Here is a 55,827-nt window from a genome sequence, read left to right as displayed (position 1 = left end):
CTGCGCGATCTCGTTCTCATGGTGCGGGAAGATCAGATCGACACCGCCGCCGTGGATGTCGAAGGCGCGGCCCAGATACTTGTGCGCCATCGCCGAGCACTCCAGATGCCAGCCGGGACGGCCCCGTCCCCAGGGCGTCTCCCAGCTGGGCTCCCCCGGCTTCGCCGCCTTCCACATCGCGAAGTCGCGGGGGTCGCGCTTGCCGGTCTCGCCCTCGCCGGACGGCTGGCGCAGCCCGTCCAGGTCCTGGTTGGAGAGCCGGAGGTATTCCGGGTACGAGCGCACGTCGAAGTAGACATTGCCCTCGGCGGCGTAGGCGTGGCCCCGGTCGATCAGGGTCCGCATCATCTCGATCATCTCGGGGATGTGACCGGTCGCACGCGGCTCGTACGTCACGGGCAGGCAGCCGAGGACGTCGTACGCGCGATTGAAGGCGCGCTCGTTCTCGTAGCCGATCGCCCACCACGGCCGCTTCTGCTCCGCCGACTTGGCGATGATCTTGTCGTCGATGTCCGTGACATTGCGGATGAACGTCACGTCGTAGCCGCGGTAGGCGAACCAGCGGCGCATGATGTCGAAGTTGAGGCCCGACCTGATGTGCCCGATATGCGGGGCGGCCTGCACGGTCGCGCCACACAGGTAGATCGAGACGCAGCCCGGCGTGAGCGGGGTGAAGTCACGGATCTGCCGGGCGCTGGTGTCGTACAGGCGAATAGTCACGCATCAAGGGTAGTGGGAGGGCGACGGTGCCCCGCCCCGGACCGCCGCGGGGACACAGAAGCGTGACACTTGGGACGCCGTGGTCGCGGTCAGAGGCTGCCGACGATCTTGCGGGGAGTGATCCGCACCACGATCCGCTCGCTGTCCTGGGCGGACGCCGGGTTGAACTCGGCGTACTTCTTGCCCGTGTACTTCAGCGACAGCTCGTCGATCAGCTGCTGGGCGCCCTCGGTGGTGTAGGTGGCGGTGCCGCGGATCTCGGCGTACTGGTACGGGTCGTCCGGGGACTGCACCAGGACCGACACCCTCGGGTCCCGCGCGATGTTCTTCTGCTTCCGCCGTCCCATGGTGGTCGAGATCAGTAGCTCGTCGCCGTCACGCTTCACCCAGACCGGTGACATCTGAGGGCTGCCGTCGGGCTGGATGGTGCCGAGGACGACTAAGACGGGGGTGTCCAAGAGGCGCTTGATGTTCTCGGAGAGTGCGGTGGCCACGGCGGTTCCTTCCCTGGCGGTGGGCTGACGATCGCGGTGACGGGTACCCGATCCGTACCCAACACACCGTCAAAGGTCAGCCTCCGCACGAGGAACGCGGCCATACGGAGGAGCCCCGGAGCCTTGCCTGCTGAGCGTCACCCCTGAGACTTACTGCCGGAAGCCCAGCCCAGGACCGGCTACCGCCGGAACACCAGCGCCGTGGCGATCGCCGCCAGACCCTCCGCCCGGCCGGTCAGACCGAGACCGTCCGTCGTCGTGCCGGAGACCGAGACGGGGGCGCCGACCGCGGCCGTCAGGGCCTTGATCGCCTCCTCACGCCGCTTGCCGATCTTCGGGCGTACGCCGATCACCTGGATGGCCACATTGCCGATCTCGAAGCCCTCGGCCCGGACGATACTGGCCGCCTCGGCGAGCAGGGTGGTGCCGGCGGCGCCGGACCACTCGGGGCGGTCGGTGCCGAAATGCGCGCCGAGGTCGCCGACCCCGGCGGCGGAGAACAGGGCGTCGCAGGCGGCGTGCGCGGCCACATCGCCGTCGGAGTGGCCGGCCAGCCCGTACTCCTCGCCCTCCCACAGCAGACCCGCGCACCACAGCTCGCGGCCCCGCTCGAAGGCGTGCACATCCGTGCCGATGCCCACCAGCGGCATCGGGAGCGGATCAGAAGCCATCATTCGCCCTCCTGCGGGCCAGAACCGCCTCCGCCAGCACCAGGTCCAGCGGCCGGGTCACCTTGAACGCCTCCTCGTGGCCGGGCACGACCACGACCTCGACGCCGAGCCGCTCGACCATCCCCGCGTCGTCCGTCGCGCCCTCCCCCTCCGGGGCGATCTTCTCGTGCGCGGCGGCGAGTGTGGCGCGGTCGAAGCCCTGCGGGGTCTGGACGGCGCGGAGCAGCGCTCGCTCCGGGGTGGCGACAACCGGTTCGGGCTCGCCGGCCCGGTCCCCCGTGCGCGGCTCGACCTGCTTGACGGTGTCGGCCAGCGGCAGCGCCGGGACGACGGCGGGCGCCCCGTCCCGTACGGCGGCGATGACCGCGTCCACCGTGTCCACGGGGACGAGCGGACGGGCCGCGTCGTGGACCAGCACGGTGGTGACGGCCTCGGGGACGGCGGCCAGCCCCAGCCGCACCGAATCCTGACGGGTCTCGCCGCCGGGGACGACCACCACGTCCGTGGTGTCGCTCAGGGTGCCGCTCAGCGGGTACGCGTCGAGCAGCCGGCGGGCCTCATCGACGCCGTCCGGCGGGGCGACCACGACGACCAGCGAGACGGATCGGGATCCGGCCATCGCACGGACGGCGTGGACGAGCATCGGGGTGCCGCTCAGCGGGCGCAGCGCCTTGGGTGTCCCCGGGCCCAGCCGCACACCACGGCCCGCGGCGGGGATGACGGCGGCGGTACGGGTGGGACGCTCGGGGATGCCGGAACCGCTGGGACTCGGGGTTACGGACATTGAGTTGGCGTTCAGGTTTGCTTCCTCGACCGAAATGGGTATGGCCACAGCGTGCCGGGCGCGATGCCCCGACCGGACCCTTCCGTGACGACTGGTCGAGCCAGCTGCCCGGGCCCGGCACACCACGTGCACCACAACAACGGCATATGGAGCGGCGGCCGGGGCTCCAGGGCACCGGCGTGCGCACATGCCGCAGCGCCCGGCGACAGACGACTCAGCTGGATCAGGTCTGTGTCACTCGGGCACCACGGCATTTGTGTGTCAGGACGCGAGAACCTCATCAAGCAGGGCCTCGGCCTTGTCCTCATTGGTGCTCTCGGCGAGAGCGAGCTCGCTCACCAGGATCTGGCGGGCCTTGGCGAGCATGCGCTTCTCACCGGCGGACAGTCCGCGCTCACGCTCCCGGCGCCAGAGGTCACGCACAACCTCGGCGACCTTGATCACATCGCCGGAGGCGAGCTTCTCGAGATTTGCCTTGTAGCGACGGGACCAGTTCGTGGGCTCCTCCGCATACGGTGCACGCAGCACCTCGAAGACCCGGTCCAGCCCGTCCTGGCCGACCACATCACGCACACCGACGAACTCCGCATTGTCCGCCGGCACACGAACCGTCAGGTCACCCTGAGCGACCTTCAGCACCAAGTAGGTCTTGTCCACGCCTTTGATCTGGCGAGTTTCGATGGCCTCGATCAGCGCGGCCCCGTGATGGGGATAGACCACGGTGTCGCCAACCTTGAACGTCATGTGACAGGTACCCCTTCCGTGGCTATCCAGGGTAACACGGGAACGCCTTCTTCTGAATGGCGTTTTCGCAGGTCAGGGCATATCTCGGGGCTTGACAACAGCGACCGGAACGTGCTGTGAGAGGGGTGCGGAACGAGGTATTCGCAGGTCGGAGCCGCTGTCCGGACGCAGGGAAACCCGTCCGTTACCTGCCCCATGAAGGTCATACGGGTGGACGTACGTCCCGTTTTGCCGGAGTCCGGTCGATGGACTTCCGCTACTCCGTTCGGAGCAGGAGCGTCAGATCCGGCCCCGATTCCCGAATTGATCACACCGTTGATCCGCTCCGGAGTCATCGCGCTGTGATCAATTCCGGGGCGTCCGCGGATTCCTTACCGATAATCTCTCGCTCCGGCCGCCGAGCCGATATTCGCAACGGACTCGCACCGGACTCGGAACGGGAGCGTCCGGTGAGCTGGCCGCACGGAGGCGGGTCGGGTGCAAGCCGATGAGGACGGATCGGTAACCTAAGCGCGCTGATCCCACCTTTACCTCGTCCTAGGAGATGCCGCCGCCGTGAGCAGCAGCCTTCGACGCGGCGCCCTCGCCGCAGCCGCCATCGTGGTCTCGGTCGCCCCGCTCTCCGCCTGCGGAGCCGGGAACGACGCGCAGACGCTGGAGGTCAAGCCCGACAACGCCGCGACGTCCGTCGGCGATATCAAGATCCAGAACGCGATCGTGGTGACCCAGCCGGATCCCAAGGTGAAGGGCCCGGCCGTCATCACGGCCAGGATCTTCAACAACGGCAAGTGGGACCAGACCGTCAAGGCGATCACCCTCCCGGGCACCAGCGAGCGGGTGAAGGTCTCCCCGCCCACGGGCAAGAAGGGCCCGGTCGTCGTCCCGGCCGGCGGCTCCATCGCCTTCGGCGGCAAGGGCAACGCCGCCGCCATCGTCAACGACGGGCGCGAGTCCGCCCGGGCCGGCGACGCCCAGCGGGTCGTCTTCGACCTCAGCCGGACGGGCGAGGTCCCGATCACCGCCTTCGTCTTCCCGGCGAAGAGCTACTTCAAGGGCTGGGGCCCGTCCCAGCTCCCGACGGCGAAGCCGTCCGCCACCGCGCCCGGCGGCACGCCGTCGGGGACGGCGAGCACGAAGCCGGGCAGCACGCCGTCCGGCACGGCGAGCCCCACCAACAAGCCGGGCGGTGCCACCACCAAGCCGGGTGGCGGCCAGGAGAACGGCATCGCCTCCGGCGAGCCGGCGCCGAACGGTCACTGAGCGCACGCGAGGGCGGCCCTGGAGATCCAGGGCCGCCCTCGCGTTACCGCCGCCTCGGTGCCGGTCCGGACTCCGTCCGGCCACTCGGGGCCCGGGTCCGGTTTACGGCTCGAACTTGTAGCCCAGCCCCCGCACCGTCACCAAGTAGCGCGGCGCACCCGGGTCCGGCTCGATCTTGGCCCGCAGGCGCTTGACGTGGACGTCCAGCGTCTTGGTGTCGCCCACGTAGTCCGCGCCCCAGACGCGGTCGATCAGCTGCATCCGGGTCAGTACCCGGCCCGCGTTCCGCAGCAACATCTCCAGCAGGTCGAACTCCTTCAGCGGGAGGTCCACCTTGCCGCCGCCGACCGTGACCACGTGCCGGTCGACGTCCATCCGTACCGGGCCGGCCTCAAGGGCGGCGGGGGTGATCTCCTCCGGCTCGCCGCGGCGGCGCAGCACGGCTCTGATGCGGGCCACCAGCTCACGCGAGGAGAAGGGCTTGGTCACATAGTCGTCGGCGCCTATCTCCAGCCCGACGACCTTGTCGATCTCGCTGTCCTTGGCGGTGACCATGATCACCGGGACATTGGAGCGGCCGCGCAGCTGGCGGCAGACCTCCGTGCCGGGCAGCCCCGGGAGCATCAGGTCGAGGAGCACCAGGTCGGCGCCGTTGCGCTCGAACTCGTCGAGGCCCTCGGGTCCCGTTGCCGCGATGGCGACCTCGAATCCCTCCTTACGAAGCATGTACGACAGCGCGTCGCTGAACGATTCCTCGTCCTCGACGACCAGAACTCGGGTCACGGAAGGACCTCCGGGGCTGAGAGTGGTTCGTTGGTGAAGGTCTCGTACGGCCGGTCCTGGTCCTCGCCATCGAGGTCCGTTCCGGATGCGTACGACTCGCTCGGCGAGCGGTCCCGGTCCCGCGCCGCACCGGCTTCCGGGAGTCTCAGGGTGAAGGTGGAGCCCTGTCCCTCGGCGCTCCACACGGTGACCTCCCCGCCGTGCGAGGCGGCCACATGCTTGACGATGGCGAGGCCGAGGCCGGTCCCGCCGGTCTGCCGCGAGCGGGCCGGGTCGACCCGGTAGAACCGCTCGAAGATCCGCTCACGGTCCTTCTCGGAGATGCCGATGCCCTGGTCGGTGACGGCGATCTCGATCAGATCCCCGACGGTCGCGGGGATGCGGCGGGCGGCGATGCCGACGCGGGTGCGGGCCGGGCTGTAGTTGACCGCGTTCTCGACGAGATTGCCGAGCGCGGCGGCCAGCTGACCGCGGTTGCCCCATACATGCAGCTCGGCGGTGCCGCCCGTGGCCATCGTGATCTGCTTGGTGCCCGCCTGGTGGCGGCACCGGTCGATGGCCTCGGCGACGAGCTCCTCCACCCGTACCGGTTCGGCGTCCTCCAGCGGGTCGTCGTTCTGCACCCGGGAGAGGTCGATGAGCTCCTGGACCAGGCTGGTCAGCCGGGTCGCCTCGGTCTGCATCCGGCCCGCGAAGCGGGTGACCGCCTCCGGGTCGTCGGACGCGTCCATCACGGCCTCGGACAGCAGGGACAGCGCGCCGACCGGGGTCTTGAGCTCATGACTGACGTTCGCGACGAAGTCGCGCCGGACGGCCTCGATCCGGCGGGCCTCGGTGAGGTCCTCCACCAGCAGCAGGACGAGCCGGGAGCCGAGCGGAGCCACTCTGGCGGATACGGCGAGGGCATCGCCGCCCCGGCCGCTGCCGCGCCGTGGCAGATCCAGCTCGATCTGCCGGATCTCCCCGTCCCGCCGGGTGTCGCGGGCCATCGCCAGCATCTGCTCGATGGCGATCTTGCCGCCGCGCACCAGGCCCAGCGCATACGCGGCCGAGCTGGCCTTGACGACGGCGTCCGCTTCGTCGAGGACGACGGCAGAGGAACGCAGGACCGACAGGACCGTGTCCACGCCGGGTGGCAGCACGGCATCTGTGTGCAGCGAGGAGCGCGTAGGCTTCGCCTGTTCGCGCTCACTCCAGCGGAACGCCAGCATGGCGATGACGCCGGTGCACAGACCGGCGAGCGCCGCCACTGCGGCGATCGCCGCGTTCACGTTCATGCATCCAGGTTATGCGGGTGATGAGACAGCTCCACAGCCCCGAACCTGTCCCCTCGGTCATACGTTGCCGAGAGTTCACCAGGGGGTCGGTGCCGGTTCACTCCGGACGTCGCGGCGGAACGCCGCGGCACGGCGGGGCTCAGGGCGCGTTGCCGAGAGTTCACCTGGGAGTCCCGTGTGATTTACCTGCGATGCCGGAACCGGATGCGTTCTGGCCGGAACGTGGCACTGTGGGGCCACGAGTCCACAGAGATCCGTCAGCATGAGTCAGTGAGAGAAGGTCAGTGATGCGGGACGCGTACCACGAGGAGCTGGATTCGATCGGGGAGGGCCTGGTCGACATGGCCCGGCTCGTCGGGTCGGCCATCGGCCGTGCCACGACTGCCATTCTGGACGCGGACCTCAAGCTCGCCGAGAGCGTCATCGCCGCGGATGAGAAGGTGGACGATCTGCAGCGGGACCTGGAGGCGCGCGCGATCACCCTGCTCGCCCGGCAGCAGCCGGTCGCCACCGATCTGCGGATAGTCGTCACCAGCCTGCGGATGAGCGCCGACCTGGAGCGCTCCGGCGACCTGGCGCAGCATGTCGCCAAGCTCGCCCGGCTCCGCTTCCCGGACTCGGCGGTGCCGCGCGATCTGCACGCCACGATCCTGGAGATGGGCCAGCTCGCCCAGCGGCTGATGGCCAAGGCCGCCGAGGTCATCATCACCAAGGACGTCGACCTCGCCCTGCAGCTGGAGCAGGACGACGACGCCATGGACAGCCTGCACCGCGCCCTCTTCCAGCACCTGATGGACGACCGCTGGAAGCACGGCATCGAGACCGCCGTGGACGTCACCCTGCTCGGCCGCTACTACGAGCGGTTCGCCGACCACGCCGTATCGGTCGCCAAGCGCGTCGTCTACCTGGTCACCGGCGAGCACGCGGACGAGATCGTGCAGCAGGACGCCGTCGAAGGGGCGTGACGCCGCGGGCCCGGCATGCCTCCACGCGCCGTCGATGCGCCCCTGTGCGCGACCGCCGGATCGGCACCATGAGCAGCAGGTGACCCCTCCCAAGGAGGAGATTCATGGCGGACATCCCCAACCCCACCCCCGTCGGCCGGCCGGCGTCCGAACAGCGTCCTGCGCTGCCCATCCTCGGCGCCTGCGGCTGCGGCTCGGGCTGCGGCTGCGGCTGCCAGTCCGGCGGCGCCTGCCAGTGCGGCGGCTGCTGCGGCTGAGCCATCCCTATCCCCGAACCGATACGACCCGGGCAGGGCCTGGGACCGGCCTCCGGTCCCAGGCCCTGCCCCTTCGTCCTGCCGTCGCCCTGCCCCGTGCGCCGGTCCCTTCGCCCTGCCCCTTCGTCCTGTCCCTTCGCCCTGCCCCTGGTTGCGTCCTTGGAAGTGGTGTACCGGGTTCCGCCTGATCCGGGGGTTTCCCTCGGCGTCGGGGTGAGGGCCCGGATAGACAGACGGCCACCGGCTGATCCTTCGTCCTGTCCCGTCGCTCTGCCCCGTCGCCCTGCCCCTTCGCTCTGCCCCGTGCGCCTGCCCCGTGCGCCTGCCCCTTCGCCCTGCCGCGTGCGTCGGGTCCCGTGCGCCGGTCCCCCGGAGGCACCGCCCGAGGTGCGGACGCCACCGACCGCGGCGAGCATGGATCGCATGACGGATGAGTCCCGGTCCCGCCCCCACGTGGTGGTGGACGAACCGCTCGACGGGCGCCGCCGCGTGCTGATCGACGGCGAGGACGTCGGCGTCGTCGTCACCGCGGACGAGCTGCGCCGGATCCTGAACCGCGCGGGTCTGATGGCAGAGGACGCCCCCATCGACGACCCCCAGCTGATCGAGTGGCACGGTGGAGGCCCCGACGACTGGCCGGCCGCGAGGTAGTCGCGCCGGATCAAGCCACCGGGGGCGCCGCGCCCGCCCGCGCCGCGCCCGCCCCAGCGCCGCGCCCACCCCAGCGCCGCGAAGCCGCCCCGCCTCAGCCGAGAGGGAAGCCGCACCCGACCGAGCCCTCCGCACCCTTCGCACCCGACCGCACCCTCCGCGCCCACCCCAGCGCCGCGCCCGCCCGCGCCGCGCCCGCCCGCGCCCGCTCGCGCCGCGCCCACCCCAGCGCCGCGCCCGCCCCAGCGCCGCGAAGCCGCCCCGCCTCAGCCGAGAGGGAAGCCGCACCCGACCGCGCCCTGCGCACCCGACCGCACCCTCCGCACCCTGACCGAGCCATGCACCGCACCGCACCGCACCGCACACCGCACCGCCGCACCCGACCGCGCCCTCCGCACGCGACCGCGCCCTCCGCACGCGACCGCACCCTCCGCACCCTGACCGAGCCATGCACCGCACCGCACACCGCACCGCACACCGCACCGCCGCACCCGACCGCGCCCTCCGCACCCGACCGCACCCTCCGCGCCCTGACCGAGCCACGCACCGCACCGCGCCCCGCCGCACCCAAACAGTCACGCTTTGGCAAAGCGGAAATGGGAACCAGACGTTCCGGTGTTGAGGGTCAGAGGAGAAGCCCGCCCCGGCAAGGAGGTTCGCCCGGTGAGCCAGTACCCGTCCCGGCTCGGCGGCCTGCGAGGCCGGTCCCATACGCCGTTCGGCGGCCCGTCCCACCAGCGGCTTCGGCGCGTTTCGCGCAAACCGCGCCGTATCGCGATGCTCAGCGTGCACACCTCTCCGCTGCATCAGCCGGGCACCGGCGACGCCGGGGGGATGAACGTGTACATCGTCGAGCTCGCCAAGCGTCTCGCCGCGATCGACATCGAGGTGGAGATCTTCACCCGGGCGACCACCGGCGCCCTCCCCCCGTCGGTCGAGCTCGCGCCCGGCGTCCTCGTACGGCATGTGGACGCGGGTCCGTACGAGGGGCTGGCGAAGGAGGACCTTCCGGCGCAGCTGTGCGCGTTCACACATGGGGTCATGCAGGCGTGGGCGGGCCATCGGCCCGGCTATTACGACCTCGTCCACTCCCATTACTGGCTCTCCGGCCACGTCGGCTGGCTGGCCGCCGAGCGGTGGGGGGTGCCGCTGGTGCACGCCATGCACACCATGGCCAAGGTCAAGAACGCCGCGCTCGCGGCCGGTGACACGCCCGAACCGGCGGCCCGGGTGATCGGGGAGCAGCAGATCGTCCGCGCCGCCGACCGGCTGATCGCCAATACGGCCGAGGAGGCGGAGGAACTGGTGCGCCACTACGAGGCGGCGCGCGAGCTGGTGGCCGTGGTGCATCCGGGGGTGAATCTGGAGCGGTTCCGGCCCGCCGACGGCCGGGCCGCCGCCCGCGCCCGCCTGGGGCTGCCGGCCGACGCGCTCATACCGCTCTTCGCCGGGCGCATACAGCCGCTGAAGGCCCCGGACATCCTGCTGCACGCGGTCGCCCACCTCCTGGAGGAGGACCCGACGCTGCGCGAGCGCATGGTCGTACCCGTGGTGGGCGGCCCGAGCGGTACCGGCCTGGCCAAGCCGGAGCGGCTGCACAAGCTGGCGGCGCGGCTGGGGATAAGCGATGTCGTCCGCTTCCGGCCACCGGTCGCGCAGGACGAGCTCGCCGACTGGTACCGGGCGGCGTCGGTGCTGGTGATGCCGTCGTACAGCGAGTCGTTCGGACTGGTGGCGATCGAGGCCCAGGCGTGCGGCACCCCGGTTGTCGCGGCGTCGGTGGGCGGGCTTCCGGTGGCGGTGCGGGGCGGGGTCAGCGGCACGCTGGTCGACGGCCACGACCCCGTCGACTACGCCCGCGCCCTGCGCCCCTTCGCGGACGACCCGGGGCGGTCGGGGCGGATGGGCGCGGCGGCGGCCCGGCACGCGGAGTCCTTCGGCTGGGACGCGGCCGCCGCGGCGACGGCCGAGGTCTACCTGGAGGCGATGCGCGAGCGGCGTCGCCTACGATCAGGCCATGGGTGACACCGACGCCAAGCCCGAAACCGAGGCCGTGGCCGACGCCAAGGCCGTGATCGAGCAGACGCTGCGCGACGCCGAGCTGGAGTGGGAGAGCCCGTCCGACGGCACCTATGTCGTCACGCTCCCCGGCACCCGCAAGCTGTCGACGACCTGCTCGCTGCGGGTCGGCCGGCACTCCCTCTCTGTCAATGCCTTCGTCGTCCGGCACCCCGACGAGAACCATGAGGCCGTCCACCGCTGGCTGCTGGAGCGCAACACCCGTCTCTACGGGGTGAGTTACGCGATCGACCAGCTCGGTGACATCTATCTGGTGGGCCGGCTGCCGCTCGCCACCGTCACCCCGGACGAACTGGACCGGCTGCTGGGCACCGTGCTGGAGAACGCGGACGGCAGCTTCAACACGCTGCTGGAGATGGGGTTCGCCACCGCCATCCGCAAGGAGTACGCATGGCGCACGGCGCGCGGCGAGTCCACGCGGAATCTGGAGGCGTTCTCCAACCTGACCCGCGACTCGGTCACCGAGTGACCGAGTGACCGACTCGCCGAACACCGGCGACATGCCCTGGCCTGAATCAACTGGCCGGGGCGCCATGGCGTCCAGTATGAATGACCTGTTGATCGCCGGGAATTCAGAAGAGGTGCCATGGAATCGCGCGCCACGTATGACGCATTAGCCGATGTCTACGACCTGATGTATCCGGCCGCTTCGCCGGATATAGCCGACACGGTCGACTTCATAGCGAAGCTGACCCCCGAGTCGGGCAGGGTGCTGGAGCTCGGCGTCGGAAATGGCCGGATAGCGATCCCTCTCGCGGAGCGGGGTCTGAGGGTTCATGGCATCGACGGCTCCGAGCAGATGCTCTCGAAACTCACGGAGCGGGATCCCGAGGGGAAGGTCGGCATCACCACCGGCGACTTCACCGCGACGACCACGGGCGGGGTCTACGACACGGTATTCATCGCGCTCAACACTTTCTTCGCGCCGACTTCGGCCGACCGGCAGGTGGAGTGCATGCGCCGCATGGCCGAGCAGCTGGCCGAGGGCGGCCGCGTGGTCATTGAGGCTTTCGACCCGCTGCCTTTCCACCAGCAGGACGGGGAGAAGACCAGCACGCGTTATCTCTCCGAGAGATCGGTCATGATCGACAGCACTCATGTGATGCGTGACCGGCAGTTGATCCTGGTCATCCACACGGTGGTGGACGGGGGCGTGCCGCGCCCGGCCCAAGAGATCATCCGGTACGCATGGCCCTCCGAGATCGACCTGATGGCCCGGCTGGCCGGGCTGCGCCTGGTGGAGCGTTTCGGCGGCTGGAAGGGCGAGGCGTACGGACCGCACAGTCCGCGCCATGTGTCGGTGTACGAGGCGGCCCGACCCGGCACGAACGGTCCCGAGTGAGGACGCACATGGAGAAGGCACCCGGCTCCGCCCTGCTCCGGCTGACCGACGTCAGCCGGACCTACGGGGACCGTCAGGTGCTGCGTTCGGCCACGCTGGACGTCGCGCCGGGCGAGTGCGTGGTGCTCATGGGGGACAACGGCTCGGGCAAGTCGACCCTGCTGAGGCTGGCGTCCGGCAGGGAGCGGCCGACGTCGGGCGAGGTGCTGTTCGACGGCGAGCCGATCGACGAGGACGACGCCGTCACCCGGGCGCGTGTCGCCACGGTGATGGACCCCGGGGCGCACTACCCCGATCTGACGGTACGCGAGCATCTGATGCTGGTGGCGCTGGCCCATGGATTGGGCGAGGGGGCCGAGGACGCGGTCGAGGCGGTGCTCGAGGAGCACCGCCTGAGCGGCCACGGTGATGTGCTGCCCTCGGCGCTGTCGTCGGGGCAGACCCAGGCGCTGCTGCTGGCCGCCGCCTTCGTACGCCCCCACGACCTGCTCGTGCTGGACGAACCCGAGCAGCGCCTGGACGGCCACGCACGGCAGGAGCTGGCGCGGCGCCTGGCCGCCCACCGGGACCGTGGCACCGCGATCCTGGTGGCGACGCACCACGACACGTTGCGGGCGGTCGCCGACCGGGTGCTCATGCTCGACGGCGGGGCACCGGTCGAGGCGGCGCTGGACGACGGCCTGCGGGGAAGTGCCGCTGGTGGCCGCTGACATGACCCGGCACGACATGACACCGCACGACATGCCCGGGGACGAGATGACCCGGCACGACATGACACGGCACGACATGCCCGGGCACGACATGCCCGGGCACGAGATGACACGGCACGACGTCATCCGGCACGCGATCCAGGACGGCCCCTCCGAGACGGCGTCCGCCGAGACCCTGGCGTATCTGCGCGCGTTACGGAGCGACTTCCGCCGGGAGCGGCGCAAGAGCGGCACGTTCGTGCTCTACGCCCTCGGCATGATCGCGGCGGGCTGGGGCGTACCCGTGCTCATCTCGGCCGCCCGCACCGGGCGCGCCGAGGGGCACCGCGGGGCGCTCGCCGAGCACGTACTGACGAGCCTGCCGCTGACCGCGCCGACGCTCCTGGCGCTGGTCGTGCTGCTGATGGCGCGTGGCGCGGTGTGGCGCGGGCCGGTCCTTCTCGACATGCCGACGGTCTCGTGGCTGCTGCCCGCCCCGCTGTCGCGCGCCCCCCTGGTGCTGCCCCGGCTGCTGACGTCCACGCTGGTGGCGGGGGCGGCCGGACTGGTCGCGGGCGGCGCGCTCGGCTTTCTGGTGTACGCGTCGGGCGCCTCGTCCTGGCCCGCGGTGACCGCGGCCGGGGCGTGGGCGGGGGCGGTGGCAGCGCTCACCGGCACCGCGGCGGGTGCCGTGGTGGAGCGCCGCGACCTGCTGATGGACCGGTACGGCGCCCGGATCTTCGGCGCGGCCGGGGCTGTCGTCGCCCTGCTGGCCGCCGCCGCGGTGGTCTCGGCCGCCCGCGGTCACCATCCCTCCTGGCTCGGAGCCGCGTTCCTGTGGTCCGGCCCGTGGGGCTGGGCCGCGCAGCCGCTCGTCGCGGCGGCGGACGCGGGGGCGCCCGGCTGGGCCGTGGGCACCGCGCTGTCGGCCGTCTTCGTCCTGGCGGCGCTGGTGTACGCGCGAGGGGAGGCGGCGGACATCTCCCAGGCGGCCCTGCGGCTGCGCGCGACGGTGGCCACGCGGCTCGGCGCGTCGGTGTTGACGCTGGACCTGCGGCAGGCGAAGGCGGGGCTCCCGGCGCTGCGCAAGCGCGGCTCGCGGCCCGCCGTGCGGCTGCCGATGCCGCGCCGCCGGTGGCTCGTCATGCCGTGGCGCGACGCGACGGGACTGCTGCGCACGCCGGGGCGCTTGGGCTGGGCCGCCCTGTGGACCGCCACCGCCGTGGCGCTCACCGCCCTCGCGCCCACGCTGCGGGAGCGGGCCGAGGCGGTGGCCGCCGTCGGGGCGCTCGTGGCCGGCTATCTCGCGGCGGCCCAGTTGACCGAGCCCGCGCGGCGGGAGAGCGATGACGTACGCCGGTCGGCGAACCTGCCCTGTCCGGGGCGGTCCCTCGCCCTGTGGCACGCGCTCGTCCCCGGCCTTCTGCTGGTCGCCGGGACGGCGGCGGGTGGTGTGGCCGCCGCACTCGGCGGCTGGGGGCGGCCCGGCCTCGCGGTGCTCGTGACCTGTGCCCCGGCCCTTGTGGCGGCGGCGCTGGTCAGCTCCTACCGGGGCCCCCTCCCCCTCCACATCCTCGTCGGGGCCGAGACCCCGGCGGGCAATACGGCGGCGCTCCAGGCCGCCGCCTGGTACCTGCGCGGGCCCCTGGCCGTCCTGGTGCTGACGGCCCCGGTGCTCGTGTACGTCACCCGGGCGGGCGCCCTCGGCGTGGCGGGGCTGCTGTGGCCGCTGCTGGTCGGCGCCGCGGGGCTGTGGTGGGCCCGCAGGACGGCCCACCGGCTGCACACGGGGTGACACCGGCCGCCCGCCGCAGGGCGGATGTTTCGGGTTCAGCGATCAACTGACACAGGGGGCTGGTGCCGCCCGCGCTGTCGCGTCTGGACCGGTGGCTGGGCCACGGCGGCGACGGGGAGGACTCGGCCCGGCTGCACGCGCTGTGCGGGGCTCGGTTGGGAGCATCGCGGCTGCGGGTTCTCCGGGAGTGGTGCCGGGATACGGCCGAGCCCTCCCGGCGGCATGTACTGCTGCACGGTGAGCCCTCGCTCGGCCTGATCGTGCCCGTACCGGAGGAGCAAGGCGCGGGCGGCGCCGTGCTGTTGACGGGAGAGACGTTGTCCCGGGGGCCGCGGGAGTTCGACGCGGGCTGGCTCATCGGTGAGCTGGCCGAGATGGCGGATGTCGCCCGCCGCCATGGAGACCGCGGAGGCGCTGGCCGCGCTGCGGGCGCTCGGCACCCTGCCGCCGCGCCAGCGCCAAGTGGTCGTCATGCACTCCTTGGAGGGCATGAGCTACCGGGAGATCGCCCACGAACTGGGGATCTCGATCGGAAGCGTCGGCAGCAATCTCCACAAGGCCCGCGAGCGGCTGATCATGCTGCTCGACGTCTCTCCCGAGCTCGGCCCCGAGGGCGAGCGCCTGCTGAGCACCGGCCGGCTCGACCCGCTGTCTGCCGTGCTGTGCGGCACCGCCGAGTGGCTGCGGGACGGCCTGGGCACCGAGCACCGGGGGCGGCACTGATCGCCGCCGCCCGCGCCGTGTTGGCCCTGGCGCTGCTCGCCGGCCTCTACGCGCTGGTCGCGGTGATGGTGGGGCTGTGGGTGGCCTTCCTGGTGCTGGCGTGAGGGAGCTCCGGATCGCCGACGACCGCTACGCCCCCGACCCCGGTCATCATGGGGTGCGCCGCGTCCGCCCCGATCCTCGTCGGCCTGGTGTGGGCGTTGATCCGCACCGCGCGGCCCGCCGCCCCGCGCGACGACACGGTGTGGGTCAGCCGACGTGGGGCGCCCGCTCTGTGGGCCACGGTCGAGGAGCTGGCCCTGGCCGTGGGCACCCGGCCGCCCGACCACATCCGGCTGACCGCCGAGGTCAACGCGTCCGTCACCGAGGACGCCTCGTTCCTCGGCCTGGCGCCCGGCGAGCGCACCCTCTGCCTGGGCCTGCCCCTGCTGGCGGCCCTGTCGCCCGCCGAGCTGCGCGCCGTCCTCGCCCATGAGCTGGGCCACTTCTCCCGCCGCCACAACCGCTTCGGCGCCCTCGCCCACCGCGGTACGGCCGGGCTCCTCGCCGCCCGGCAGGCCATCCAGGACGCGTCGGCCGCCAACGACCTGGTGCGGACGTACGCGGCGGGCCCGCGGCTGCTCCTCGGCCTCTATGCGCGTCTTCCGCCGGCTCACCCGCCCGGTCCGCCGACGGCAGGAGATCGAGGCCGACCGGGAGGCCGCCCGGGTGGCCGGGCCGCGGACCGTCGCCGACGCGCTGCGCTCCACGGTCGCGCTGGAACAGGCGTGGCGGGCGTTCACGGCGGACTTCCTCACCCCGATGCGCCGGGCGTACGGGTGCGTACCCGACGACCCCTTCCGCGTCTTCGCCCTGATGGTCGAGGCCCCCGAACTACGGGAACCGCTGGCCGCCCTGCGCGAACGGGTGGTGGACCGGCCCGCCGACCCCGACGACCCGCATCCGGACCTGGCCACCCGCCTCCGCCGGCTGGAGCGCGTCCCGCCCCGGCCGCCGCAGCCCGCCCCGGACGGCCGCGCCACCGAACCCCTCCCCGTACCGTCGCGGTACGCCGCCGAGCTGGGCCGCGCCCTGCTCCCCGGGGCCGAGGCGCGCCGCCTGCCCTGGCGCGAATGGCTCGGCCTGCTCGCCGAACACCGGGCGAGGCGGGCGCTGACTCCGCTGGCCGAGGCGGTGCGGACGGTCGAGGGGGCCGAGAAGGCCGACGGGGCCGAGAAGGCCAAGAAGGCCAAGAAGGCCAAGAAGGCCAAGAAGGCCAAGAAGGCCAAGAAGGCCAAGAAGGCCAAGAAGGCCAAGAAGGCCAAGGGGGCCGAGAAGGCCGAGGGGGCCGAGGGGGCCGAGGGGGCCGAGCTGACCATCCACCGAGTACTGCGGCTGCTGGACAGCGGCCGCCGTATGCCGCTCGCACGCGCCCTGAACTCCCTGCTGCCGCCCGACGAGCGCGCCGATCGGGACCCGCTCGGCCTCCTCGCCGACGCCCTCGCCGTCCTCATCGGAGCCCATCTGGTCGCCCGCTCCCCCGCGTACTGGACGATGGACTGGACCGGCCCCGGCACCCTCGTACCGCCCGACGGCATAGCTCCCGAGACCATCCGCGCCTGGGCCGACACCGCCGTACAGCTGCCCGACCAGACCCAGCGGCTCGGCCTGCACCTCGCCACCCTGGGCGTGGACGAACGCGCCCCGCTGCCACCCGCCCGGGCCGCGACGGACAGCGCCGCGCCCCGGGACGAACCGCGGCGGATCACCATCGCCCCCGGGGTGACCGGGCCCGCCCGCCGCCGCATCACCACCACCGGGGCGCTGGCCCTCACCGTGCTGCTGGTGATGACGGGCCTGTCGTACGCGCTGTGGGCAGGCCGCGACGAGCCGGCCTACCCCGGCGCCCCGGGGGCCCGATGGACACAGCAGCCCGGCGGCTACCACTACAGCCCGGTCCCCGCCCCGGTCCCGACCGACCGCCTGCCGACACCGTCGTACCGGCTGCCGTCGCCCGCACTGCCGAGCCTCGACATCGGGTCCCTTGTGCCCCGGCGTACGCCATGAGACCGGCGTCAGCCGACGGCGTCGGCGTCGCGCGTCACCGGGGCCCCGGCACCGGCACCGACATCGGCACCGGCAGCCGGAGCGGCAGCCGGGGCCGGGGCGGCAGCCGCAGCCGGGACGGCAGCCGGAGCCGGAGCGGCAACCGGAGCCGGAGCGGCAGCCGGAGCCGGGACAGCAGCCGCGGCGGCAGCCGGGGCCGCGGCGGCAGCCGGAGCCGGGACGGCAACCGGGGCCGGAGCGGCAGCAGGGGCCGGGGAAGCAGCCGCGGCCGAGGAAGCAGCCGGAGCCGGAGCGGCAGCCGAAGCCGGGACAGCAGCCGCGGCGACAGCCGGAGCCGGGACGGCAGCCGGAGCCGGGGCGACAGCCGCGGCCGGGACGACAGCCGCAGCCGGGACGACAGCCGCAGCCGGGACGACAGCCGCAGCCGGAGCGACAGCCGGAGCGGCAGCCGGGGCCGGGACGGCAGCCGGGGCGACAGCCGCGGGCCGGGGTCGCAGCCCGCGGCCCAGCGCCGCGTAACCTGCGGCGGCCACGACGCCCACCACCGCGCTGCCCGCCCACAGCGCGTCCGCGCCCAAGTGATCGATGACCGCTCCGCCCGCCAGCGGCGCGGTCAGCGCCGCAAGGGACCACGACAGCACGTAGACCCCCTGGTAGCGGCCCCGCCCATGGGTGGGCGAGAGCCGCGCGACCAGCCCCATCTGGGTGGGGGAGTTGATGATCTCGCCAAGCGTCCAGACGGCCACGGCCACCGCGTACATGCCCACCGAGCCAGCGAAGGCGGTGAGCCCGAAGCCGCATCCGGTGAGCAGCGCGGAAGCGGCCAGCAGCGGCGCCGGATCGCGATGCTCGATGAACCGCGTCACCGGGATCTGCACGGCCACGATCAGCACACCGTTCGTCGCGATCGCCAGACCGAAGTCCGCACTGGACAGCCCGTCCGCCCCCATCGCCACTGGCAGCGCCACAAACCCCTGCTGGAACAGGGTCGCGACCAGATACGACAGCGCGACCACGGCCATGAACCGCCGATCGCGCAGCACCGTGCCCAGCCCGACCGCCGGCTCGTCCACCGACTGCCCCGCGGCGTCCCGGTCCGGACGCGACTCCGGCAGCTTGACGAAGACGATGAGCGCGCACAGCAACGTCATCCCGGCATCGGACAGGAAGAGCGCCAGATACCCATGCCGGGCGATCAGCCCCGCCGCCATCGCCGAGAACGCGAAGCCCAGGTTGATGGCCCAGTAGTTGAGCGAGAAGGCCCGCAGCCGGTCCTCGGGGGCGACGATGTCGGCCATCATCGCCTGCACCGCCGGCCGTGACGCGTTGCTCGTCACCCCCACCAGACAGGCCACGGCAGCGATGGCGGCCGGGCTCTGCACGAATCCCAGCACGGCGACCGTGACCGCCGTCGAGAGCTGCGACACCAGCAGCGTGGGCCGCCGCCCCAGCCGGTCGGTCAGCACCCCGGCGACCACCGCCGACACCGCCCCGCCCAGGCCGTGCAGCGCCCCGACCAGACCGGCGAACGTCGCCGAGTAGCCGCGCTCGACCGTGAGGTACATCGCGAGAAAGGTCGCGACGAAGCCACCCAGCCGGTTCACCAAGGTGGAGGCCCACAGCCACCAGAAGGCCCGGGGGAGCCCCGAGACGCTCTCCTTCGCGGCCTGTCCCAGTCGGGCGACGGACATCGGACGACTCCCCCATGTAAGTGGCACCAGCGGCATCGGCGACTTACCGCCGCTCCTCCCCGGACCGCCATCGAATTGACGGGGTCCGTCAAGCGAGCGCCTCCAACCGACAAACGAGCCCCGCCACCCGGTCCAGTAGGCTCGACCACATGGCCGACGCACCGTACAAGCTGATCCTCCTCCGCCACGGCGAGAGCGAGTGGAACGCGAAGAACCTGTTCACCGGCTGGGTGGACGTCAACCTGAACGAGAAGGGCGAGAAGGAGGCAGTCCGTGGCGGTGAGCTGCTGAAGGACGCCGGCCTGCTCCCCGACGTGGTCCACACGTCCCTCCTGAAGCGCGCCATCCGCACCGCGCAGCTCGGCCTCGAGGCCGCCGACCGCCACTGGATCCCGGTCCGTCGCAGCTGGCGGCTGAACGAGCGCCACTACGGCGCACTGCAGGGCAAGGACAAGGCGCAGACCCTCGCCGAATTCGGCGAGGAGCAGTTCATGCTGTGGCGCCGCTCCTACGACACCCCGCCGCCCCCCATCGAGGACGGCTCCGAGTGGTCCCAGAGCGACGACCCGCGCTACGCCTCCATCCCCCCGGAGCTGCGGCCGCGCACCGAGTGCCTCAAGGACGTCGTCGACCGCATGCTGCCGTACTGGTACGACGGCATCATCCCGGACCTGATCGACGGCCACACGGTCCTGGTCGCCGCCCACGGCAACTCCCTGCGCGCCCTCGTCAAGCACCTCGACGGCATCTCTGACGCCGACATCGCGGGCCTGAACATCCCCACCGGCATCCCGCTCTCCTACGAGCTCGACGCCGACTTCCACCCCCTCAACCCGGGCGGCACCTACCTTGACCCGGACGCGGCGAAGGCCGCCATCGAGGCGGTCAAGAACCAGGGCAAGAAGAAGTAAGCGCCCACCTTTAGCCCCCGACCTGCGGTTTTTTCGCGGGGCGGGGGCTTTTTGGTGGGGCTGGGCCGTCTCCGGGACCTCAGGGCCCAGACGCTGCGACCGTCATCCGGGTACGCCGTGCCTCCGTCGCCGAGCGACTGGACGGCGGCCTGGAGCCGGTTGCGCAGGCGCTCCTGCAGCATCTCGAAGACCTCCTGAAGAGGTTCGACGCGCTTCCAGGCATTCCGGGGCCGTGCTGTCCAGGACTGTTACTGCAGGGCTCGCAGGGCTGGTGGTCGTATCAGCGCGACAGCGGCCACTGCGGTCCGTCCGGGTTCCCGAGCCACACCACCTGGGCCTTGCGGCCGGCCGTCACCCCGAAGGCGGCCCTGTTCGGTGAGCCGTACTCCTCCCAGATGGCCACCGCTGACTCGATGGCGTCCCAGAGGCGGCGTGGGCCGCCCTGGCGGTTCACATACAGGCAGCCGGGCAGGGAGGTGAGGATCCCGCCCAGCCCGTAGCGCGCCTGCGCCACGGCGAATCGCTCGTCCTGCTTGTCGAGGTGAGGGAAGGCGAACCCGGAGGGACGCCGGTATGCCGGGCACGACGGACGGCCCTGTGTGTGGCGAGTCCCCGCAGCTGTCCTCCAACTCGCCTGCGCGGCTTCCGGGGCTCCGCCCCTGGCCGAGCGACGGTTGGGCCGTGGGCGCCGGACCCGAGCGGCGGCCTGTCTTCAACTGGCCATGGGCAGGGCGGCGCCTACCGGGGCGCGGGTCATGCGCCTGTCTCCTGGTGCTGCTTCGTTCTCGGTTTCCGGCCGGTGGTCCGGCAGGGCTTCGCATGGGCGTCGGGACGAGAACTGCGGGGCGCCCGGCCGGATTGGGGTCAACGGGTGGCGTAATCGGCAAGGACGGGTTCGAGCTGGTCGAAGACATGGGCGGCTTCGGCGGTGAGGGTGGCGGCGATCGCGTCGTTGTCGTGACCGGCGAGGGTGAGTTCCTGGATGCGGGTGAACAGGAGGCAGTGGGCGGCGGCGAGTTGGGCGGCGGCGGCGCGGGGGGCGATGTCGTCGGGGGCGGCGTCCGTGGCGGAGGCGAGAGCTTGGGCGAGGTTGTGTTCGCGCTGGTCGTGAAGTTCGCGCAGGCGGGCGGTCAGGGTAGGACTCTCGGCGATCATGCGGGAGAAGGCCGGTCCGGCGAAGCCGGCGACGGGGTCGCGGGCTTCGAGCGCGGCATCGAAGGCACGACGCAGGGCGGTAAGGGCGGATTCACCGTCGCCGCGCTCCGTGACGGTGGTGGCGAGGCTGTTGGTGAATGCCTCGTGGTGGTCGAGGGCGAGATCTTCCTTGCGGGCGAAGTAGTTGGTGACCGTCTTCTTGGCGACGCGGGCGGCGGTGGCGATCTCGGCGATGGTCGTCGCCTCGAAGCCTTGCTGCATGAACAGGCGTGTGGCGTGATCGGAGATCAGCTGCCGGGTCTCCTGCTTCTTGGCCTCTCGGAGGCCCGTGGGTTCGACGCTCATGAGGGCAACTTTACTACCGAAGTAAATTTCTACTTGACGAACAATCGACCCCGAGTATAACTTTACCCCCGTCATAAGTTTTCACCTGGGGGGGACCTCGTATGCGCCGCACCACCAATGTCACCACCGGCATGACCGCCACCGTTGCTGCCGCGTTCCTGGCTGCACAGCGCGGCGGGACGGGCCCGGAACGCACCTCCGCTCGTTCCAGCAGGAATATGGCGGCAGCCACCCGTGCGATCAAGCCGAGCCGCGGCAGCGCCCGGGCACGCCGCACCCCCTGAGCGGCCCGCACCGCCTGCACCACATGCACGACCAGCCCACACCAGCCGTCACAGAGGGAGCTCCTCATCAACATCACCGCCTCCACCGTGTCCCTGACCGTCGACGACGTCGCCGCCTCAAGCGACTTCTTCGTCAGCCACTTCGGTTACAGCCAGGTCATGGCCGCGGACGGCTTCGCCTCCCTCGCCCGTGAGGACGCTGCGGTCGATCTCGTGCTGCTCCAGCGCGGCACCAAGGTCCTGCCCGCGGACCAGCGCGACCAGCGCGCCGCCGGCCTGATCGTGGCGTTCACCGTCACCGGTATCGCCGAACACGAGGCCCGTCTGCGGCAGGCAGGGGCACCCATCACGATGCCGCTGCGCGAGGAGCCGTGGGGCGAGCGCCTCTTCCAAGTCACGGACCCCAACGGCGTCGTTGTCCAGCTCGTCGAGTGGACCGCGCCCGCCGACGCCTGACCCAGCCACAGCGCAGAAGGCCCCTGGACCAGGACCCCTCTGCGCAGACCGAAGCAAGCGGGGCAGCGAGTTGCCCTATCGATTGGAGAACTGCATGGTTCCCAGCACCACCACTTCAGGCCGCGTCTGGTTCATCACCGGGGCATCGAGCGGCCTGGGCCTGGCCTTCAGCCAGGCAGCCCTGGAGGCCGGCGACCGCGTCGTCGGCGCCGCCCGGCGGACCGAGACACTCACCGCTCTCGCCGCCGAACACCCCGGCCGGCTGATCCCTCTGCCCCTGGACGTCACCGATCGCGAGTCGGTGTTCGCGGTGGTACAGCAGGCCGCCGCCGCGTTCGGTCGGCTGGACGTCGTCGTCAACAACGCGGGCATCATGAGCATGGGCGCCGTCGAGGAGTTCACCGAGGCTGACGCGCGCACGTTGCTGGAGACCAACTTCTTCGGCGCGCTCTGGGTCACCCAGGCAGTTCTGCCGCACCTGCGACGGCAACAAGGAGGCCACCTCGTGCAGATCTCCAGCGTCGGCGGGATCATCGGCTTCGCCACCAGCGGGATGTACAGCGCGAGCAAGTGGGCGCTGGAAGGGATGACCGAGGCGCTTGCGCAGGAGGTCGCGCCGTTCGGCATCAAAGTGAGCATCGTCGAGCCCGGTGGGTACGCCACTGGTCTCTATGCCGCGATGCGCACCCAGCCTGCTCACGAGGCCTACGCCCCGCTGCACGCAGCCCTGGCCGAAATGTGGCAGGACGCCGAGGACGCCGATCCGGCCGACGCAGCCAAAGCCCTGCTCGCACTGGTCGACAGCAAGGAGCCGCCCCTGCGGCTGATCCTAGGCAGTGCGATGTACGACGTCGCACAGCACAGCATCGAACAGCGCAAAGAGGTATGGGCGAGCTGGGAAGCCGTCAGCCGCGCCGCCGGGTGAACTGGGCTGCACGCAGGGCTCCGTCGCAGGCGGTGCGAAAACGTTCGACGGATGCTACGGCGGGTGACCGGGAGTCGCAGGTGGAGCCGTCAGGCTGTGTGGACGAGGCGGCCCGGGACGGTGAACGGGGTGCCCGGCGAAAACCCGTAGTCATGCACCTCAGCCTCCACGACCACATGATCATCCATGGGTGGTGCGTTGATCACTTGAGGGCTACACGTCGCGAACGTCCCCGCCTTTGCCAGGAGCCGGTGCTAGCCGCTGGTGTGGACCGGATCGATGCACGTAACCGGTGCACTGCCGCTGGCCGATCCGGCTAGAGCCACGGATCAGAAGCGCCACCGAGATTGTGGCCTGGTGCTCGGACGGAGGAAAGTGGCCCGGTGCCATTGGCAACAACTACGTCCGCAACCGCAGCAATGCCTCGATCTCCATCAACTACGACTTCAACGGCGACGGTCAGATCCAGTGGTGGAATGAGCAGGTCGCCCGCCTCAACGAGGGGCAGGCAGCGACGCTCAACCCCAATTCCCGATACTTCTACTGCCAAGGCGACCACCCCAACCCCTGACCAGCGGAGACACGGCCTGAAAAGCGGAGGGTCAGGACACCGGGCCTGCTACGGGGCTCCGTGCGAGACATCAGTTCCTGACACCGACGTCCGCGCACGTCGGTGCACGCCCGGCGGAACGACGGCGTTGCCGGTGACTGGCCGCGCCTGAGGGACCTTCTGTCAGCGTCGACCAGTAGCCTGCGACGACCATCCCCGGCACGCCTGGAGGGTTCGTGGAAGCTACCGCTCTCGTCAGTCCCGATCGGTTGTGGTCGGCGCAGGAGGTCCTGGTGCGTCCGAGCCCTGTCCCCGCGGCGGCAGGGGTCTACGGGTGGCACTTCAAGCAGCCGCCCCACCCGGACCTGGACGCTGGGTGCCTGCTCTACGTCGGGATAGCACCGCGGTACATGGCGAACCGGACCAGCACGCAGAACCTGCGCAAGCGGGTGCGCTACCACTACCGGGGCAACGCGGCTGGCTCGACGCTGCGGCTCACCCTCGGATGTCTGCTCGGACTTGAGCTGCGCCGCGTGGGCAGCGGCAAGCGCATGACCTTCGGCAAGGCCGACGAGGCCACCCTGAGCCAGTGGATGGCGGACAACGGACGGGTGTGCTGGATCGAGCAGAGCGAACCGTGGGACCTGGAGTCACAGCTCATCTCCCAACTCGACCTCCCGCTGAACCTCGACCAGAACCGCCACAACGCGTTTCACAGTCGCTTGAAAGAGCTACGGGCCCAAGCCCGCCATCAAGCACGGGACTTGCCTATCAGCTCGTAGGCCAACGGATGGGCCGACGGCCACTGCCTGGGCCGCCTCTGGGCCGTCCGAGGCCGCTCAACAGTGGCCAACAACGACCAACGGCGACCATCCGGTCGCCTATGAGCACTGCCCTGACCAGCAAAACCCAGCTCATCAAGATCCCCGGCAAGACCCAGGGCAAGAAGAAGTAACACAGACTGACCAAGCCCGCTACCCGCGGTTCCCGCGAGTAGGGGGCTTGTCGCCGCGCTGGCGCACCGGTACGGCGCCGGGCCGCTGCGAGAGCGGCTCGGCGCCGTGTGTCATCCGGACATCCGGCCGTGACTACTGCACGTCAACGAAGTCGCCGGTCGCGCTGACCGCCGGGGTGGTGGAGGTGCCTGCGAAGTTCCAGCGCCAGTAGCCGTCCGCGGACGCGGTGGCCGTGGTCTTCAGGTCTCCCGTGCTCGAGGTGTTCACGGTCTTGACGGTGGTGTAGGTGCTGGTGCCCGCCTTGCGGAACTGGAGCTTGACCGGCTGATTGGCGTAGCCCCGGTAATCAAGCGTGTCCCAGTTGGCCCGGGTGAGCTTGCCGGTGATCGTGAGGGTCTTGCCCTTGGCGATCGGCTCGGGGCTCGCGTTGACGGTCAGCTTGGAGTGCCGCTGAAGGCGGGTGGTGGTGTAGGCATACCGCTCGGCCCAGCTGTCGTCGTTGGCGGACACCTGGACACCGACCTTCCACGTGCCGGCGTCGGCGTTCGTGACCCACCAGTCCGGTTCAAAGGTGAAGGTCTTCGAGCACGTGGACGTCGTACTGCTGGAGGCGACGCAATCCGCGGGAGTGGTGTTCTCGTTGGGCAGGATGTTGTCGGGGCTGTCATGGGGGTCCGAGCCGTCCGGGCCCCGCCACAGGTAGAAATCCGCGTCCCAGATTCCTGACGGGTCGGTGGCGGTCACCGAGACCATGATCGTCTTGTCGGCCGTGTCGACCACGATGTTGTCGCCACCGTTGACGACGACGCTGCTGATCTGGATGTCGCCCACGGTTTCGTCCGCGTTCGCGGCCGGAGCGGCGACGCTGCCCAACGCGGCGGCAGCGGCGAGCGCGGCGATGATTCCCGGCCTGTGTCTTCGTACCCATTCCCTCACATACTCAAGAGGCGCCTGCCGAACGGACATTCGACGGGCGAATGAAGGCCACACCTTAACCGACAGTGGGTTTGGGCGGCCTTGGTCAGGGCGGGGGCCGGAAGTTCGTCGGCCTCCGGGTAGAGGATGGCCTTCGCCTCGGCCAGGTTGGCGGCGAACCCGTGGGGCTCCCACTCGTAGTCGTTCCACCGCTCGATGGCACGTGGCGCGTCCGGGTTCAGGTGGGAGGCCTTGGGGCCCCGTCGGGGACGACAGGCGCGGCGCGAAGTCGGCCGACGTTCGCGTCACGGCGCTCCGCACAGTCCTTTAGCGGTTCGTCGTCCACCGCTGCCGTTCCTTACCTCGGTGAGGGCTGTCTGAGGTGCGGCACCTCGACTTCTGGGACGGTGACGCACACCACAGTTGACGTCAGGGCCGGATGGTTGCGGGCAGGATGCCCGTGAGCAGCCGAGCCCAGGAGAAAGGGCCGTCGTGATCCTCCTTGTACCGGTGGTATTCCTCGCTGCCATCGCGATGGTGATGTTCTTCCTGCTCCGGTCCCTCGGAGTGGTCTTGCCAGGGAACCGGCACTGGTCCGGATGGCGCCGCGTGGTCGTCGCTGCCGCCTATGCCTGCGCAGCCACGGCTGCGGCCTCTTACTCGTTGGGGGCCATCAGTCTGATGTCGACCGTGGCCGTGGCGCAGGACGGCGGGGCGGACTCGGCTCCGTTCCCCTACAACCACCCGTGCAGGACCCAGTTGAAGGGGTCAGTGGACTATGACGTCCACTTCCTCACCCTGCGCACCGTGTGCGTCATGGAAGACGGAGGGCGTAAAGCAGTGGAGGACGTACCGCAGGGGGTTCGGGTGACGGCAGCGGCATCGGCAGCCTGCGCCGTCGTGTTGACGGGGATCGTATCGGCCGCCGGAGTCCGTCATGTGCGCCCGGCCGCCAGCGGGCGCCGCTAGTGCTGCGACCGTAAGCGATCACCTGGGTGGTGGCGAGGCCGCGGGGCCCGGACGGGATTCGGATCACCGGGACGCTGTCCCCGCCCGCCGAGGCGGCAGCATCATCGCCCGACGGAAGCGCGCCGTGCTGGTGCTGCCCCGCCGCACGATCCGCTGGGTACGGAAAGCGGGACCCGGGGGCATACCCTTCCCCGGTACCCCATAAGCTCATGTCATGCCCGCTACCTCGTCGAACCGTCCGATCGGTTCGGCGACCCGGGGGACGACCAATCCGAATCGGCTGCGGCGGATGGACCGGTGGATCGCCGACGCGCACGGGGCGGTGTTGCGGCGGGTTGAGGCGCCTGTCGCGGTGGATCTTGGATATGGGGCCGCGCCGTGGACGGCCGTGGAGTTGCTGGACCGGTTGCGGACGGTGCGGGCCGGGGCCCGGGTGGTGGGGGTGGAGATCGACGCGGCGCGGGTCGACGCCGCGCGGCCGTATGAGCGTGACGGGCTCGCGTTCGCGCACGGGGGGTTCGAGGTGCCGCTGCCGGGCGGGGCGCGGCCGGTGCTCATCCGGGCGGCGAATGTGCTGCGCCAGTACGAGGAGGGCGAGGTCGCCGCGGTGTGGCGGCGGTTGTGCGGGCGGCTGGCGCCCGGTGGGCTGCTGGTGGAGGGCACCTGCGATGAGATCGGGCGGCGGCACGTATGGGTCGCGCTCGACGCCACGGGGCCGCGCACGGTGACCTTCGCGGCGCGGCTGGGTTCCTTGGAACGCCCCTCCGACCTGGCCGAACGGCTTCCGAAGGCGCTGATCCACCGCAATGTGCCGGGCGAGCCGGTGCACGCCTTTCTGCGCGACTTCGACCGGGCGTGGGCGGCCGCCGCCCCGTATGCGTCGCTGAGCGCCCGGCAGCGTTGGATACGCAGCGCCCAGACGCTGCACACCGCGGGCTGGCCGCTGGTGGACGGCCCTCGGCGCTGGCGTCAGGGGGAGATCACGGTGAGGTGGGAGGCTCTGGCACCCCGCGGCTGATCCCTTGCCTGGCGCCTGGCGCCTGCGTGGGCTTACTTTCTCGTCTCCTCGGCCGCCATCGGCGACTCCGCGTCCGGGTCCGCCCCCGCCGCGTATTCCTCGCTGATCTCCTTCGGTCCGAAGGGCCACACCTTCTCCGCCCGCGCCCAGAGCAGGAACGCCACACACCCGGCGGCGACCCAGGCGAGGGACCATTCGATGGGGTGCCGGCCGGGGGAGTTCTTGTCCGCGTAGCCGTAGATGACCAGCCAGCCCACCAGCGCCACCAGGCTCGGCAGTGGGTAGAGCCACATCCGGTACGGCCGTCGCAGTGTCGGCCGGCGGCGGCGGAGGACGGTGACGGCGAGGACCTGGGCGAGGGCCTGGACGATCACCATGACCGTGGTGAGCAGTTGGATGAGGGTGGCCAGGTCGGTGTGGCGGCCGATGAGGAAGCCGGCCGCGGTGACGACGCCCATGGTGGCCAGGCCCAGGACGGGGAAGCGATGGCGCGGGTGAAGTGTGCCGTACGGGCGGAAGAAGACGCGCTCGCGGGCGGCGTCGTACGGGACCCGGGAGCCGCCGAGCAGCCCGGCGAAGACGGAGGCGAAGGCGGTGATGAGGATGAGGACGGTGACGACGTCGGCCGCGCCCTTCCCCCAGGTCTGCTCCAGCACGGCGGAGGCGACGGACTGGGAGGCCGTCGAGCCCGGGGCGAGCATGTGGTGCCAGTCGACGACGCCGAGGGTGCCGATCTGCAGCAGCAGGTAGATGCCCATGATGCCGAGGATGGAGGCGACGATCGCGCGCGGCAGGGTGCGGCCGGGGTGCTTGATCTCGGCGCCCATGTAGGCGGCGGTGTTGTAGCCGAGGTAGTCGTAGATGCCGATGGTCAGGCCCGCGGCGAAGCCGGTCCAGAACTGGCTGGTGTTCAGGTCGAAGGCGTGCGCCGGGTAGGTGAAGGCCTGGTCCGCGTCGAAGTGGGTGAAGGCGGCGACGATGACGAGGACGACGGAGGCGATCATCACGCACCACATGACGGCGGTGATCCTGGCGATGTGCTCGACCCCGCGCCACAGCAGCCCGACGACCAGGGCGATGACGCCGAGCCCGACGAGATCGCCCTGCGTCTGTGTCATGCCGTGCCACAGGTAGCCCAGATACTGCACCAGGCCGACCACGCCGGTGGACATGATCAGCGGGATGAACAGCATCGCCGTCCAGACGAACAGGAACGGCATGAGCCTGCCGCTGCGGTACTGGAAGGCCTGGCGCAGATAGACATAGCTGCCCCCGGCCCCGGGCAGCGAGGCGCCGAGCTCGGCCCAGACCAGCCCGTCGGCGAGCGCGAGCACGGCGCCCGCGAGGAAGCCGATGACGGCCTGCGGTCCGCCGAAGGCGGCGACCATGAGGGGGATGGTGACGAACGGGCCGATGCCGCACATCTGGCTCATGTTGATGGCGGTCGCCTGGAACAGGCCGATGCGGCGGACGAATCCGCCCTCTGGGGTGCCGGGCATCTGGACCTCCCTTGCTCGCCGCTGCTTCTCGCCGCGCGAGTGTGATTAAGTTAAGTATCTTTACTTGACCCGTCAAGGGCATCAAGGGCTGGGGGAAGCCGAGGGAGGGCCGCCATGACGGATGCGCACGGGGACGACGCCGCCCCCTGGAACCGGCAGCGACTGCGCAGCAACAACGAACGCATGCTGCTGGCCCGGCTGCGCGCCGAAGGCCCCGCCTCCCGCGCCCAGCTCGCCCGCGAGACAGGGCTGTCCAAGCCGACGGTCTCCAGCGCGCTGGCGGCGCTGGAGGAGGCGGGTCTGGTCCGGGAGGCGGGGCGGCAGGCGCCGCCGGCGCGGGGCCGGGTGGCGGTGCTGTACGAGCCGGACCCGACCGCCGGATATGTGCTCGGGCTGGACATCGGCCGGTCGTGGGTGCGGGTGGCCGCCGCCGACCTGGACGGGACCGTCGTCGCCCGCGCGGACGTCCGTAACCGGGGCCGCAGCGCCGCCGCGATGGCGGACCTCGCCGTGGCCACCGCCCGGCAGGTCATAGCCGACGCCGGGGTGGACCCGGCGCTGGTCGCGCACGCGGTCGTCGGCGCTCCCGGGGTGTACGACCCCGAGCGGCGCCGGGTGCGCTACGCGGTCAATCTGCCCGGCTGGGGGCGTACGGGGCTGCTGGACCGGATACGCGAGGAACTGGGCACTCCGCTGGCCGTCTTCAACGACGCGAATCTGGCGGCGCTCGGCGAGTACACCTTCGGCGCGGGCCGGGGCAGCAGGCTCTTCGTCTACGTCATGGTCGGCACCGGGCTCGGCATGGGCGTGGTCGCCGACGGCCGGCTCTTCACCGGGGCGCACGGCGCGGCCGGGGAGATCGGCTTTCTGCCGCTGCTGCCGAACGGCGGCGGACCAGGTCTGGAGGACGCCGTCGCGGCGGACGCGGTGGTCCGGGCCGCCCGTGAGCTGGGCATGTCGGGGAGCGGGCCCGGGGAATCCGGGCCGCTGACCGCCAAGGCGGTCTTCGAGGCGGCACGGAAGGGCGCCCCGCCCGCGCTGGCGGCGGTACGGCTGGAGGGCGAACGGCTGGCCCATGTGATCGCCGCCGTCGCCGCCGTTCTCGATCCGGATCTGGTGGTCCTCGGCGGCGGCGTCGGCCACAGCGCGGATCTGCTGCTGCGCACGGTCGAGACCACCCTCCAGCGGATCGGCCCGCTGCGGCCGAAGGTGACCGGCAGCACGCTGGGCGAGGACGCGGTGCTGCTGGGCGCGGTGGCCACGGCCCTTGAGGACGCCCGGGAGCGCGTCTTCGCCCGCAGGCGCCCCTGACTCTGAGCCCTTGGCCCCCGCCCCTGAGCCCCTTGGCCCCCGCTGCGAGCCCTTGGATCCCGCCCCTGAGCCCTTGGATCCCGCTGCGAGGAGCCCTTGGATCACGCTGCGAGCCCTTGGATCACGCTGCGGGCCCTTAAACCACTGCCGAGGTCGCGGCGTCGGCGTCCGCCAGGATCCTCAGCGCCTCCTGCGACGCCGAGCCCTGCTCGGCCGTGTACGTGCACAGCACCTGCCCCGGATCCGCCGGCAGGACGAGCGCCTCGTACGCCATCACCAGCTCCCCCACCTCGGGGTGCCGGTAGCGCTTCGTACCGCGCGTCCGCTCCTGTACCGCCTGGGCCTCCCAGCGGCGCCTGAACTCCTGGCTCCGCTCCAGCAGCTCATGGATGACCCGGCACAGCCGCGCGTTGCCGGGCGTGCGCCCGATCTCCGCGCGCAGGCCGGCCACCGTGTCGTCGGCGACCTCGTCCCAGTCCGCGTGCACCTCCCGCGCCCGGGGGTCGAGGAAGACCAGCAGGGCCCCGTTGCGCTCGTCCTCCGGAACCGTCCCGAAGTCGATGCCGATGCGGGCGCTCAGCCTGTTCCAGGCCAGGACGTCCATGCCCGGGCCGAAGACGACGGCCGGGACCCTGCCGTCCATCGCCTCCAGCAGCCGGCGGATCTCCGGCCGCACCCGCGGGGGCGGGCCCGCGTCCACCCTGCCGCGCCGCCGCGGCAGGGTGATGTTGCGCAGGTAGGTGTGCTCGGACGGGGTCAGTCGCAGCGCCCGCGCCAGACCGTCGACCACCGAGTCCGAGACGGCCGGGGCTCGGCCCTGCTCGATACGGGTGTAGTAGTCGACGCTGATTCCGGCCCGCTGCGCGACCTCCTCGCGGCGCAGGCCCCGCACCCGGCGCCGGACGACCCCCTCCGGCAGCCCCAGCTCGGCCGGGTCGAGCGCGGCACGCCGCGCCTTGAGAAACGCCTTGATCTCCGGTTCGGAATGGCCCATCGGTCCATTATCCGCACCGCCCGGGGCCCGGGCCGGGTGGTTCCGGCAGACCCAGGTTGAGCCGGGCCTGGTGCGGCTACCCGGACGGAACGGAGGCTGTTGCCGAACGCACTGACAACGCACTGACACCGCACTGACAACGCACTGCCACGCATCGATACGCACGACAGCGGAGGCGCGATCCCATGAAGCGCAGGATCCTCGGCGGCACCGGCATCTCGGTCAGCGAATACGCCCTGGGCGCGATGATGTTCGGCGCCTGGGCCAATCCGGACCACGAAGACGGGGTGCGGATCATCCACCGCGCCCTGGACGCGGGCATCAACTTCGTCGACACCGCCGACATCTATTCGGCGGGCGAGTCGGAGGAGATCGTCGGCAAGGCCCTCAAGGGGCGCCGCGACGATGTCGTCCTGGCGACCAAGGCCCATGGCTCGATGGGCGACGACCCCAACCACGGCGGCAACTCACGGCGCTGGATCACCCGCGAGATAGAGAACAGCCTGCGCCGCCTCGACACCGACTACATCGACCTCTACCAGATCCACCGGCCGGACCCGGCGACGGACATCGACGAGACGCTGTCCGTGCTGTCCGATCTGGTGCGGGCGGGCAAGGTGCGGGCCGTCGGCTCCTCCACCTTCCCGGCCGAGCAGATCGTGGAGGCCCAGTGGGTCTCCGACCGGCGCGGCCACGTACGGTTCCGCAGCGAGCAGCCGCCGTACTCGATCCTGGCGCGCAGCGTGGAGGCGGCGGTCCTGCCGACCGCGCGGAAGTACGGGATGGGCGTGCTGAGCTGGGGCCCGCTCTCCGCGGGCTGGCTCTCGGGCCGCTACACCAAGGCGTCGGACGTCGACCTGACGGGCGGTCGGGCGGCGCTGGAGAAGAACAAGTTCGACCCCACGCTGCCGGAGAACGCCCGCAAGTTCGAAGCCGTCAGCGAGCTGTCCAAGCTGGCCTCCGACGCCGGGCTCTCGCTGCCGCACCTGGCGATCGCCTTCGTACGGGCCCATCCGGCCATCACCTCGGTGATCATCGGTCCGCGCACCATGGAACAGCTGGAGGATCTGCTCGCGGGCGCCGAGGTGGAGCTGAGCGAGGACGTCCTGGACCGGATCGACGAGATCGTGCCGCCGGGCACCGACCTCAACCGGGCGGACAGCTACTACACACCGCCCTCGCTGGCCGACAAGACGCTGCGCCGCCGCGGCCCGCAGCGCGGCTAGCAGCGGCCCAGGTGTGTTGTCCGGGGGCGCCCAAGCGGATGCGGTGAAGTTCGCCGCTGATCCTCGCCGTTCGGCGTGGCCGAGGGCTTGGACGCCGAGAAGGATCAGCACTTGACTTCGCCGTAACCGCTCAGGACAGGGGGCGCAGCGCTTCCAGCAGGGCGTCGATGAGCGTGCGGTCGTGCTCGTAGGTCAGCCGTAGCCGGGCCTCGGCCGGCGGCAGCCAGATGAGGCGGTCGACCTCGGGGTTGGGGACGAAGGGTTCGTCGTCGATCGCCTCCGCCGCCCAGTAGTGGACCACCTTGGGGCGGCCCTTGGCGACGTAGTGGAGGGTGGGCAGCGCCGCGCCGGGCGCGCAGCCCATGCCGGTCTCCTCCACCACCTCGCGGATCGCGCAGTGCAGCGCGTCCTCGCCGCGCTTCAGCTTGCCCTTGGGGTGCGACCAGTCGTCGTAGCGGGGGCGGTGGACCAGGGCGATCTCCAGCCGGCCGTCGCGCGGGGCGCGCCGCCAGAGCACGCAGCCCGCCGCGAGGACCGTTCCGCCGGGCACGCCGCCGCCCTCGCCGCCCGAGGTGTGGGAATTCCGCCGGTCCATTCGCCCTCTCGCCTCCCCGCTCGCAACTGTTGCCCGTGGTCGCGCCTGTGGTTGCCGTGTTCGCCCCTGTTGCCGTGTGCCCCGGCACCCCGTCAGGAGGCTCTTGCCGCCAGCCGACGCCAGATCCGGCCGAAGGCGAAGCGGGCCGCCTCGACCTCATGGCGCTGATCGGCGTGCAGCACCCCGAGCGCGTACGCCGTCGCCGGGGCGATCCGCGGCGTACGGGCGGCGGAGGCCGCCGCGGCGGCCGCCTCGGCGGCGTCGCGGTGGCGATCCAGCGCCTGCGCGGCGGCCAGCAGCCGTACGGACAGCGGTGGCTCGGCCTCGCCCGGCCCGGGGCCGTTCGGCCCGGGCCCGCCCGGGGCGGCTCCGCCCGGCTGCCGCCCCTGCTCCAGCACCTCCAGGGCGTAACGCCGCGCCCGCACCAGATGGCGCGCCTGATGCCAGGGCGCGTCCTGCCGCTCGCTGGCGGGCGGGGCGTCGGCCGCCGGGGTCGCGGCGAGGCCGTGGACCAGCGCCTCCGCGTTGTACGGAAGCCCGGCGCGGCCCAGCGGCAGCGCCTCGACCGCCTCGATCAGCCGCCGGTTGGCCAGCTCGGCGAGCGGGAGCAGCACCTGCTCGGCGCGACGCTCGGCGGTGGTGTGGTCGAGCGGTACCTCGGAGGCGAGCAGCGCCACGGTGTCCGCGACCGCGTGGAAGCGGGAGGAGCCGAGCGCCTGCAGGGCGGCGGTGTGGGCGCGGGTCCGGGCCAGGGTGAGCCGGCGCTCCAGCAGCGCGCCGGCGCGGGCCGCCCCCACGGTCAGCGCCCCGCCCCGGGGCTCTTCCTCGGCGTCGGCCCGCTGATGGGCCGCGCCGGACGGCCCGGATGTGCCGTGCTTGTCGCCGCGGCCGGAACGGTCGCCCCGCCGCCGTCCGGCCGGTGCCGCGTCCTGGTCGAGCGCGCCCTCGGCGCGGCTGTTCGCGTCCGCCGGACCGGGCCGCGGACCCTGCCCCCCGACAGGGTCCGCGGCTCCGGCGCCCGGCGCACCGGGCGCGAGCGAGACGCTGCGGCGCGCGGCGCGGGCGGAACGGGGAGCGGCGGGACCGCCGGCGGGACCGGACGAGCCGGAAGAGCTGGTGGAAGCCGGTGAGCCAGTCGAGCCGGACGAGCCGGTGGAAGCCGGTGAGCCAGTCGAGCCGGCGGGACCGGACGAGCCGGAAGAGCTGGTGGAAGCCGGTGAGCCAGTCGAGCCGGACGAGCCGGACGAGCCGGACGGACCGGCCGGCGCCTCGCCGTCGATCCCGACCGTGACCCCGCCGCGCGAGGCACGCGCGGGGCTCGTAGGGCTCGCAGGGCCCGGGGGGTCCGCGCCACCGTCGGCCGGGTCGGTGGACGCCGCGCCCTCACCGGCCGCCACCTCCCCCAGCGGCGGCCGGTCCGGCGGGCCGCCCGCGCCCGAGAGCCGGTGCAGGGCGCCGCGCAGCCGGGCCAGCCGCTCGGCGTACGCGTGCTCCTGCGCCAGGGTGCCCGACAGCCACGCCAGCTCGGCGCGGAGCTGGTCGGACCAGGCCGTATCGGTGAGCGGGCGGTAGACGTACAGCGCGCCGCTGATCCGCCGGGCGGCCCGGCGCAGCAGCCGGGCGGCCTCGGCCGCCTCCTCGACGTCGGACCCGCTCTCGCGGTGCAGCCGCAGGCTGCGCAGGAAGTCCGCGGCGTGGGCGTGCAGATAGGCCGACAGCACCTCCCCGGCCGTCGCCGGGACCGCCGCCGGGACGTCCGGCAGCAGCTCGGTCGTGCGCTCCGTCATGTCGTCGTACCCCCCGGGCCCCGGCGCGACGGAGCGGGGCGGGGTCCCGGGCGTTTGCCCGGGCCCCGTAATCCCGACCAGCGGCAGGTCATGTCGTTGAACCACGCCGTCGCCTCCGGGCGTCGATGAGCATCTCCTGAACATTCCGCAGCGGCTGACCGTCCGCGTCCGTGGCGTGCCGGGTCCATTCGCCGTCCGGTCCCAGATGCCAGGAGGCGGTGGAGTCGGACATGCCGGTTTCCAGCAGACGGTTGAGCGCGGCGCGGTGGGCGGGGTCGGTGACCCGTACCAGCGCCTCTATCCGGCGGTCCAGGTTCCGGTGCATCATGTCGGCGCTGCCGATCCAGACCTCCGGCTCGCCGCCGTTTCCGAAGGCGAAGACCCGCGAGTGCTCAAGGAACCGCCCCAGGATGGAGCGGACCCGGATGTTCTCCGAGAGCCCGGGGACGCCCGGCCGCAGCGCGCAGATGCCGCGCACCCACACATCGACCGGCACCCCGGCCCGCGCCGCTCGGTAGAGGGCGTCGATGACGGCCTCGTCGACCATCGAGTTGACCTTGATCCGGATGGAGGCGGGGCGCCCCGCCCGATGGTGCGTGATCTCCTTGTTGATCCGCGTGATCAGGCCGTCGCGCAGCGACTTGGGGGCGACCAGCAGCCGCCGGTAGTTCTCCCGCCGGGAGTAGCCGCTGAGCCGGTTGAACAGATCGGAGAGGTCCGCGCCGACCTTCGGGTCGGCCGTCAGCAGGCCCAGGTCCTCGTACAGCCGGGCGGTCTTCGGGTGGTAGTTGCCGGTGCCGACATGCGCGTAGCGGCGCAGGGTGTCGCCCTCCTGGCGGACCACCAGCGACAGCTTGCAGTGGGTCTTCAGGCCCACCAGGCCGTAGACCACATGGCAGCCGGCCTCCTCCAGCTTGCGCGCCCACTTGATGTTGGCCTGCTCGTCGAAGCGGGCCTTGATCTCCACGAGCACCAGCACCTGCTTGCCGGACTCGGCGGCGTCGATGAGCGCGTCGACGATCGGCGACTTGCCGGAGGTCCGGTAGAGCGTCTGCTTGATCGCGAGGACGTCCGGGTCGGCGGCGGCCTGCTCCAGGAACGCCTGGACGGAGGTGGAGAAGGAGTCGTACGGATGGTGCAGCAGGACGTCCCGCTCGCGCAGCGCGGCGAAGATGTCGGGCGCGGAGGCGGACTCCACCTCGGCGAGATCGCGGTGGGTGCCCGCGACGAAATTCGGGTACTTCAGCTCGGGCCGGTCGGACGCCGCTATGCCGAACAGCGAGGTCAGGTCGAGCGGCCCGGGGAGCGGATAGACCTCGGCGTCGGAGACCTTCAGCTCGCGCACCAGCAGGTCGAGGACGTACGGGTCGATGGACTCCTCGACCTCCAGCCGCACCGGGGGCCCGAAGCGGCGCCGCAGCAGCTCCTTCTCGAGGGCCTGGAGGAGGTTCTCCGCGTCGTCCTCCTCGACCTCCAGGTCCTCGTTGCGGGTCACCCGGAACATGTGGTGCGCGAGCACCTCCATGCCGGGAAACAGCTCCTCCAGATGCGCCGCGATCACGTCCTCCAGCGGCACGTACCGCCCGGGCGACGCCTCCAGGAACCGCGAGAGCAGCGGCGGCACCTTCACCCGGGCGAAGTGATCGTGGCCGCTCACCGGGTTGCGCACGACGACCGCGAGGTTGAGCGAGAGCCCCGAGATATAGGGGAAGGGGTGCGCCGGGTCCACCGCCAGCGGGGTCAGCACGGGGAAGATCTGCTGACGGAAGAGGGTGAAGAGGCGCGACTGTTCCTTCTCGGTGAGATCCGCCCAGCGGATCAGATGGATGCCCTCCTCGGCGAGCGCCGGGGCGACGTCCTGCTGATAGCAGGCGGCGTGCCGGGCCATGAGCTCCCGGGACCGGGTCCATATCAGCTCCAGCACCTCACGGGGCTGCAGCCCGGAGGCCGAGCGGGTGGCGACGCCGGTCGCGATGCGCCGCTTGAGACCCGCGACCCGCACCATGAAGAACTCGTCCAGATTGCTGGCGAAGATCGCGAGGAAGTTCGCCCGCTCCAGCAGCGGGGTCGCCGGGTCCTCGGCGAGCTCCAGCACCCGCTCGTTGAACGCCAGCCAGCTGCGCTCGCGGTCCAGGAACCGCCCCGTGGGCAGCTCGCCCTCCAGGTCCGGAAGGGAACCGTCCTCGTACGCGTCCAGATCGGCGTCGAGGTCAGGGTCCAGCGACCGCACCGGCGGGACGGCGACCGCGTGCGGCCGGTGGGCCGCGATCGAGCCGACCGAGGGCTGAGGCTGGGGCTGCGGGGGCACCGATGCCTGACCGCTGGAATCGCTCATGACCTCATTGTTCCGCGCCGGGACGCGATGTGGCGTGACCGCAGCGGGTGCGGGAGCGGCACGGAGCCTCCGGTTCGGCGAATTCGGCACAGCGGACTGCATTCAGTGATGCTTGCAACCGAGTCTGAATCGCCGGTAACGGAGACATGGCGCGTAGGAAATCGGGACCCATCCCGCAGGGGTCCCGGCGGTCCCGCCGGGTCCCGGTCCCGGCGGTCCCTGCCGCCGCCGACCCCCGGGATTCACCTCACCCCGGGGAGCCTCAGGTCTCGGTGCGGTACATCAGGTCCGCCTCATGCGTCGCGAAGCCGAGCCGATCGTAGACGGCGACGGCGGCGAAGTTGTCGGCGTCCACATAGAGCATGGCGGTCGGCAGCCCCTGGGCTGCCAGGTGCCGCAGCCCGATCGCGGTCAGCGCCCGGCCGAGCCCGCCGCCCTGGGCGCCCGGCCGCACCCCCACCACATACACCTCGCCCAGCCCCTCCTCGGCGTGCACCTTCGTCCAGTGGAAGCCGACGATCTCGCCCTCACGTTCGGCGAGGAAGAACCCCTCGGGGTCGAACCAGTCCTCCCCCATGCGGTCGTCCAGATCGCGCTGGGTGAGCGAGCCCTGTTCGGGGTGGTGGGCGAAGGCCGCGGCGTTGGCGGCCAGCCAGGCGGCGTCGTCCTCCCCCGGCCGGAAGGTCCGTACGGTCACCCCTTCCGGCAGGGTGGGCTCGTCGATCCCCAGTTCCGCGAGCGACCCGAGCGGCCGCCGCATCTGGCGCAGCTCGCGGAACAGGGTCAGCCCCAGGACCTGCGCGAGATGGCGCGCGGAGGCGTGGGCGCCGTGCGCCCACACCCGCAGCCGCTTACCGGACTCCTTCAGCAGCATCACCCCGAGCGCCCGGCCGTGCCCCTGCCCGCGGTGCGCCGGATGCACGACCAGCTCGGCAGCGGGGGCCTCGACCGGGTCGGTGTCCTCCAGCTGCGCGTATCCGACCAGCTCGCCGCTCGGTTCGCGCAGCACCAGATGGCGTACGCCCTGCCGCCGCCCCCGCAGCTGTAGCCGCCCCTGCTCGGACACGGCCTGCTGCCCGTCGGTGCGCGCGGATTCCGCGATCAGCCGCAGAACCTCCTGGCCCACGTCGGGCGTCAGCTCCTCGAGGACCTCGAGGCGGCGGGCCCCGGCCGGATCGTTCACCACGTCGTTCATGGGGCCGAGCCTACGACTCGGCCCCGACTCGTCCCGGTTCCCGGCGGCCGGACATACCCCCCGAATGGGCGTCCTACGGGTCATTGGCCCTCCATCCGTAACCAGCTCGTCACCTCATCTCCCCGCATCGCTACGCGCGTTGACCGTAAGCTGCCGCCCACCAACCACCACGGGCACAAAGGGGACGACATGCCAGCGAGACCTCAACGGCGCGGGACGGCCCGCCGGTTGGCCACGGGCGCCGCGGCGCTGGCGGCCACCGCCGGCATCCTGTCCGGGGCGCACCCGGCGGGCGCGGACACCGCCGCCTCGGCCCGGCACACGCCGGCCCGCACCGTCGATGTGCAGCTGCTGTCCTTCAACGATCTGCACGGAAACCTGGAACCCCCGCAGGGCTCCTCGGGCAACGTCACCGAGACCCAGGCGGACGGCACCACCAAGTCCGTCCCGGCGGGCGGCGTCGAATACCTCGCCACCTCCCTCCGCAAGGCCCGCGCGGGCCATGAGTACTCCGTCACCGCCGCCGGCGGCGACATGATCGGTGCGAGCCCGCTGCTGTCCGGCCTCTTCCACGACGAGCCGACCATCGAGGCGCTCAACAAGCTCGACCTCGATGTGACGTCCGTCGGCAACCACGAGTTCGACGAGGGAGCCACCGAGCTCGCCCGGATGCAGAACGGCGGCTGCCACCCCAAGGACGGCTGCTACGAGAAGGGCAAGACCTTCCAGGGCGCCGACTTCCCCTACCTGGCCGCGAACGTCACCACGGAGAAGACCGGCAAGCCGCTGCTCAAGCCCTACACCGTGTGGCAGCACAAGGGCGTGAAGATCGGCTTCATCGGCGTCACGCTGGAGGGCACCCCGGACATCGTCACCGCCGAGGGCGTCAAGGGCCTGAAGTTCCACGACGAGGTCGAGACGATCAACAAGTACGCCAAGGAGCTGCGGCGCAAGGGCGTCAAGTCGATCGTCGCGCTCATCCACGAGGGCGGGCTGCCCGCCTCCTCCTCGTACAACTACGACTGCGACAGCCCCGGCGCGGGCGACGGTATCTCCGGCCCCATCGTCGACATCGCCAAGCACGTCACCCCGGCGGTCGACGCCCTGGTGACCGGCCACACCCACCAGGCATACGCGTGCTCGATCCCGGACCCGTCCGGCACCCCACGCACCGTCACCTCCGCCGCCTCCTTCGGCCGTCTCTACACCGACACCACGCTCACCTACGACCGCCGCACCGGCGACATCGTGCGGACGAGCGTGAAGGGCGCGCACGCGGCGAACCATGTCGTCAACCGCGACCAGCCCAAGGCCGCCGACATGACCTCGCTGATCGGCCGCTGGAACAAGCTGGCCGCTCCCATCGCCAGCAAGCCCGTCGGCTACGTCTCCGCCGAGATCCCCGGCCGCGGCTCCGGCGCGTACGAGTCGCCGCTCGGTGACGTCATCACCGACGGCCAGCTCGAAGCGCTCTCCCCCGCCGACAAGGGCGGCGCCCAGCTCGCCCTGATGAACCCCGGTGGCATCCGGTCCGACCTCGCCTACGAGGCGTCGGGCAGCGAGGGGGACGGGGTCGTCACCTACGGCGAGGCCTTCACCGTCCAGCCCTTCACCAACATGATGAACGTCGTCGACCTGACCGGCACCCAGCTCATCACGGCGCTCCAGCAGCAGGTCAGCGGCTCCAACGAGGCCAGCCCGAAGATCCTCCAGGTCTCCAGGGGGTTCACCTACACCCTCGACCTCACCAAGTCCGGCAAGGACCGCATCGTCACCGACTCGGTCAAGCTGAACGGTGAGCCCATCGACCCGGCCAAGACCTACCGCGTCGCGATGAACGAGTTCCTCGCGGGCGGCGGCGACGGCTTCCCCGTCTTCAAGGACGGCAAGAACAAGCTCGTCGGCGCCTCCGACCTGGAGGCGTTCACGGCCTACCTGGGCGCCCACTCCTCGGCGTCCTCGCCCCTGGCCCCGCCGAAGGCGGACCGCATCACCATCACGAAGTGACCCGCCCTGCGCACCGCCGCGGCCCGGCGCCCCATTTGCGGGGAGCCGGGCCGCGGCGCGCCAGGGTACAGCCCAAGCCATGCCCCCGCCCGCCCCCTGTGAACCCCGGCGCCGGACCCGTGCCGCGCCCTACCCTGGAGGCTTCGGAACGGCCGATACAGCCACGGGGGGACCGGGGCGCATGGATCCCGCAGTCATCAGTGCCCGGCTCGCGCCGGGTGTCGTCCTGCCGCTGATCGCGCAGCTCTTCACGGCGGAGGGGCCCGGGGCGCCGCCGGGGGACCGCCCGGTGCGGATCTCGGCGCTGGTGTCCTTCCAGGGGGACCGGCGCACGCTGACCGAGCGCGATCTGACGCGGGTGGCCGGGGCGTTGGCGCAGGAGGCGCTGCGGGAGGCCCAGCCCGGGGAGCGGCAGGCGGTCACCGACGCGCTGGCGCGGACGCTGCACGCGCTCGGCACGGTGGACATGGACGACCTACGGGCGGTGCGGCTTGGACCCGAGGGGTTCGCGCGCCATCTGGCGGTCGCGGCGCCGGACGCGGACCGGGAGTTGTGGGCGGAGGCCGCGCGGCTGTACTCCGCACTGCTGCGGGCCGTCTGTCCGCATGTCCTGCGCTTCCTCACCGAGCGGTCCGCGTTCGTCGCGGCCGCCGTGGACTCGGCGTTCGAGGAGCGGTACGCCCGGGACATCGTGGCCGGCCACGACCACCTGACGATCTACGGCATGGATCTGGCCCACTCCCCCGACAGCTGGCCCCTGGACGCCGCGTATCTCAGCCTGGACACCGAGACCGACACGGGCCCCTCCGCCCCCGCCGAGCAGGCGCTCGCCGGACGCGACCGGGTGCTGCTGTGGGGAGTGGCGGGGTCGGGCAAGACCACCCTCGTCCAGTGGCTCGCGGTATCCGTGGCGCGCGGCGCTCTGCCGGCCCCACTGGAGGGGCTGCGCGGGCGGGTGCCGTTCGTGCTGCCGGTGCGCAGATTCCGCCGCCACGGATTTCCGGCGCCCGACGCCTTTTTGTCCGCCGTCCGCCACCCGCAGGCCGGCGCCCAGCCGCCCGGCTGGGCCGAGCGGGTGCTGTCCGACGGGCGTGGGCTGCTGCTGGTCGACGGAATCGACGAGGCGCCCGAGGAGGACCGGGAGCAACTGCGGCACGCGCTGCACGACCTCCCGGCGCGCTATCCCGGAAATGTCTGGCTGGTCACCTCCCGCCCCTCGGCGGTACGGGAGAACTGGCTGGCGGCCGACCGCTTCGCCGAGCTGAAACTGGCCCCGCTCAGCCGGGAGGGCGTCACCGCATTCATTCGGCGCTGGCACACCGCGGCCCGCCAGGACGGAGCGGGCGGCACGGATCTCGACCGGCTGGACGGATACGAGGAAACGCTGCTGGATGCCGTGCGGATAACCCGGGACCTGGGGCGGCTGGCCACCAATCCGCTGATGTGCGGCCTCATCTGCGCGCTGCACCGGGACCGCCGGGGCTATCTGCCGCGGGGCCGGAAAGCCCTCTATGACGCTGCCCTTTCCATGCTGCTCGAACGGCGCGACCGCGAGCGCGCCATGCTGTCGCCGGATGGAATCGACCTTCCCCAGGAACCGAAGATCCGGCTGCTGCAGAAGCTCGCGCACTGGATGCTCCTCAACGGCCGGTCCGAAATGGACCGCGCCACCGCGCTCGAGACCCTCGCCCGTCATCTTCCGGCCATTCCGCACGCGGCGTGGCAGGGCGGACCCGAGGAGATCTACCGGCATCTGCTCAACCGAACCGGTCTATTGCGCGAGCCCGCACCCGGTTCGGTCGATTTCGTGCACCGAACGTTCCAGGACTATCTGAGTGCCAGAGCTGTCGTGGAACGGCACGATTTCGACTTCCTGATCGACCACGCACACCTGGACGACTGGGAAGAAGTGATCAGAATGTCCGTCGCGCTCGCCCGCCCCGATGAATGCGCCTACCTCCTGGAGGGGCTGCTGGCCGCCCGTAAAGACACCCGGCCGGTCCATGCCCGCCATCGCAAACTGCTCGCGGCCGCCTGTCTGGAACACGCGACGGAGCTGGACCCCGAGGTACGTTCCCGGGTGCACCGCTATACCCGCGATCTGGTCCGCCCGACCACCCTGGAAGCCGCCCGGGCCCTCGGCTGGATCGGGCCTATCGCCCTGGAAATGCTGCCCGATCCCGCGGGCGTATCCGATGAGGAAGCCCACCGGCTGGCCGTCACCGCCGGCTCCATCGCCGACGACCGCGCCATCGACTATCTGGCCCGTCTCCGGGACCGCACCGCATGGGCGGTCCGCTCGCAGCTGGCCGGTGCCTGGCGCCGTTATGACACCGACCGCTACGCCGAGGAAATCATCGCCCATCTCGATGAACACGAACTCGACTTTCCGGTGTCGAACCCGGACGAGCTACAAGCCCTGCGCCGGCTCGGCGGCCGCCCCTGCGTACGGATCGCGGGTGCCTTCACCTCGCACCAGCTCACCGAAGGTCTGGTCGCCGACCGCCTGACCGACCTGTGGCTCGCCTACGACCTCGGCGAGCGCCGCGACCTCAGCTGGCTGAGCGCCTTCCCCCACCTCCAGACCCTGAGGCTGAGCCCCCGCAACGCGGAGGTGACCGGGGTCCCGGAGGGCATCCAGGTCATCGTGACACCCGCCTGAGCGCCCCTGGAGCTCCCCTCCGGCGGCCCCGGGGACCTGGGGAACCCGTGGGGCTCACCCTGGGCCCTGGGCGGCCCGGAGGACCCCGACGGCCACGGCCCCCGGCCGCAGGCGCCCAGAAGCGCGGCAGCCGGTGCCTCGGGCACGGAGTGCCGCCCGAGCCCCGGGGCCGGGCGGCCCGGCCGCAGACGCCCACAAGCGCGGCAGCCGACGCCTCGGACACGGAATGCCGCCCGAGCCCCGGGGCCGGGCGGCCCGGCCGCAGACGCCCAGGGCCCGGGGGCCGGGTGGCCCGACCCCCGGGCGGACAAAAGGGGCCGCCCCGGACCGTACGGTCCGGGGCGGCCCCCAGCGGGGCTCTCGCCGCGCTTATGCCTCCTTGCTGAGGTTCGGGCCCGCGCCGCCGGCGGCGGACTCGATCGGCGGGGTGTCGGGCAGCGCCGACTTCTCCTCGCCACGGAAGGTGAACTTCTTCTCCTCACCCTCACCCTCGGTGTCCACGACCACGATGTGGCCCGGACGCAGCTCGCCGAAGAGGATCTTCTCCGAGAGGATGTCCTCGACCTCGCGCTGGATGGTCCGGCGCAGCGGCCGGGCGCCCAGGACCGGGTCGTAGCCCTTCTTGGCGAGCAGCTTCTTGGCCTCGCCGCTGAGCTCGATGCCCATGTCGCGGTCCTTGAGCCGCTCGTCCACCTTGGTGATCATGAGGTCGACGATCTGGATGATGTCTTCCTCGGTGAGCTGGTGGAAGACGACGGTGTCGTCGACACGGTTCAGGAACTCGGGCCGGAAGTGCTGCTTGAGCTCCTCGTTGACCTTGTTCTTCATCCGCTCGTAGCCGGTCTTCACATCGCCCTGGGCGGCGAAGCCCAGGTTGAAGCCCTTGGAGATGTCCCGGGTGCCGAGGTTGGTGGTCATGATGATCACCGTGTTCTTGAAGTCCACGACCCGGCCCTGGGAGTCGGTCAGACGACCGTCCTCCAGGATCTGCAGCAGCGAGTTGAAGATGTCCGGGTGGGCCTTCTCGACCTCGTCGAAGAGGACCACGGAGAACGGCTTGCGGCGCACCTTCTCGGTGAGCTGGCCGCCCTCCTCGTAGCCCACGTATCCGGGCGGGGAGCCGAAGAGCCGCGAGACGGTGTGCTTCTCACTGAACTCCGACATGTCGAGCGAGATCATCGCGTCCTCGTCGCCGAAGAGGAACTCGGCGAGGGTCTTGCTGAGCTCGGTCTTACCGACACCGGACGGACCCGCGAAGATGAAGGAGCCGCCGGGGCGCTTGGGGTCCTTGAGGCCCGCACGCGTACGCCGGATGGCCTGGGAGAGCGCCCTGATGGCGTCCTTCTGGCCGATGACGCGCTTGTGCAGCTCGTCCTCCATGCGCAGCAGCCGGGAGGACTCCTCCTCGGTGAGCTTGAAGACCGGGATGCCCGTGGCCGTGGCCAGGACCTCGGCGATCAGCTCCTCGTCGACCTCGGCGACGACGTCCATGTCGCCGGCCTTCCACTCCTTCTCCCGCTTCGCCTTGGCGGCCAGGAGCTGCTTCTCCTTGTCGCGCAGGCCCGCGGCCATCTCGAAGTCCTGCGAGTCGATCGCGGACTCCTTCTCCCGGCGCACATCGGCGATCTTCTCGTCGAATTCGCGCAGGTCCGGCGGCGCGGTCATCCGGCGGATCCGCATCCGGGAGCCGGCCTCGTCGATCAGGTCGATCGCCTTGTCCGGCAGGAAGCGGTCCGAGATGTAGCGGTCGGCCAGGGTGGCGGCCGCGACCAGGGCCGAGTCCGTGATGGAGACGCGGTGGTGCGCCTCGTAACGGTCCCGCAGGCCCTTGAGGATCTCGATGGTGTGGGGCAGCGACGGCTCGGCGACCTGGATGGGCTGGAAGCGGCGCTCCAGGGCCGCGTCCTTCTCCAGGTACTTGCGGTACTCGTCGAGGGTCGTCGCGCCGATGGTCTGCAGCTCGCCTCGCGCCAGCATGGGCTTGAGGATGCTCGCGGCGTCGATCGCGCCCTCGGCGGCGCCCGCACCCACCAGGGTGTGGAGCTCGTCGATGAACAGGATGATGTCGCCGCGGGTGCGGATCTCCTTGAGCACCTTCTTCAGGCGCTCCTCGAAGTCACCGCGGTAGCGGGAGCCCGCGACCAGGGCACCCAGGTCCAGGGTGTAGAGGTGCTTGTCCTTGAGGGTCTCGGGCACCTCGCCCTTGACGATGGCCTGAGCCAGGCCCTCGACGACCGCCGTCTTGCCGACGCCGGGCTCGCCGATGAGGACCGGGTTGTTCTTGGTACGGCGGGACAGCACCTGCATGACCCGCTCGATCTCCTTCTCGCGCCCGATGACCGGGTCGAGCTTGGATTCGCGGGCGGCCTGCGTGAGGTTGCGGCCGAACTGGTCCAGGACGAGCGAGGTGGAGGGAGTGCCCTCCGCCGGGCCGCCGGCGGTGGCGGCCTCCTTGCCCTGGTAGCCGGAGAGCAGCTGGATGACCTGCTGCCGCACCCGGTTCAGATCGGCGCCCAGCTTCACGAGGACCTGGGCGGCGACGCCCTCGCCCTCGCGGATCAGGCCGAGCAGGATGTGCTCCGTACCGATGTAGTTGTGACCGAGCTGAAGGGCCTCGCGGAGCGACAGCTCCAGCACCTTCTTGGCACGGGGGGTGAAGGGGATGTGCCCGGACGGGGCCTGCTGGCCCTGCCCGATGATCTCCTCCACCTGCTGGCGGACCGCCTCGAGCGAAATCCCGAGGCTCTCCAGGGCCTTAGCGGCGACACCCTCACCCTCGTGGATCAGCCCCAGGAGGATGTGCTCGGTGCCGATGTAGTTGTGGTTGAGCATCCGGGCTTCTTCCTGAGCCAGGACGACAACCCGCCGCGCGCGGTCGGTGAACCTCTCGAACATCGTTAATCGCTCCTCAGAGCGGTCAGAAAGATCGGGGACGATCCCCTCCCTGTCCTTCCGCATGCTAGTCCCGCAACCCGGGACAGCTCACTCCAACTGCCGACACCGTCCGGATGACCCCCCGCTAGCGCGGGGCAAACAAAGACTGGCCTCCTGCCCGAACGGCTGACAACTGTCTCAACCCGATGGTGCGAGACGATGTTCCCGCAGGCCAAGCCTCTACGCCCACCGTCACTACGCCGATGGCGAACGTCGCTTGCTGTCGACATGCGGACCGCCCCTCCCACTAGGGATGTCTTACCCGCCAGGAGAGACGGTCCATGCCGCGTGGGCCGGTTCCATCCGCTACGGGCGAACAACCTTGCGCCCGTTCACCACCCCTGCACCACCCCTGATCGGCACGGAGTGCACACATCGGCACACGGACCGTAACTCCGAGGGGAGGTGGGAGGTTCTCCGGGCATGATCTCCAGTGCCCACGGCGCGAGGCGGTCCACACCGGCCGCCCGGTCACGCTGGTACGAGCGGGAGCTGGGCTGGCCGACGGCCGGCAGTGATCCCATCGAACTGCTCACGGGGGTGGCCTTCGACGTCATCGAACTACCGGCCGTCGCCGGTTTCGCAACGCTGCGCCGGGTACCGCGGACCGGTCCGGTCGCGGTGGAGGGGCCCTGGATGCGGCTCCTGGTGGCCCCTGGCGGCGCCGACGAGCTGCCGGGGCTGCTCGACTGGCTGGAGTGGGGCGGCGTGCCCCTGGGTCTGACCGCGATCGGCGTCGGCGGCCGGATCACCGCCCCGTGCCCTGTCTCCACCCGGCCGTCCGCCGCCGCGCCCGGAGTGCGGGGCCCGCAGGAGGCCGCCGTATGGCTGCGACCTCCCGAGCCGGGGAGCGGGGTGGGGATGCTGCCGGTGACAGGCTTCGGGGGCGATGGGGGCGCCCCCGATCTCGTGCGGCTCGTGGCCGCGGCGGCCACGGAGTGCCACCGGGCCCAGTTGCTGCGCGCCCGGTCGCTGCCCGGACAGCGGCGAGCCGGGAAGGGTGACGCGCTCAGCCGTTGGCCTTCTCGTATGCCTCACGAACGGTCGCCGGAACACGGCCGCGGTCGTTGACCTCGTAGCCGTTCTCCTTCGCCCAGGCGCGGATCTTCGCGGTGTCCTGGCTGCCGCCCGCCGCAGCGCGCGCCTTGCCACGACCACCGGAGGCCCGGCCACCCGTGCGACGGCCACCCTTGGTGTACGGCTCCAGGGCATCCCGGAGCTTGTCCGCGTTGGCAGTGGTGAGGTCGATCTCGTAGCTCTTGCCGTCCAGCGCGAACGTCACGGTCTCGTCCGCCTCGCCGCCGTCGAGGTCGTCGACAAGAAGGACCTGAACCTTCTGTGCCATGGGGTTCCTTTCAGGGAAAACGGGGGGTTGAGGGCGCGGCGTTAGCCGCTGATGTCTCACCCCCCAGGTAATTACACTACGAGGGAATAGCAAACCGCTTTTCCCGGAAAAACACAAACCCCCCGGGAAGGTTCGACCGATCGACCAAGCGGGAAGCCTGTTGGAAGGCGATGTTCCGGAGCTATGTGATAGGGGAGCGATTCGGACATAGGGCCCGCGATCACAGTTGCAGAAGCATCCGGCTGTTGCCAAGGGTGTTCGGCTTCACCCGTTCGAGACCCAGGAACTCGGCGACGCCCTCGTCATAGGAACGCAGGAGCTCGCTGTAGACATCGCCGTCGACCGGGGTCTCGCCGATCTCCACGAAGCCGTGCTTGGTGAAGAAGTCGACTTCGAAGGTGAGGCAGAAAATGCGCCGCACGCCCAGCCAGCGCGCTGTCTGCAACAGCTTGTCGAGCAGGAGGTGGCCTACACCACTGCCCTTGTGGGCCGGATGGACTGCGAGAGTACGAACCTCCGCGAGGTCTTCCCACATGACATGGAGTGCCCCGCAGCCAATGACCTCCGCGTCCTCGTCCCGCTCCGCGACCCAGAACTCCTGGATGTCCTCGTAAAGCGTCACGGTGGCTTTGTCGAGCAGGATGCGATCGCCCACGTAGGAGTCGATGAGCCGGCGCACCGCCCGCACATCGCCGGTCCGGGCACGGCGGACGGTGACTACTTTTGATAGTGGGGATGGCATGACCGGACGCTATCGTCCCGGGTCATCGCCTCGACTCACCGGGGCTCTCGCCGGGCTCGCCGACTTGTGCGACCCGCATGGCATCCCGCAACGCGTCCCGCTGCTCTTCGGACATCATCCCGAAGAAGGCGACGAGGGCGGCTGCCGGGTTGTCACTGGCCGACCACGCCTCGTTCATCAGTGCGGCCGAGTAGGCGGCGCGTGTGGAGACCGCCGCATATCGATAGGCGCGGCCTTCCACCTCCCTGCGGAGCCAGCCCTTGTGATGGAGGTTGTCCATTACGGTCATGACGGTGGTGTAGGCGATCGAGCGTTCCCGCTGAAGGTCTTCCAGGACTTCCCGGACCGTGACCGGGCGGTTCCACTTCCACACCCGCGTCATGACCGCGTCTTCGAGCTCTCCCAATGGCCGGGGCACACCGTGAATAATAGTGGTAGATGTCCCGAATGTCGGGACATTCATCCGGCGAAAAGCAGCACGTCCCGGGATGCGGCGCATCCCGGGACGTGCGGTGAAGGACGGTGCGCGATCAGGGCGCGTCGCGCGGGGCCGCTTGGCGGGCCGCCTCGGCGCGGGCGAGCGCCGCGTCCACCGCGGCGTCCTCCTTGGCCTTGTTGGCGCCGCCCTGGCTCTTCACTATCGTCACGATCAACGCGATGAAGGCCACGGCCATCACGACGGGCGGGACCAGCGCGGAGACGTAATCCATGGCTTTCGGCCTCCTTATGGTCGAGATCCCCAGATTACGCGGCGCACGGATTCAGGCGGTACGCGCCCCCGCGTCGGGGGCGAGAGGGCTGATCCGGGCGCCGTGGTCCTGCGGCGGCGCGGGGCGGCGGCGCTTGGGCGGGAAGACCTCCGCCGGCGTCGGCACCGGTCGGCCGGGGCGCGGCCCACGGCCCGGCTCCCCCCGCTTCGGCTCCTCGCGCTCGGGCGCCGGCGGCTTCTTGCCCGGCTCCGGCTTCGGATCCTCGTCCCTGCACTCCCCGGCCCGCTCCTCGGCCCTCCGGGTGACTGCCGCACCGCCCGGCAGGGCGTGCAGCCGGGCCGCAGCGGGGCGTGAGCGGTGCGGTGGGGTGATGCCTGCGCGCTCCGCGAGCCGGGTGCGCACGCCCCGCTCGGCGAGGCGCTCGCAGTGGCTCAGCAGCGCGCGCCGGCGCACCGCCTCGCCGCCGCCTGCGGCGGACGCGCAGAGCGTGCGGAGTGCGGCCAGGTCCTCCGGGAGCGGCTCGTAACCGGCCGCGAGGGCGCCCTGGAGCTGCTCGAGATAGCCGACGGCGGCGCCGGGGAGGGCGGCGCGGTAGCGGGCGAGCTCGTCGAGCAGGAACGCTCGCAGCCGCCCGCCCTCGCGGACCGCTTCGTCCACCGCCTCGGCGAGCCGGAGACAGTCCTGGACCTCCTCCGCCCGGTCCGGGCCGAGGGGGCCGGCAGAGGGAGTGACGGGGTCGGGTTGGAGGGCGATGGCGAGGGCGCGTCGGAGCACACGCAGCTCATCCGCACTGAACGCCATTCCGCCGCGGGATCCATATGGCGTGGGCATGGAGCGACTTTAAGTGCTAAGCGGACAAATTTCGCTGAGCGTCGGACGGTGCGGCGCGTTGCGGCCGACGGCGCCGCCCTCGCCGTCCCCTGCCCCGCTCCCCCGGGGCCGCGGACCGCCGGGCGCGCTCGGGCCGGCTCCCGGCAGACCCGGCTCCCGGCACAGACGCGGCGGACCGCGCTGGGAGATGGATCGGGAACCGCTCGCGTTCCTCCTGCTCAATACGGAATTCGAAGAGTTGTGTTTCTTGACCGCCGCGCGGCCGATGGCCGAGAGCCGGCACACCCATGGCGAATTCGTCGATCCGCTACGGAACGGGGTGCGGAATTCCGAATCCCGGGGTTTCCCGCCGGCCCGCCCGGAGGGCAGGCCGGGGGGCGGCGCTCAGCCGCGCGCGACGTTCCGCTCGTACACCAGCCGGAGGCCGATCAGTGTCAGCCAGGGCTCATGCTCGTCGATCACCGAGGACTCCCCCAGTACCATGGGGGCCAGCCCGCCGGTGGCGATGACCGTGACGTCCTCCGGGTCCTGCGCGAGTTCGCGCGCCATGCGCTGGACGATCCCGTCGACCTGGCCCGCGAAGCCGTAGAGGATGCCGGACTGCATGGCCTCCACGGTGTTCTTCCCGATCACACAGCGCGGCCGGGCCAGCTCGATCTTGCGCAGTTGGGCGCCGCGCACGCCGAGTGCCTCGACCGAGATCTCTATGCCCGGCGCGATCACCCCGCCCACGTACTCACCGCGCGAGCTGACCGCGTCGAAGGTCGTCGCGGTGCCGAAGTCGACGACCACGCAGGGGCCTTCATAGAGCTCGACGGCGGCCAGCGCGTTGATGATCCGGTCCGCGCCGACCTCCTTCGGGTTGTCCATCAGGATCGGCACACCCGTCTTCACGCCCGGCTCGACCAGCACCGAGGGCACATCGCCGTAATAACGGCGGGTCACCTCGCGCAGCTCGTGCAGGACGGAGGGGACGGTGGCGCAGATCGAGATGCCCTCGATGCCGTCGCCCAGCTCGTCGCCGAGCAGCGGGTGCGTCCCCATCAGACCCTGCAGCAGCACGGCCAGTTCATCGGCGGTGCGGCGGGCGTCGGTGGAGATCCGCCAGTGCTCGACGATCTCGTCACCGTCGAACAGGCCCAGGACGGTATGGGTATTGCCCACGTCGATGGTCAGCAGCATGGGCCACACCGCTTCCGGCCGGGCTTGCCGCAGCGGCCGAGCCCTGGGGTGGTGGGTGGGGCGACGGGCGGCGCGATGGTCAGCGGCATCGGTCAGCTCACCTCGGCCTCGCGCAGGTCCAGGCCGATGTCCAGGATCGGGGAGGAGTGGGTGAGCGCGCCGACCGCCAGGTAGTCGACGCCCGTCTCGGCGTACGTACGGGCGTTTGCGAGCGTGAGCCGGCCCGAGGACTCCAGGGCGGCGCGCCCCGAGACCAGCTCCACCGCCTTCCGGGTCAGCTCCGGGGTGAAGTTGTCCAGCAGGATCAGATCCGCGCCCGCCTCGAGAACCGGCGGAATCTGCTCGAGCGTGTCGACCTCCACCTCGATCGGCACATCCGGGAACTCGGCGCGCACCGCGCGGAACGCCTCCGCCACGCCGCCCGCCGCGACCACATGGTTGTCCTTGACGAGCGCGGCGTCCGACAGCGACATGCGGTGGTTGACACCGCCGCCGCAGCGCACCGCGTACTTCTCCAGCGCGCGCAGTCCCGGGGTGGTCTTACGAGTGTCGCGGACCCTCGTCGCCGTACCCTCCAGGGCGTCCGCCCAGGCGCGGGCCGCGGTCGCGATACCGGAGAGGCGGCACAGCAGGTTGAGCGCGCTGCGCTCGCCGGTGAGCAGATCGCGGGTGCGGGTGCGGACGCTGAGCAGCTTCTGCCCGGCGACGACCCGGTCGCCGTCCTCGACGTGCCGCTCGACCTCGAACTCGTCGGTGCAGACGACGGACAGGATCGCCTCGGCGATCCGCAGCCCGGCGACGGTGCCCGCCTCACGGGCCGTGAAGTCGCCGGTGGCGAAGGCGTCCTCGGGAACGGTGGCCACGGTCGTGACGTCCACGCCCTGGTCGAGATCCTCCTCGATCGCCATATGCGCGATGTCCTCGACCTGGACGGGGTCGAGCCCGGCATCGGCCAGCAGCTGGGCGAGATCAGGGTCGAGGCCGCACTCCATCGGATCGAGCCCGTACGCGCCGTCGTCGTCGGCGTCGCCGCAGCCGCATGCGTCACCGCAGCCCGCCCCCTCGCCGGGGTAGCTGCCGATCTGCAGCAGCGGAAGGTCCACTGGCTGACTGCGGTCCTCGGAGGTGGTGCTCACGGGCGCGGCTCCGTCTCGGGTCGGGGGGTGGGCTGAGGTGAGGGTGAGGAAAACGCTTCGGAGTCCGTCGTACGGATGTCGAGGGAGCCGTCGGGGCGCAGGGTGGTCAGCAGATGACGGCGCCATCCGGTGTCGTCGCGGTCGGGGCGGTCCTCGCGCCAGTGGCAGCCGCGGGTCTCCTCCCGGCGGAGCGCGGCGGCGACCAGGACCCGGGCCACGAGGAGGAGGTTGGTCGCCTCCCAGGTGTCGACCCCGGGCTCGGCGGTCTTGCCGTCCCGCCGCAGCGCTTCCACGGCGTCGTACCGCACGGTGTCGAGCTCGGCGGCGGCGCGGGCCAGGCTCTCGGCGGACCGCAGCACCCCGGCGCCGCCGGTCATGATCCGCTGGATGGCGTAGCGGGCCTCGGGGGCCAGCAGCGGCCCGCCGGCCGGGGGCGCCGGTGTCGGCGTCGCCTCCGGGAGCGGGCGGGCGGTGATGTCGTCGGCGATGCGCTCCGCGAAGACCAGGCCCTCCAGAAGGGAGTTGGAGGCCAGGCGGTTGGCGCCGTGGACGCCGGTGCAGGCGACCTCGCCGCACGCGTAGAGACCGGGGACCGTCGTACGGCCGTGCAGATCGGTGCGGACGCCACCGCTCGCGTAGTGCGCGGCGGGGGCGACCGGGATGGGCTCGGTCACCGGGTCGATGCCGTGCGCACGGCAGGCGGCGAGGATCGTCGGGAAGCGCTGCTCCCACATCCGCGCCCCGAAGTGGCGGGCGTCCAGATACATGTGCTCGGCGCCCTGCTCCTGCATCCGCCGCATGATGCCCTTGGCGACGATGTCGCGGGGCGCCAGCTCGGCCAGTTCGTGCTGCCCTCGCATGAAGCGCACGCCGTCCGCGTCGACGAGATACGCCCCCTCGCCCCGCACCGCCTCGGAGACCAGCGGCTGCTGGCCCTCCGCCTCCGGGCCGAGCCACAGCACCGTCGGGTGGAACTGGACGAATTCGATGTCGCTGACCTCCGCCCCCGCGCGCAGCGCGAGCGCCACGCCGTCCCCCGTCGAGACGGCGGGGTTGGTGGTCGCGGAGAAGACCTGGCCCATGCCGCCGGTCGCGAGGACGACCGCGTCCGCGCGCACCGCGCCCACGCCGTCGTGCTGGCCCTCGCCCATGACGTGCAGGGTGACGCCGGACGCCCGGCCGGACGCGTCCTTCAGCAGGTCCAGGACGAGCGCGTTCTCCACGGTGTCGATCCCGGCCGCGCGCACCGCCTCGACCAGGGCGCGCGAGATCTCCGCACCGGTCGCGTCGCCGCCCGCGTGTGCGATCCGGCGTCGGTGGTGGCCGCCCTCGCGGGTCAGCAGGATCTCGCCGGTGGTGTCGTCGGCGTCGAAGCGGGCGCCGGTGGCGATGAGCCGGCGCACGGCGTCGGGGCCCTCGGTGACCAGCGTCCGTACGGCCTGCTCGTCGCAGAGCCCGACGCCCGCCACCAGCGTGTCGTCCAGGTGCTGCCCGGGGGTGTCGCCCTCGCCGAGGGCGGCGGCTATCCCGCCCTGGGCCCAGCGCGTGGAGCCGTCGTCGAGCCGCGCCTTGGTGACCACGGTGACCTTCGCCCCGGCGGCGGCGCAGCGCAGCGCGACGGTCAGGCCCGCGACGCCGGAGCCGACGACCACCACATCGGCGGTGAGGGCCCAGCCGGGGGCGGGGGCGCGCAGGGCGGTGGCGGAAGCCGCCTCGGTCGGTCGGCGCGTCATCGGGCGGCTCCGAACCACAGTCGGGTGTTGTCTATCAGGCGGGTGGCGCCGACCTTGGCGGCGACGGCGAGAACCGCCTCACCGGTGTGGTCGTCGCGGACCTCGGTGAAGTCGTCCGGGTCGATCAGGCCCAGATAGTCGAGGGTGAGCCGGGGTTCGAGGAGGGCCGCCTCGGCGAGCACCGCACGCGCCGCGGACCGCACCGCCTCCGGGGAGGCGACCCGTATCAGCCCGTCCTGCCCCTGCGGGGCGGCGGGCTCGGCGGACCCGGTGGCCCGGGCCGCGAGCAGCCCCGCGTCGCGCCCCGCGAACAACGCCCGGGACAGGGCCAGCGCGGTGGCCCGCTCCGGCGCCGACAGGTAGCGGTTACGGCTGGAGAGGGCGAGCCCGTCGCCCTCCCGGACGGTGGGGACCCCGACGACCTCCACCGGGAAGTTCAGATCGCGCACCATGCGCCGGATCAGCGCCAGCTGCTGTGCGTCCTTCTCGCCGAAGAAGGCGACGTCCGGGCGAGTGAGATGGAGCAGCTTGGCGACGACGGTGAGCATCCCGTCGAAGTGGCCCGGCCGGGACGCCCCCTCGTACCCCTCACCCATGGGCCCGGCGGTCAGCCGGATCCGCGGCTCGCCGCCCGGGTACACCTCCTCGGCCGACGGGGCGAAAACGATGTCGGCGCCCGCCTCGGCCGCGACCTCGAGGTCGGCGTCGAGCGTGCGCGGATAGCGGTCGAGGTCCTCGCCCGGGCCGAACTGCAGCGGGTTCACAAAAACCGTGACGGTCACCAGGCCCTTGGCGCCGACCCGGCCGCGGGCGGCGCGGATGAGCGACGCGTGCCCGTCGTGCAGCGCGCCCATCGTCATGACGACCGCCGTACGCCCCGCCACGGCGAAGTGCGCGAGCGCGGTGTCGAACTCGGCGCGGCTCCGGAACAGCTCCACATCCGGCTCGCCCGGGCCCGCCTTGGTCCACAGCTTCGGACTCATGTACCCGTCCCTCCCCTGCCCCGTGCGTCGGAGACATCCGAGAGCACGCCCAGCAGGTCCTCCGCGAGCTCCGGCTTGAGCAGCCCGTGCGCGAGCGCCCGGTCCGCCGTCATACGGGCCATCGCCAGATATCCGGCGACGGCCTGCGGCGCGCGCCGCCGCAACTCGGCGACATGCGCGGCGACCGTGCCCGCGTCACCGCGGGCGACCGGGCCGGTCAGCGCGGCGTCGCCGCTGCGCAGCGCGTTGTCCAGCGCGGCGCCGAGCAGCGGGCCGAGCATCCGGTCGGGGGCCTCGACCCCGGCCTCGCGCAGCAGCTCCATGGACTGGGCGACCAGGGTGGTGAGGTGGTTGGAGCCGATGGCGAGGGCCGCGTGGTAGAGCGGGCGGGCCTCCTCGTCGACCCACTCGGGCTCGCCGCCCATCTCGATGACCAGCGCCTCGGCCGCCAGCCGCAGCTCCTCGGGGGCCGTGACGCCGAAGGAGCAACCCGCCAGCCGCTGGACGTCGACCGAGGTGCCGGTGAAGGTCATCACGGGGTGCAGCGCGAGCGGCAGCCCGCCGGCCCGCAGGGCGGGCTCCAGCACGCTGATGCCATAGCGGCCCGAGGTATGCACCAGCAGCTGGCCGGGGCGCACCGCACCGGTCTCCGCGAGGCCGCTGACCAGTTCGGGCAGGGCGTCGTCCGGGACGGTGAGCAGCACCAGCTCGGCGCGGGCCAGCACCTCGGCGGGCGGGACGACGGGGACTTCGGGGAGCAGGGCGGCGGCCCGGCGCAACGAGGCGTCGGAGACGCCGGAGGCCGCGACGGGGCGGTGCCCGGCCAGCCGCAGCGAGGCGGCGAGCGCGGGGCCGACACGGCCGGCGCCGACGACACCGACGGTGAGCCGGGCAGGTCGGTCCTGCGGCTCGGGAAGTGGATGTGCGTTCACGCGACAGCGGCCTTCCGTTCCAGTCCTCAGGGGGTACCGGACGATTCCCCGCCATGCTACGCGAGTGTTTCGAAGGGACCCCCGTGGCGTCCCACGCCTGTGGATGACTCCGTGGCCAGGCGTACGCCCGTACGACAATCATCGGCCCATGGCGGACGATACGGAGCGGGACGCGCAGTCCCGCAGGCGCGCGGCATGGCACGGCTCGAAGCGCACCTGTGGATGACTCCCCG

The 55,827-nt window shown here is 71.6% G+C and carries 53 protein-coding genes and 2 pseudogenes (1 of these 55 only partly in view); 25 read left to right on the top strand and 30 right to left on the bottom strand.

Annotation, left to right across the window (positions count from 1 at the left end):
• From cysS to ABZU99_RS32520, 5 genes are all read right to left on the bottom strand, one after another.
• Positions 1-720 carry the 5' portion of a cysteine--tRNA ligase gene (gene cysS, locus ABZU99_RS32540; protein ID WP_355945658.1) on the bottom strand. Its footprint begins 678 nt before the window's first position, so 720 of the gene's 1,398 nt are visible here — the first part of the coding sequence; it begins with the start codon at positions 718-720; its stop codon lies off the left edge, out of view.
• An 89-nt stretch (positions 721-809) separates the two neighbouring features.
• The gene (locus ABZU99_RS32535) at positions 810-1,214 is read right to left on the bottom strand and encodes a PPOX class F420-dependent oxidoreductase (protein ID WP_356049559.1); all 405 of its coding nucleotides are present in this window, start codon (positions 1,212-1,214) and stop codon (positions 810-812) included.
• 179 nt (positions 1,215-1,393) lie between these two features.
• Positions 1,394-1,885 (bottom strand): 2-C-methyl-D-erythritol 2,4-cyclodiphosphate synthase, encoded by a 492-nt coding sequence (ispF, locus tag ABZU99_RS32530; protein WP_356049622.1) that lies wholly within the window; start codon positions 1,883-1,885, stop codon positions 1,394-1,396.
• Positions 1,875-2,669: a 2-C-methyl-D-erythritol 4-phosphate cytidylyltransferase gene (ispD, locus tag ABZU99_RS32525; RefSeq protein ID WP_356049561.1), complete on the bottom strand. Its 795-nt coding sequence runs from the start codon at positions 2,667-2,669 to the stop codon at positions 1,875-1,877. Before ispD ends, ispF begins: the two co-directional genes overlap by 11 nt.
• Positions 2,670-2,930: 261 nt before the next feature.
• Positions 2,931-3,413, bottom strand: coding sequence for a CarD family transcriptional regulator (locus ABZU99_RS32520; protein ID WP_009716930.1), 483 nt, complete (start codon positions 3,411-3,413; stop codon positions 2,931-2,933).
• Between the two features lie 555 nt (positions 3,414-3,968).
• Here ABZU99_RS32520 and ABZU99_RS32515 point away from each other — a divergent pair.
• On the top strand, positions 3,969-4,673 hold the full coding sequence (locus ABZU99_RS32515; protein ID WP_356049563.1) for a DUF461 domain-containing protein: 705 nt from the start codon (positions 3,969-3,971) through the stop codon (positions 4,671-4,673).
• 102 nt (positions 4,674-4,775) lie between these two features.
• On the opposite strand, the gene ABZU99_RS32510 is transcribed toward ABZU99_RS32515, so the two are convergent.
• Positions 4,776-5,456 (bottom strand): response regulator transcription factor, encoded by a 681-nt coding sequence (locus ABZU99_RS32510; RefSeq protein WP_355841938.1) that lies wholly within the window; start codon positions 5,454-5,456, stop codon positions 4,776-4,778.
• Complete coding sequence (locus tag ABZU99_RS32505; protein WP_355945647.1) at positions 5,453-6,733, bottom strand: ATP-binding protein; 1,281 nt, start codon at positions 6,731-6,733, stop codon at positions 5,453-5,455. Before ABZU99_RS32505 ends, ABZU99_RS32510 begins: the two co-directional genes overlap by 4 nt.
• Before the next feature lie 287 nt (positions 6,734-7,020).
• Between ABZU99_RS32505 and phoU the strand changes: the two genes are divergently transcribed.
• The 9 genes from phoU to ABZU99_RS32460 all read left to right on the top strand — a co-directional run bounded on the left by phoU (position 7,021) and on the right by ABZU99_RS32460 (position 15,234).
• Entirely contained in the window at positions 7,021-7,698 is a 678-nt protein-coding gene (gene phoU, locus ABZU99_RS32500) for a phosphate signaling complex protein PhoU (RefSeq protein ID WP_355945644.1), read from the top strand.
• Between the two features lie 104 nt (positions 7,699-7,802).
• Positions 7,803-7,955 (top strand): hypothetical protein, encoded by a 153-nt coding sequence (locus tag ABZU99_RS32495; protein ID WP_355945641.1) that lies wholly within the window; start codon positions 7,803-7,805, stop codon positions 7,953-7,955.
• 423 nt (positions 7,956-8,378) lie between these two features.
• Positions 8,379-8,606: a hypothetical protein gene (locus ABZU99_RS32490; RefSeq protein ID WP_355945638.1), complete on the top strand. Its 228-nt coding sequence runs from the start codon at positions 8,379-8,381 to the stop codon at positions 8,604-8,606.
• Between the two features lie 663 nt (positions 8,607-9,269).
• Positions 9,270-10,631, top strand: a complete 1,362-nt coding sequence (gene mshA, locus ABZU99_RS32485) for a D-inositol-3-phosphate glycosyltransferase (RefSeq protein ID WP_355945636.1) — start codon at positions 9,270-9,272, stop codon at positions 10,629-10,631.
• Positions 10,624-11,154 carry a YbjN domain-containing protein gene (locus ABZU99_RS32480; protein ID WP_355945633.1) on the top strand — a complete coding sequence of 177 codons (531 nt, stop codon included), beginning with the start codon at positions 10,624-10,626 and terminating at the stop codon, positions 11,152-11,154. The genes mshA and ABZU99_RS32480 overlap by 8 nt, the downstream gene beginning before the upstream one ends.
• Before the next feature lie 117 nt (positions 11,155-11,271).
• Positions 11,272-12,027, top strand: coding sequence for a class I SAM-dependent methyltransferase (locus ABZU99_RS32475; protein WP_356049567.1), 756 nt, complete (start codon positions 11,272-11,274; stop codon positions 12,025-12,027).
• An 8-nt stretch (positions 12,028-12,035) separates the two neighbouring features.
• Positions 12,036-12,737: an ABC transporter ATP-binding protein gene (locus ABZU99_RS32470; RefSeq protein WP_356049569.1), complete on the top strand. Its 702-nt coding sequence runs from the start codon at positions 12,036-12,038 to the stop codon at positions 12,735-12,737.
• A complete protein-coding gene (locus ABZU99_RS32465) occupies positions 12,727-14,511 on the top strand; it encodes a hypothetical protein (protein ID WP_356049571.1) in 1,785 nt (594 codons plus the stop codon). The genes ABZU99_RS32470 and ABZU99_RS32465 overlap by 11 nt, the downstream gene beginning before the upstream one ends.
• A gap of 396 nt (positions 14,512-14,907) precedes the next feature.
• Positions 14,908-15,234, top strand: coding sequence for a sigma-70 family RNA polymerase sigma factor (locus ABZU99_RS32460; RefSeq protein ID WP_356049573.1), 327 nt, complete (start codon positions 14,908-14,910; stop codon positions 15,232-15,234).
• 46 nt (positions 15,235-15,280) lie between these two features.
• Here the strand turns inward: ABZU99_RS32460 and ABZU99_RS32455 are convergent, their stop codons facing one another.
• Entirely contained in the window at positions 15,281-15,598 is a 318-nt protein-coding gene (locus ABZU99_RS32455; RefSeq protein ID WP_356049575.1) for a hypothetical protein, read from the bottom strand.
• Here ABZU99_RS32455 and ABZU99_RS32450 point away from each other — a divergent pair.
• Positions 15,540-15,704 (top strand): annotated as a pseudogene (locus ABZU99_RS32450) (peptidase); the annotation flags it as partial. The gene ABZU99_RS32455 and the pseudogene ABZU99_RS32450 overlap by 59 nt on opposite strands.
• 163 nt (positions 15,705-15,867) lie before the next feature.
• Entirely contained in the window at positions 15,868-17,280 is a 1,413-nt protein-coding gene (locus ABZU99_RS32445; protein WP_356049577.1) for a hypothetical protein, read from the top strand.
• 8 nt (positions 17,281-17,288) lie between these two features.
• On the opposite strand, the gene ABZU99_RS32440 is transcribed toward ABZU99_RS32445, so the two are convergent.
• Positions 17,289-18,971 (bottom strand): MFS transporter, encoded by a 1,683-nt coding sequence (locus ABZU99_RS32440; protein WP_356049579.1) that lies wholly within the window; start codon positions 18,969-18,971, stop codon positions 17,289-17,291.
• A 149-nt stretch (positions 18,972-19,120) separates the two neighbouring features.
• Between ABZU99_RS32440 and ABZU99_RS32435 the strand changes: the two genes are divergently transcribed.
• Positions 19,121-19,882, top strand: coding sequence for a phosphoglyceromutase (locus ABZU99_RS32435; protein WP_355945595.1), 762 nt, complete (start codon positions 19,121-19,123; stop codon positions 19,880-19,882).
• Positions 19,883-20,330: 448 nt separating this feature from the next.
• Here the strand turns inward: ABZU99_RS32435 and ABZU99_RS32430 are convergent.
• Both ABZU99_RS32430 and ABZU99_RS32425 read right to left on the bottom strand, forming a co-directional pair.
• Positions 20,331-20,456 (bottom strand): annotated as a pseudogene (locus tag ABZU99_RS32430) (ATP-grasp ribosomal peptide maturase); the annotation flags it as partial.
• A gap of 290 nt (positions 20,457-20,746) precedes the next feature.
• A complete protein-coding gene (locus ABZU99_RS32425) occupies positions 20,747-21,382 on the bottom strand; it encodes a TetR family transcriptional regulator (RefSeq protein ID WP_356049581.1) in 636 nt (211 codons plus the stop codon).
• 101 nt (positions 21,383-21,483) lie between these two features.
• Here ABZU99_RS32425 and ABZU99_RS32420 point away from each other — a divergent pair, with 101 nt between their 5' ends.
• The 5 genes from ABZU99_RS32420 to ABZU99_RS32400 all read left to right on the top strand — a co-directional run bounded on the left by ABZU99_RS32420 (position 21,484) and on the right by ABZU99_RS32400 (position 24,379).
• Positions 21,484-21,666 carry a hypothetical protein gene (locus tag ABZU99_RS32420; protein WP_356049583.1) on the top strand — a complete coding sequence of 61 codons (183 nt, stop codon included), beginning with the start codon at positions 21,484-21,486 and terminating at the stop codon, positions 21,664-21,666.
• Between the two features lie 66 nt (positions 21,667-21,732).
• Positions 21,733-22,122 carry a VOC family protein gene (locus ABZU99_RS32415; protein ID WP_356049624.1) on the top strand — a complete coding sequence of 130 codons (390 nt, stop codon included), beginning with the start codon at positions 21,733-21,735 and terminating at the stop codon, positions 22,120-22,122.
• A gap of 94 nt (positions 22,123-22,216) precedes the next feature.
• Positions 22,217-23,047 (top strand): SDR family NAD(P)-dependent oxidoreductase, encoded by an 831-nt coding sequence (locus ABZU99_RS32410; RefSeq protein WP_356049585.1) that lies wholly within the window; start codon positions 22,217-22,219, stop codon positions 23,045-23,047.
• A 292-nt stretch (positions 23,048-23,339) separates the two neighbouring features.
• A complete protein-coding gene (locus tag ABZU99_RS32405; RefSeq protein WP_356049587.1) occupies positions 23,340-23,618 on the top strand; it encodes a hypothetical protein in 279 nt (92 codons plus the stop codon).
• 272 nt (positions 23,619-23,890) lie between these two features.
• Positions 23,891-24,379, top strand: coding sequence for a GIY-YIG nuclease family protein (locus tag ABZU99_RS32400; RefSeq protein ID WP_356049589.1), 489 nt, complete (start codon positions 23,891-23,893; stop codon positions 24,377-24,379).
• Between the two features lie 306 nt (positions 24,380-24,685).
• Here the strand turns inward: ABZU99_RS32400 and ABZU99_RS32395 are convergent, their stop codons facing one another.
• Both ABZU99_RS32395 and ABZU99_RS32390 read right to left on the bottom strand, forming a co-directional pair.
• Complete coding sequence (locus tag ABZU99_RS32395) at positions 24,686-25,489, bottom strand: calcium-binding protein (protein WP_356049591.1); 804 nt, start codon at positions 25,487-25,489, stop codon at positions 24,686-24,688.
• Positions 25,486-25,710, bottom strand: a complete 225-nt coding sequence (locus tag ABZU99_RS32390) for a DUF6087 family protein (protein WP_356049626.1) — start codon at positions 25,708-25,710, stop codon at positions 25,486-25,488. The genes ABZU99_RS32395 and ABZU99_RS32390 overlap by 4 nt, the downstream gene beginning before the upstream one ends.
• Positions 25,711-25,960: 250 nt before the next feature.
• Here ABZU99_RS32390 and ABZU99_RS32385 point away from each other — a divergent pair, with 250 nt between their 5' ends.
• Together ABZU99_RS32385 and ABZU99_RS32380 are read left to right on the top strand one after the other, a co-directional pair.
• Positions 25,961-26,437, top strand: a complete 477-nt coding sequence (locus ABZU99_RS32385) for a hypothetical protein (protein ID WP_356049593.1) — start codon at positions 25,961-25,963, stop codon at positions 26,435-26,437.
• Between the two features lie 214 nt (positions 26,438-26,651).
• Positions 26,652-27,455 carry a class I SAM-dependent methyltransferase gene (locus ABZU99_RS32380; protein WP_356049595.1) on the top strand — a complete coding sequence of 268 codons (804 nt, stop codon included), beginning with the start codon at positions 26,652-26,654 and terminating at the stop codon, positions 27,453-27,455.
• Positions 27,456-27,487: 32 nt separating this feature from the next.
• On the opposite strand, the gene ABZU99_RS32375 is transcribed toward ABZU99_RS32380, so the two are convergent.
• Entirely contained in the window at positions 27,488-28,954 is a 1,467-nt protein-coding gene (locus ABZU99_RS32375; protein ID WP_356228103.1) for an APC family permease, read from the bottom strand.
• 114 nt (positions 28,955-29,068) lie between these two features.
• Between ABZU99_RS32375 and ABZU99_RS32370 the strand changes: the two genes are divergently transcribed.
• On the top strand, positions 29,069-30,265 hold the full coding sequence (locus tag ABZU99_RS32370; RefSeq protein WP_356049599.1) for an ROK family transcriptional regulator: 1,197 nt from the start codon (positions 29,069-29,071) through the stop codon (positions 30,263-30,265).
• Positions 30,266-30,401: 136 nt separating this feature from the next.
• Here ABZU99_RS32370 and ABZU99_RS32365 read toward each other — a convergent pair whose 3' ends face one another.
• Entirely contained in the window at positions 30,402-31,259 is an 858-nt protein-coding gene (locus ABZU99_RS32365) for a helix-turn-helix transcriptional regulator (RefSeq protein WP_356049601.1), read from the bottom strand.
• A gap of 185 nt (positions 31,260-31,444) precedes the next feature.
• On the opposite strand from ABZU99_RS32365, the gene ABZU99_RS32360 reads away from it, so the two are divergent.
• Entirely contained in the window at positions 31,445-32,485 is a 1,041-nt protein-coding gene (locus ABZU99_RS32360) for an aldo/keto reductase (protein ID WP_355945556.1), read from the top strand.
• Between the two features lie 130 nt (positions 32,486-32,615).
• Here the strand turns inward: ABZU99_RS32360 and ABZU99_RS32355 are convergent, their stop codons facing one another.
• From ABZU99_RS32355 to mshD, 4 genes are all read right to left on the bottom strand, one after another.
• Positions 32,616-33,080 carry an NUDIX hydrolase gene (locus ABZU99_RS32355; protein WP_356049603.1) on the bottom strand — a complete coding sequence of 155 codons (465 nt, stop codon included), beginning with the start codon at positions 33,078-33,080 and terminating at the stop codon, positions 32,616-32,618.
• Positions 33,081-33,172: 92 nt separating this feature from the next.
• Positions 33,173-34,867 (bottom strand): CHAD domain-containing protein, encoded by a 1,695-nt coding sequence (locus ABZU99_RS32350; RefSeq protein ID WP_356049605.1) that lies wholly within the window; start codon positions 34,865-34,867, stop codon positions 33,173-33,175.
• Between the two features lie 88 nt (positions 34,868-34,955).
• Complete coding sequence (locus ABZU99_RS32345) at positions 34,956-37,202, bottom strand: RNA degradosome polyphosphate kinase (protein WP_356049607.1); 2,247 nt, start codon at positions 37,200-37,202, stop codon at positions 34,956-34,958.
• 262 nt (positions 37,203-37,464) lie between these two features.
• The gene (gene mshD, locus ABZU99_RS32340; protein ID WP_355945544.1) at positions 37,465-38,397 is read right to left on the bottom strand and encodes a mycothiol synthase; all 933 of its coding nucleotides are present in this window, start codon (positions 38,395-38,397) and stop codon (positions 37,465-37,467) included.
• A gap of 189 nt (positions 38,398-38,586) precedes the next feature.
• Between mshD and ABZU99_RS32335 the strand changes: the two genes are divergently transcribed.
• A complete protein-coding gene (locus ABZU99_RS32335; protein ID WP_355945541.1) occupies positions 38,587-40,404 on the top strand; it encodes a bifunctional metallophosphatase/5'-nucleotidase in 1,818 nt (605 codons plus the stop codon).
• A 181-nt stretch (positions 40,405-40,585) separates the two neighbouring features.
• Entirely contained in the window at positions 40,586-43,066 is a 2,481-nt protein-coding gene (locus tag ABZU99_RS32330; RefSeq protein ID WP_356049610.1) for an NACHT domain-containing protein, read from the top strand.
• 369 nt (positions 43,067-43,435) lie between these two features.
• Here ABZU99_RS32330 and ABZU99_RS32325 read toward each other — a convergent pair whose 3' ends face one another.
• Positions 43,436-45,961, bottom strand: a complete 2,526-nt coding sequence (locus tag ABZU99_RS32325; RefSeq protein ID WP_355945535.1) for an ATP-dependent Clp protease ATP-binding subunit — start codon at positions 45,959-45,961, stop codon at positions 43,436-43,438.
• Positions 45,962-46,423: 462 nt separating this feature from the next.
• Between ABZU99_RS32325 and ABZU99_RS32320 the strand changes: the two genes are divergently transcribed.
• Positions 46,424-47,071 carry an SCO3374 family protein gene (locus ABZU99_RS32320; protein WP_356049612.1) on the top strand — a complete coding sequence of 216 codons (648 nt, stop codon included), beginning with the start codon at positions 46,424-46,426 and terminating at the stop codon, positions 47,069-47,071.
• On the opposite strand, the gene ABZU99_RS32315 is transcribed toward ABZU99_RS32320, so the two are convergent.
• The 10 genes from ABZU99_RS32315 to ABZU99_RS32270 all read right to left on the bottom strand — a co-directional run bounded on the left by ABZU99_RS32315 (position 47,010) and on the right by ABZU99_RS32270 (position 55,594).
• Positions 47,010-47,345 carry an Lsr2 family protein gene (locus tag ABZU99_RS32315; protein ID WP_355945529.1) on the bottom strand — a complete coding sequence of 112 codons (336 nt, stop codon included), beginning with the start codon at positions 47,343-47,345 and terminating at the stop codon, positions 47,010-47,012. The genes ABZU99_RS32320 and ABZU99_RS32315 overlap by 62 nt on opposite strands.
• A 220-nt stretch (positions 47,346-47,565) precedes the next feature.
• Positions 47,566-48,087 carry an amino-acid N-acetyltransferase gene (locus ABZU99_RS32310; RefSeq protein WP_355945527.1) on the bottom strand — a complete coding sequence of 174 codons (522 nt, stop codon included), beginning with the start codon at positions 48,085-48,087 and terminating at the stop codon, positions 47,566-47,568.
• Between the two features lie 22 nt (positions 48,088-48,109).
• Positions 48,110-48,505, bottom strand: a complete 396-nt coding sequence (locus ABZU99_RS32305) for a BlaI/MecI/CopY family transcriptional regulator (protein WP_355945524.1) — start codon at positions 48,503-48,505, stop codon at positions 48,110-48,112.
• 112 nt (positions 48,506-48,617) lie between these two features.
• Positions 48,618-48,797 (bottom strand): hypothetical protein, encoded by a 180-nt coding sequence (locus ABZU99_RS32300; RefSeq protein WP_355945522.1) that lies wholly within the window; start codon positions 48,795-48,797, stop codon positions 48,618-48,620.
• Between the two features lie 51 nt (positions 48,798-48,848).
• Positions 48,849-49,628, bottom strand: coding sequence for a hypothetical protein (locus ABZU99_RS32295; protein WP_355945519.1), 780 nt, complete (start codon positions 49,626-49,628; stop codon positions 48,849-48,851).
• Between the two features lie 384 nt (positions 49,629-50,012).
• A complete protein-coding gene (locus tag ABZU99_RS32290; protein WP_355945516.1) occupies positions 50,013-50,810 on the bottom strand; it encodes a type III pantothenate kinase in 798 nt (265 codons plus the stop codon).
• Positions 50,811-50,902: 92 nt separating this feature from the next.
• Complete coding sequence (gene nadC / locus ABZU99_RS32285; RefSeq protein ID WP_355945514.1) at positions 50,903-51,946, bottom strand: carboxylating nicotinate-nucleotide diphosphorylase; 1,044 nt, start codon at positions 51,944-51,946, stop codon at positions 50,903-50,905.
• Positions 51,943-53,679 carry an L-aspartate oxidase gene (locus ABZU99_RS32280; protein WP_356049616.1) on the bottom strand — a complete coding sequence of 579 codons (1,737 nt, stop codon included), beginning with the start codon at positions 53,677-53,679 and terminating at the stop codon, positions 51,943-51,945. The genes nadC and ABZU99_RS32280 overlap by 4 nt, the downstream gene beginning before the upstream one ends.
• Positions 53,676-54,662 carry a pantoate--beta-alanine ligase gene (panC, locus tag ABZU99_RS32275; protein ID WP_355945509.1) on the bottom strand — a complete coding sequence of 329 codons (987 nt, stop codon included), beginning with the start codon at positions 54,660-54,662 and terminating at the stop codon, positions 53,676-53,678. The genes ABZU99_RS32280 and panC overlap by 4 nt, the downstream gene beginning before the upstream one ends.
• Positions 54,659-55,594: a DUF2520 domain-containing protein gene (locus ABZU99_RS32270; protein WP_355945506.1), complete on the bottom strand. Its 936-nt coding sequence runs from the start codon at positions 55,592-55,594 to the stop codon at positions 54,659-54,661. Before ABZU99_RS32270 ends, panC begins: the two co-directional genes overlap by 4 nt.
• Between the last annotated feature and the right edge of the window lie 233 nt (positions 55,595-55,827).

It is taken from the genome of Streptomyces sp. NPDC005266, assembly GCF_040607655.1.
GTDB lineage: Bacteria > Actinomycetota > Actinomycetes > Streptomycetales > Streptomycetaceae > Streptomyces.
Note: the sequence above shows the minus strand (reverse complement) of the source record. Positions and strands in the feature narration are given on the sequence as shown.

Coding starts and splice junctions, on each gene's coding strand:
- ispF (WP_356049622.1), bottom strand. CDS start 1,885: ATGGCTTCTGATCCGCTCCCGATGCCGCTGGTGGGCATCGGCACGGAT.
- ispD (WP_356049561.1), bottom strand. CDS start 2,669: ATGTCCGTAACCCCGAGTCCCAGCGGTTCCGGCATCCCCGAGCGTCCC.
- ABZU99_RS32520 (WP_009716930.1), bottom strand. CDS start 3,413: ATGACGTTCAAGGTTGGCGACACCGTGGTCTATCCCCATCACGGGGCC.
- ABZU99_RS32505 (WP_355945647.1), bottom strand. CDS start 6,733: ATGAACGTGAACGCGGCGATCGCCGCAGTGGCGGCGCTCGCCGGTCTG.
- phoU (WP_355945644.1), top strand. CDS start 7,021: ATGCGGGACGCGTACCACGAGGAGCTGGATTCGATCGGGGAGGGCCTG.
- ABZU99_RS32495 (WP_355945641.1), top strand. CDS start 7,803: ATGGCGGACATCCCCAACCCCACCCCCGTCGGCCGGCCGGCGTCCGAA.
- ABZU99_RS32490 (WP_355945638.1), top strand. CDS start 8,379: ATGACGGATGAGTCCCGGTCCCGCCCCCACGTGGTGGTGGACGAACCG.
- ABZU99_RS32480 (WP_355945633.1), top strand. CDS start 10,624: ATGGGTGACACCGACGCCAAGCCCGAAACCGAGGCCGTGGCCGACGCC.
- ABZU99_RS32475 (WP_356049567.1), top strand. CDS start 11,272: ATGGAATCGCGCGCCACGTATGACGCATTAGCCGATGTCTACGACCTG.
- ABZU99_RS32470 (WP_356049569.1), top strand. CDS start 12,036: ATGGAGAAGGCACCCGGCTCCGCCCTGCTCCGGCTGACCGACGTCAGC.
- ABZU99_RS32460 (WP_356049573.1), top strand. CDS start 14,908: ATGGAGACCGCGGAGGCGCTGGCCGCGCTGCGGGCGCTCGGCACCCTG.
- ABZU99_RS32445 (WP_356049577.1), top strand. CDS start 15,868: ATGCGCGTCTTCCGCCGGCTCACCCGCCCGGTCCGCCGACGGCAGGAG.
- ABZU99_RS32440 (WP_356049579.1), bottom strand. CDS start 18,971: ATGTCCGTCGCCCGACTGGGACAGGCCGCGAAGGAGAGCGTCTCGGGG.
- ABZU99_RS32435 (WP_355945595.1), top strand. CDS start 19,121: ATGGCCGACGCACCGTACAAGCTGATCCTCCTCCGCCACGGCGAGAGC.
- ABZU99_RS32425 (WP_356049581.1), bottom strand. CDS start 21,382: ATGAGCGTCGAACCCACGGGCCTCCGAGAGGCCAAGAAGCAGGAGACC.
- ABZU99_RS32420 (WP_356049583.1), top strand. CDS start 21,484: ATGCGCCGCACCACCAATGTCACCACCGGCATGACCGCCACCGTTGCT.
- ABZU99_RS32410 (WP_356049585.1), top strand. CDS start 22,217: ATGGTTCCCAGCACCACCACTTCAGGCCGCGTCTGGTTCATCACCGGG.
- ABZU99_RS32380 (WP_356049595.1), top strand. CDS start 26,652: ATGCCCGCTACCTCGTCGAACCGTCCGATCGGTTCGGCGACCCGGGGG.
- ABZU99_RS32375 (WP_356228103.1), bottom strand. CDS start 28,954: ATGCCCGGCACCCCAGAGGGCGGATTCGTCCGCCGCATCGGCCTGTTC.
- ABZU99_RS32370 (WP_356049599.1), top strand. CDS start 29,069: ATGACGGATGCGCACGGGGACGACGCCGCCCCCTGGAACCGGCAGCGA.
- ABZU99_RS32365 (WP_356049601.1), bottom strand. CDS start 31,259: ATGGGCCATTCCGAACCGGAGATCAAGGCGTTTCTCAAGGCGCGGCGT.
- ABZU99_RS32360 (WP_355945556.1), top strand. CDS start 31,445: ATGAAGCGCAGGATCCTCGGCGGCACCGGCATCTCGGTCAGCGAATAC.
- ABZU99_RS32355 (WP_356049603.1), bottom strand. CDS start 33,080: ATGGACCGGCGGAATTCCCACACCTCGGGCGGCGAGGGCGGCGGCGTG.
- ABZU99_RS32350 (WP_356049605.1), bottom strand. CDS start 34,867: ATGACGGAGCGCACGACCGAGCTGCTGCCGGACGTCCCGGCGGCGGTC.
- ABZU99_RS32345 (WP_356049607.1), bottom strand. CDS start 37,202: ATGAGCGATTCCAGCGGTCAGGCATCGGTGCCCCCGCAGCCCCAGCCT.
- mshD (WP_355945544.1), bottom strand. CDS start 38,397: ATGAACGACGTGGTGAACGATCCGGCCGGGGCCCGCCGCCTCGAGGTC.
- ABZU99_RS32335 (WP_355945541.1), top strand. CDS start 38,587: ATGCCAGCGAGACCTCAACGGCGCGGGACGGCCCGCCGGTTGGCCACG.
- ABZU99_RS32330 (WP_356049610.1), top strand. CDS start 40,586: ATGGATCCCGCAGTCATCAGTGCCCGGCTCGCGCCGGGTGTCGTCCTG.
- ABZU99_RS32325 (WP_355945535.1), bottom strand. CDS start 45,961: ATGTTCGAGAGGTTCACCGACCGCGCGCGGCGGGTTGTCGTCCTGGCT.
- ABZU99_RS32320 (WP_356049612.1), top strand. CDS start 46,424: ATGATCTCCAGTGCCCACGGCGCGAGGCGGTCCACACCGGCCGCCCGG.
- ABZU99_RS32315 (WP_355945529.1), bottom strand. CDS start 47,345: ATGGCACAGAAGGTTCAGGTCCTTCTTGTCGACGACCTCGACGGCGGC.
- ABZU99_RS32310 (WP_355945527.1), bottom strand. CDS start 48,087: ATGCCATCCCCACTATCAAAAGTAGTCACCGTCCGCCGTGCCCGGACC.
- ABZU99_RS32300 (WP_355945522.1), bottom strand. CDS start 48,797: ATGGATTACGTCTCCGCGCTGGTCCCGCCCGTCGTGATGGCCGTGGCC.
- ABZU99_RS32295 (WP_355945519.1), bottom strand. CDS start 49,628: ATGCCCACGCCATATGGATCCCGCGGCGGAATGGCGTTCAGTGCGGAT.
- ABZU99_RS32290 (WP_355945516.1), bottom strand. CDS start 50,810: ATGCTGCTGACCATCGACGTGGGCAATACCCATACCGTCCTGGGCCTG.
- ABZU99_RS32280 (WP_356049616.1), bottom strand. CDS start 53,679: ATGACGCGCCGACCGACCGAGGCGGCTTCCGCCACCGCCCTGCGCGCC.
- panC (WP_355945509.1), bottom strand. CDS start 54,662: ATGAGTCCGAAGCTGTGGACCAAGGCGGGCCCGGGCGAGCCGGATGTG.